55 protein-coding genes, 2 tRNA genes and 1 pseudogene (2 of these 58 only partly in view) are annotated in these 55,631 nt (G+C 72.1%); 11 read left to right on the top strand and 47 right to left on the bottom strand.

What is annotated here, in order from left to right; translation table 11 throughout:
- From ACH5AO_RS05250 to hrcA, 6 genes are all read right to left on the bottom strand, one after another.
- Nucleotides 1-2,889: the 5' portion of a S41 family peptidase gene (locus ACH5AO_RS05250; protein ID WP_398921920.1), read on the bottom strand. The gene continues 354 nt to the left of window position 1, outside the view; 2,889 of the gene's 3,243 nt are visible here — the first part of the coding sequence; it begins with the start codon at nt 2,887-2,889; its stop codon lies beyond the left edge, outside the window.
- 46 nt (nt 2,890-2,935) lie between these two features.
- Nucleotides 2,936-3,448 (bottom strand): hypothetical protein, encoded by a 513-nt coding sequence (locus ACH5AO_RS05245; protein ID WP_398922017.1) that lies wholly within the window; start codon nt 3,446-3,448, stop codon nt 2,936-2,938.
- Nucleotides 3,449-3,938: 490 nt separating this feature from the next.
- Nucleotides 3,939-4,679: a 16S rRNA (uracil(1498)-N(3))-methyltransferase gene (locus ACH5AO_RS05240; protein ID WP_398921918.1), complete on the bottom strand. Its 741-nt coding sequence runs from the start codon at nt 4,677-4,679 to the stop codon at nt 3,939-3,941.
- A complete protein-coding gene (locus tag ACH5AO_RS05235) occupies nt 4,676-5,749 on the bottom strand; it encodes a nitronate monooxygenase (RefSeq protein WP_398921916.1) in 1,074 nt (357 codons plus the stop codon). The genes ACH5AO_RS05240 and ACH5AO_RS05235 overlap by 4 nt, the downstream gene beginning before the upstream one ends.
- A 237-nt stretch (nt 5,750-5,986) precedes the next feature.
- Nucleotides 5,987-7,123, bottom strand: coding sequence for a molecular chaperone DnaJ (gene dnaJ / locus ACH5AO_RS05230; RefSeq protein ID WP_361747544.1), 1,137 nt, complete (start codon nt 7,121-7,123; stop codon nt 5,987-5,989).
- Complete coding sequence (hrcA, locus tag ACH5AO_RS05225) at nt 7,123-8,139, bottom strand: heat-inducible transcriptional repressor HrcA (protein WP_398921914.1); 1,017 nt, start codon at nt 8,137-8,139, stop codon at nt 7,123-7,125. Before hrcA ends, dnaJ begins: the two co-directional genes overlap by 1 nt.
- A gap of 169 nt (nt 8,140-8,308) precedes the next feature.
- Between hrcA and ACH5AO_RS05220 the strand changes: the two genes are divergently transcribed.
- Together ACH5AO_RS05220 and ACH5AO_RS05215 are read left to right on the top strand one after the other, a co-directional pair.
- Nucleotides 8,309-9,043, top strand: coding sequence for an MBL fold metallo-hydrolase (locus ACH5AO_RS05220; RefSeq protein ID WP_398921912.1), 735 nt, complete (start codon nt 8,309-8,311; stop codon nt 9,041-9,043).
- 34 nt (nt 9,044-9,077) lie between these two features.
- Nucleotides 9,078-9,890: a DUF3097 domain-containing protein gene (locus ACH5AO_RS05215; protein ID WP_398921910.1), complete on the top strand. Its 813-nt coding sequence runs from the start codon at nt 9,078-9,080 to the stop codon at nt 9,888-9,890.
- Here the strand turns inward: ACH5AO_RS05215 and ACH5AO_RS05210 are convergent.
- From ACH5AO_RS05210 to lepA, 5 genes are all read right to left on the bottom strand, one after another.
- Nucleotides 9,868-10,446 (bottom strand): Uma2 family endonuclease, encoded by a 579-nt coding sequence (locus ACH5AO_RS05210; protein ID WP_398921908.1) that lies wholly within the window; start codon nt 10,444-10,446, stop codon nt 9,868-9,870. The genes ACH5AO_RS05215 and ACH5AO_RS05210 overlap by 23 nt on opposite strands.
- 101 nt (nt 10,447-10,547) lie before the next feature.
- Nucleotides 10,548-11,780: a radical SAM family heme chaperone HemW gene (gene hemW, locus ACH5AO_RS05205; protein ID WP_398921906.1), complete on the bottom strand. Its 1,233-nt coding sequence runs from the start codon at nt 11,778-11,780 to the stop codon at nt 10,548-10,550.
- Between the two features lie 27 nt (nt 11,781-11,807).
- Nucleotides 11,808-14,024 (bottom strand): SpoIIE family protein phosphatase, encoded by a 2,217-nt coding sequence (locus tag ACH5AO_RS05200; RefSeq protein WP_398921904.1) that lies wholly within the window; start codon nt 14,022-14,024, stop codon nt 11,808-11,810.
- Nucleotides 14,025-14,674: 650 nt separating this feature from the next.
- Nucleotides 14,675-16,549: an AMP-dependent synthetase/ligase gene (locus tag ACH5AO_RS05195; RefSeq protein ID WP_398921902.1), complete on the bottom strand. Its 1,875-nt coding sequence runs from the start codon at nt 16,547-16,549 to the stop codon at nt 14,675-14,677.
- 247 nt (nt 16,550-16,796) lie between these two features.
- Nucleotides 16,797-18,665, bottom strand: a complete 1,869-nt coding sequence (gene lepA, locus ACH5AO_RS05190; protein WP_398921900.1) for a translation elongation factor 4 — start codon at nt 18,663-18,665, stop codon at nt 16,797-16,799.
- 242 nt (nt 18,666-18,907) lie between these two features.
- Here lepA and rpsT point away from each other — a divergent pair, with 242 nt between their 5' ends.
- Nucleotides 18,908-19,174: a 30S ribosomal protein S20 gene (gene rpsT / locus ACH5AO_RS05185; RefSeq protein WP_030858234.1), complete on the top strand. Its 267-nt coding sequence runs from the start codon at nt 18,908-18,910 to the stop codon at nt 19,172-19,174.
- Between the two features lie 190 nt (nt 19,175-19,364).
- On the opposite strand, the gene holA is transcribed toward rpsT, so the two are convergent.
- From holA to ACH5AO_RS05135, 10 genes are all read right to left on the bottom strand, one after another.
- The gene (holA, locus tag ACH5AO_RS05180; RefSeq protein ID WP_398921897.1) at nt 19,365-20,342 is read right to left on the bottom strand and encodes a DNA polymerase III subunit delta; all 978 of its coding nucleotides are present in this window, start codon (nt 20,340-20,342) and stop codon (nt 19,365-19,367) included.
- 69 nt (nt 20,343-20,411) lie between these two features.
- Nucleotides 20,412-20,657 (bottom strand): hypothetical protein, encoded by a 246-nt coding sequence (locus ACH5AO_RS05175; protein ID WP_398921895.1) that lies wholly within the window; start codon nt 20,655-20,657, stop codon nt 20,412-20,414.
- 72 nt (nt 20,658-20,729) lie between these two features.
- Nucleotides 20,730-21,569 carry an arylamine N-acetyltransferase gene (locus ACH5AO_RS05170; protein WP_398921893.1) on the bottom strand — a complete coding sequence of 280 codons (840 nt, stop codon included), beginning with the start codon at nt 21,567-21,569 and terminating at the stop codon, nt 20,730-20,732.
- A 129-nt stretch (nt 21,570-21,698) separates the two neighbouring features.
- Nucleotides 21,699-22,082, bottom strand: a complete 384-nt coding sequence (locus ACH5AO_RS05165; protein WP_398921891.1) for a hypothetical protein — start codon at nt 22,080-22,082, stop codon at nt 21,699-21,701.
- Entirely contained in the window at nt 22,079-23,014 is a 936-nt protein-coding gene (locus tag ACH5AO_RS05160; protein WP_398921890.1) for a JmjC domain-containing protein, read from the bottom strand. Before ACH5AO_RS05160 ends, ACH5AO_RS05165 begins: the two co-directional genes overlap by 4 nt.
- Nucleotides 23,015-23,104: 90 nt before the next feature.
- A complete protein-coding gene (locus ACH5AO_RS05155; protein WP_398921888.1) occupies nt 23,105-23,386 on the bottom strand; it encodes a DUF397 domain-containing protein in 282 nt (93 codons plus the stop codon).
- Between the two features lie 192 nt (nt 23,387-23,578).
- On the bottom strand, nt 23,579-23,788 hold the full coding sequence (locus tag ACH5AO_RS05150) for a hypothetical protein (RefSeq protein WP_398921886.1): 210 nt from the start codon (nt 23,786-23,788) through the stop codon (nt 23,579-23,581).
- A complete protein-coding gene (locus ACH5AO_RS05145) occupies nt 23,785-24,162 on the bottom strand; it encodes a DUF6415 family natural product biosynthesis protein (RefSeq protein ID WP_398921884.1) in 378 nt (125 codons plus the stop codon). Before ACH5AO_RS05145 ends, ACH5AO_RS05150 begins: the two co-directional genes overlap by 4 nt.
- Nucleotides 24,159-24,383 carry a hypothetical protein gene (locus tag ACH5AO_RS05140; RefSeq protein ID WP_398921883.1) on the bottom strand — a complete coding sequence of 75 codons (225 nt, stop codon included), beginning with the start codon at nt 24,381-24,383 and terminating at the stop codon, nt 24,159-24,161. The genes ACH5AO_RS05145 and ACH5AO_RS05140 overlap by 4 nt, the downstream gene beginning before the upstream one ends.
- A 186-nt stretch (nt 24,384-24,569) precedes the next feature.
- Nucleotides 24,570-25,754 (bottom strand): helix-turn-helix domain-containing protein, encoded by a 1,185-nt coding sequence (locus ACH5AO_RS05135; protein ID WP_398921881.1) that lies wholly within the window; start codon nt 25,752-25,754, stop codon nt 24,570-24,572.
- A gap of 121 nt (nt 25,755-25,875) precedes the next feature.
- On the opposite strand from ACH5AO_RS05135, the gene ACH5AO_RS05130 reads away from it, so the two are divergent.
- The gene (locus tag ACH5AO_RS05130) at nt 25,876-26,424 is read left to right on the top strand and encodes a flavoprotein (protein ID WP_398921879.1); all 549 of its coding nucleotides are present in this window, start codon (nt 25,876-25,878) and stop codon (nt 26,422-26,424) included.
- 132 nt (nt 26,425-26,556) lie between these two features.
- Here ACH5AO_RS05130 and ACH5AO_RS05125 read toward each other — a convergent pair.
- A pseudogene (locus tag ACH5AO_RS05125) lies at nt 26,557-26,808 on the bottom strand (MBL fold metallo-hydrolase); the annotation flags it as partial.
- Nucleotides 26,809-26,877: 69 nt separating this feature from the next.
- Nucleotides 26,878-27,405, bottom strand: a complete 528-nt coding sequence (locus ACH5AO_RS05120) for a DinB family protein (protein WP_398921877.1) — start codon at nt 27,403-27,405, stop codon at nt 26,878-26,880.
- Nucleotides 27,406-27,546: 141 nt separating this feature from the next.
- Here ACH5AO_RS05120 and ACH5AO_RS05115 point away from each other — a divergent pair, with 141 nt between their 5' ends.
- The gene (locus tag ACH5AO_RS05115) at nt 27,547-27,879 is read left to right on the top strand and encodes a hypothetical protein (RefSeq protein ID WP_398921875.1); all 333 of its coding nucleotides are present in this window, start codon (nt 27,547-27,549) and stop codon (nt 27,877-27,879) included.
- Between the two features lie 25 nt (nt 27,880-27,904).
- Here ACH5AO_RS05115 and ACH5AO_RS05110 read toward each other — a convergent pair whose 3' ends face one another.
- From ACH5AO_RS05110 to ACH5AO_RS05090, 5 genes are all read right to left on the bottom strand, one after another.
- On the bottom strand, nt 27,905-28,246 hold the full coding sequence (locus ACH5AO_RS05110) for a DUF5713 family protein (protein ID WP_398921873.1): 342 nt from the start codon (nt 28,244-28,246) through the stop codon (nt 27,905-27,907).
- A 99-nt stretch (nt 28,247-28,345) separates the two neighbouring features.
- Complete coding sequence (locus ACH5AO_RS05105) at nt 28,346-29,002, bottom strand: class I SAM-dependent DNA methyltransferase (RefSeq protein ID WP_398921871.1); 657 nt, start codon at nt 29,000-29,002, stop codon at nt 28,346-28,348.
- Nucleotides 29,003-29,076: 74 nt separating this feature from the next.
- Nucleotides 29,077-29,577, bottom strand: a complete 501-nt coding sequence (locus ACH5AO_RS05100) for a hypothetical protein (protein WP_398921869.1) — start codon at nt 29,575-29,577, stop codon at nt 29,077-29,079.
- A 121-nt stretch (nt 29,578-29,698) separates the two neighbouring features.
- Nucleotides 29,699-29,887, bottom strand: a complete 189-nt coding sequence (locus ACH5AO_RS05095) for a hypothetical protein (protein ID WP_398921867.1) — start codon at nt 29,885-29,887, stop codon at nt 29,699-29,701.
- A complete protein-coding gene (locus ACH5AO_RS05090) occupies nt 29,884-30,000 on the bottom strand; it encodes a DUF6415 family natural product biosynthesis protein (RefSeq protein WP_398922015.1) in 117 nt (38 codons plus the stop codon). The genes ACH5AO_RS05095 and ACH5AO_RS05090 overlap by 4 nt, the downstream gene beginning before the upstream one ends.
- A gap of 104 nt (nt 30,001-30,104) precedes the next feature.
- On the opposite strand from ACH5AO_RS05090, the gene ACH5AO_RS05085 reads away from it, so the two are divergent.
- Together ACH5AO_RS05085 and ACH5AO_RS05080 are read left to right on the top strand one after the other, a co-directional pair.
- Entirely contained in the window at nt 30,105-30,416 is a 312-nt protein-coding gene (locus tag ACH5AO_RS05085; protein ID WP_398921865.1) for a hypothetical protein, read from the top strand.
- Between the two features lie 9 nt (nt 30,417-30,425).
- Complete coding sequence (locus tag ACH5AO_RS05080) at nt 30,426-30,911, top strand: hypothetical protein (RefSeq protein WP_398921863.1); 486 nt, start codon at nt 30,426-30,428, stop codon at nt 30,909-30,911.
- Between the two features lie 164 nt (nt 30,912-31,075).
- On the opposite strand, the gene ACH5AO_RS05075 is transcribed toward ACH5AO_RS05080, so the two are convergent.
- The 5 genes from ACH5AO_RS05075 to leuS all read right to left on the bottom strand — a co-directional run bounded on the left by ACH5AO_RS05075 (nt 31,076) and on the right by leuS (nt 39,886).
- Nucleotides 31,076-33,643, bottom strand: a complete 2,568-nt coding sequence (locus tag ACH5AO_RS05075; protein ID WP_398921861.1) for a ComEC/Rec2 family competence protein — start codon at nt 33,641-33,643, stop codon at nt 31,076-31,078.
- A complete protein-coding gene (locus ACH5AO_RS05070) occupies nt 33,640-34,605 on the bottom strand; it encodes a helix-hairpin-helix domain-containing protein (protein WP_398922013.1) in 966 nt (321 codons plus the stop codon). Before ACH5AO_RS05070 ends, ACH5AO_RS05075 begins: the two co-directional genes overlap by 4 nt.
- Before the next feature lie 535 nt (nt 34,606-35,140).
- Nucleotides 35,141-35,986: a DegV family protein gene (locus tag ACH5AO_RS05065; RefSeq protein ID WP_398921860.1), complete on the bottom strand. Its 846-nt coding sequence runs from the start codon at nt 35,984-35,986 to the stop codon at nt 35,141-35,143.
- Nucleotides 35,987-36,069: 83 nt separating this feature from the next.
- Nucleotides 36,070-36,819 carry a hypothetical protein gene (locus tag ACH5AO_RS05060; RefSeq protein WP_398921858.1) on the bottom strand — a complete coding sequence of 250 codons (750 nt, stop codon included), beginning with the start codon at nt 36,817-36,819 and terminating at the stop codon, nt 36,070-36,072.
- Between the two features lie 184 nt (nt 36,820-37,003).
- Nucleotides 37,004-39,886, bottom strand: coding sequence for a leucine--tRNA ligase (leuS, locus tag ACH5AO_RS05055; protein WP_398921856.1), 2,883 nt, complete (start codon nt 39,884-39,886; stop codon nt 37,004-37,006).
- 483 nt (nt 39,887-40,369) lie between these two features.
- On the opposite strand from leuS, the gene ACH5AO_RS05050 reads away from it, so the two are divergent.
- The gene (locus ACH5AO_RS05050; RefSeq protein WP_398921854.1) at nt 40,370-41,659 is read left to right on the top strand and encodes a cytochrome b/b6 domain-containing protein; all 1,290 of its coding nucleotides are present in this window, start codon (nt 40,370-40,372) and stop codon (nt 41,657-41,659) included.
- Complete coding sequence (locus ACH5AO_RS05045) at nt 41,656-43,266, top strand: NADH-ubiquinone oxidoreductase-F iron-sulfur binding region domain-containing protein (RefSeq protein ID WP_398921852.1); 1,611 nt, start codon at nt 41,656-41,658, stop codon at nt 43,264-43,266. The genes ACH5AO_RS05050 and ACH5AO_RS05045 overlap by 4 nt, the downstream gene beginning before the upstream one ends.
- Before the next feature lie 153 nt (nt 43,267-43,419).
- On the opposite strand, the gene ACH5AO_RS05040 is transcribed toward ACH5AO_RS05045, so the two are convergent.
- The 9 genes from ACH5AO_RS05040 to ACH5AO_RS05000 form a co-directional block, all read right to left on the bottom strand.
- Nucleotides 43,420-43,492: transfer RNA gene (locus ACH5AO_RS05040), tRNA-Ala, on the bottom strand.
- 116 nt (nt 43,493-43,608) lie between these two features.
- Nucleotides 43,609-43,842 (bottom strand): hypothetical protein, encoded by a 234-nt coding sequence (locus tag ACH5AO_RS05035; protein ID WP_019523121.1) that lies wholly within the window; start codon nt 43,840-43,842, stop codon nt 43,609-43,611.
- Between the two features lie 3 nt (nt 43,843-43,845).
- The gene (locus ACH5AO_RS05030) at nt 43,846-44,019 is read right to left on the bottom strand and encodes a hypothetical protein (RefSeq protein WP_398921849.1); all 174 of its coding nucleotides are present in this window, start codon (nt 44,017-44,019) and stop codon (nt 43,846-43,848) included.
- A gap of 201 nt (nt 44,020-44,220) precedes the next feature.
- Nucleotides 44,221-44,293, bottom strand: a tRNA-Ala gene (locus ACH5AO_RS05025).
- Nucleotides 44,294-44,425: 132 nt separating this feature from the next.
- Nucleotides 44,426-45,094, bottom strand: coding sequence for a histidine phosphatase family protein (locus ACH5AO_RS05020; RefSeq protein WP_398921847.1), 669 nt, complete (start codon nt 45,092-45,094; stop codon nt 44,426-44,428).
- Nucleotides 45,091-45,534, bottom strand: a complete 444-nt coding sequence (gene rsfS, locus ACH5AO_RS05015; protein WP_398921845.1) for a ribosome silencing factor — start codon at nt 45,532-45,534, stop codon at nt 45,091-45,093. Before rsfS ends, ACH5AO_RS05020 begins: the two co-directional genes overlap by 4 nt.
- 94 nt (nt 45,535-45,628) lie before the next feature.
- Nucleotides 45,629-47,347 (bottom strand): LytR C-terminal domain-containing protein, encoded by a 1,719-nt coding sequence (locus ACH5AO_RS05010; protein WP_398921843.1) that lies wholly within the window; start codon nt 47,345-47,347, stop codon nt 45,629-45,631.
- A 16-nt stretch (nt 47,348-47,363) separates the two neighbouring features.
- On the bottom strand, nt 47,364-48,002 hold the full coding sequence (gene nadD, locus ACH5AO_RS05005) for a nicotinate-nucleotide adenylyltransferase (RefSeq protein ID WP_398921841.1): 639 nt from the start codon (nt 48,000-48,002) through the stop codon (nt 47,364-47,366).
- A 61-nt stretch (nt 48,003-48,063) separates the two neighbouring features.
- On the bottom strand, nt 48,064-48,228 hold the full coding sequence (locus ACH5AO_RS05000; RefSeq protein WP_398781920.1) for a hypothetical protein: 165 nt from the start codon (nt 48,226-48,228) through the stop codon (nt 48,064-48,066).
- A gap of 351 nt (nt 48,229-48,579) precedes the next feature.
- Between ACH5AO_RS05000 and ACH5AO_RS04995 the strand changes: the two genes are divergently transcribed.
- Nucleotides 48,580-49,686 carry a M48 family metallopeptidase gene (locus tag ACH5AO_RS04995; RefSeq protein ID WP_398921839.1) on the top strand — a complete coding sequence of 369 codons (1,107 nt, stop codon included), beginning with the start codon at nt 48,580-48,582 and terminating at the stop codon, nt 49,684-49,686.
- 165 nt (nt 49,687-49,851) lie between these two features.
- Here ACH5AO_RS04995 and ACH5AO_RS04990 read toward each other — a convergent pair whose 3' ends face one another.
- The 5 genes from ACH5AO_RS04990 to proB all read right to left on the bottom strand — a co-directional run bounded on the left by ACH5AO_RS04990 (nt 49,852) and on the right by proB (nt 54,744).
- Nucleotides 49,852-50,925 (bottom strand): hypothetical protein, encoded by a 1,074-nt coding sequence (locus ACH5AO_RS04990; RefSeq protein ID WP_398921837.1) that lies wholly within the window; start codon nt 50,923-50,925, stop codon nt 49,852-49,854.
- Between the two features lie 87 nt (nt 50,926-51,012).
- Nucleotides 51,013-51,606 (bottom strand): hypothetical protein, encoded by a 594-nt coding sequence (locus ACH5AO_RS04985; RefSeq protein WP_398921835.1) that lies wholly within the window; start codon nt 51,604-51,606, stop codon nt 51,013-51,015.
- 72 nt (nt 51,607-51,678) lie between these two features.
- The gene (locus ACH5AO_RS04980) at nt 51,679-52,965 is read right to left on the bottom strand and encodes a glutamate-5-semialdehyde dehydrogenase (RefSeq protein ID WP_398921833.1); all 1,287 of its coding nucleotides are present in this window, start codon (nt 52,963-52,965) and stop codon (nt 51,679-51,681) included.
- Nucleotides 52,966-53,036: 71 nt separating this feature from the next.
- Entirely contained in the window at nt 53,037-53,504 is a 468-nt protein-coding gene (locus tag ACH5AO_RS04975) for a hypothetical protein (RefSeq protein ID WP_398921831.1), read from the bottom strand.
- Nucleotides 53,505-53,637: 133 nt separating this feature from the next.
- On the bottom strand, nt 53,638-54,744 hold the full coding sequence (gene proB / locus ACH5AO_RS04970) for a glutamate 5-kinase (protein WP_398921828.1): 1,107 nt from the start codon (nt 54,742-54,744) through the stop codon (nt 53,638-53,640).
- 245 nt (nt 54,745-54,989) lie between these two features.
- On the opposite strand from proB, the gene ACH5AO_RS04965 reads away from it, so the two are divergent.
- Nucleotides 54,990-55,631, top strand: the 5' portion of a protein-coding gene (locus ACH5AO_RS04965) for a polysaccharide pyruvyl transferase family protein (RefSeq protein ID WP_398921826.1). Its footprint extends 798 nt past the window's final position; only the first 642 of its 1,440 coding nucleotides appear in the window; its start codon is at nt 54,990-54,992; its stop codon lies beyond the right edge, outside the window.

The raw sequence follows: 55,631 nt of genomic DNA, 5'->3' as shown, positions 1-55,631 counted from the left end.
CGGTCCCCGCGGCGCGTCCCGCGGATAGCTCTCCGCCCGCATCCCCCGGGGCAGGTCCCACCCCACGACCCGCCGGGCCAGCTTCTCCACCACGAGCTGCGAGGTGTGCCCGCCCCGGTTCTCCCGCACGTCCACGATCAGTCCCTCCCGCAGCACCTCCACCCGCAGGTCGCGGTGGATCTGCGCCCACCCGGGCGCCTGCATGTCGGGAACGTGGATGTACCCCAGCCGCCCGCCGGACCTCTCCAGCACGTACGCCCGCCGGTCCGCGACCCACGCGTGGTACCGCAGCGGCTCCTCGTCGGCGAGCGGCACCACCACCGCGTGCCGCGGCTCGCCTCCCCCCGCGGGCGACACCGTCAGCTCCACCGGCTTGCCCGCCGTCCCGACCAGCAGCGGCGCGGGTCCGGTCACCGGGTCGACCGGCTGTCCGGCGACGGCGACGATCGCGTCACCGGGCCGTACGGCGACCCCCGGCGCGGCGAGCGGCGAGCGGGCGTCCGGATCGGACGTCTCCGCGGGCAGGATCCGGTCGACCCGCCAACTGCCGTCCTCGTGCCGGGAGATGTCCGCGCCGAGCAGCCCCTGCCGCGCGCCGTCGCCGTGGCCACCGCGCGGGACGACGTAGGCGTGCGAGGTGCCGAGCTCGCCGTGCACCTCCCACAGCAGGTCCACCAGGTCGTCGTGGGTGGCGAGCCGGTCGAGCACGGGCCGGTAGCGGTCGAGGACCCCGTCCCAGTCGACGCCGTTCATGTCGGGACGCCAGAAGTTGTCCCGCATGATGCGGCCGTTCTCGTCGAACATCTGCCGCCACTCGGCGGCCGGGTCGACGAACTGGCGGATCCGGTCCAGGTCGACGGTGATGTTGGTGTCGCTGTCGTCGTCGCCGGAGGCGCGCCGGTCGCTGGGCACGACCTTCAGCCGCCCGTCGGTCCACAGCAGCACCCGCTTGCCGTCGCCGCTGACCTCGAAGTGGTCGGCGTCCACGGCCAGGTGCTCGATGCGCTGCCGGTCGAGGTCGTAGCGCTCCAGGTCGGTCTTGGGGTCGGGGTCGTCCGGGGTGGCGCGGGAGGACCCGAGCACGCCGCGCACCGGGTGCCGCAGCCACAGCACCCCGTCCTTGGCGGCGCGCAGGTTGGTGTAGCGGGCGGCCTCCACCGGGAACGGCACGATGCGGTCGGCGAGACCGTCGAGGTCGACGCGGGTGGTGGGGGTGCCCTCGTTCTCGGGGGTCCCGTCCCGGTCCGGCGTCTCGAAGGGCCGACCGTGCCGCTGCGGGCCGAACGGTGACGGGGTGGTCGCCGCGAGGGTGATCAGGTACGGACGTACGCCCTCGACGAAGGCCAGGTCGAAGACGTGTTCGTCGTAGACGGGGTCGAAGGAGCGGGTCGACAGGAACGCGAGGTGCTTGCCGTCCAGGGTGAAGGCGGGCGCGTAGTCCTGGAAGCGCAGCGGGGTCGCCTCGGTGACCGACAGGTCGGTGGTGTGGGCGAGCTTGAGCTGGCTGAGCGGGCGCGGGCCGGGGTGGGACCAGGCGAGCCAGGAGGAGTCGGGTGAGAAGACCAGCCCGGAGACGTCGCCGTCCTCGCTGCGGTCGACCTCCCGGACCTCGCCGGTCTCCCGCTCGACGAGGAGGACCCGGCCGTCGTGGGAGGCGACCGCGGCGCGGCCGCCGTCGGGGGCCATGGCGAGTCCCACGACACGGCCCAGCCGTCCGGCGGCGATCCGGCGGGGGGCGGCGCCCGGGGCGAGTCCGGTGGCGGGGGCGAACTCCAGGGCGTCGTCGCCCTCGGCGTCGGTCACCCACACCACCCATTCCTCGCCGTCCGCGCGGAAGGCGCGGGGCAGCCGGGCCCGTACGCCCGGGGTCGCGGCGAGCGCGCGGGCGGGGCCGGCGCGGTGGGTGACCCAGTGGACGGTGCCGCGCACGCAGACGGCGCTGCCGCGCGCGGTGTGGTCGGGTGACGCGGAGCCGAACCAGCGGGCGGCGTTCACCGGGAACGGCTGGAGGTCGACGCGCTGCCCGCCGAGCCGGACGTCGAGGCGGCGCGGCTCCGCCCCGTCGAGGTCGTCGAGGAGCCACAGTTCGCCGGCGCTGGAGTAGACGACACGGGTGCCGTCGCCGGCGGCGTGGCGGGCGTAGAAGCCCTCGAGGGGAGTGTGCCTGCGCAGGTCGGAGCCGTCGGCGAGGGAGGAGTACAGGGCGCCGGTGCCCTCGTGGTCGGAGAGGAACGCGATCCTCCCTCCCTCTCGGCTTCGCTCGAGCGCGGGGACCCCCGTCCCCACCCACAGCGGGCACTCGATGTTCCCGTCGAGGTCCTCGTGCAGCCGTACGAACTCGCCGTCGCCCTCGCGGTCGATCCACAGCTTGCCCGCCGTACCGCCCCGGTAGCGCTTCCACCGGGCGGCCTCGAGGCCCATCGGCGCGGACAGCAGCACGGTGTGCGGTCCCTCGGCGACGTCGCCGACGGGGCCGTGGGGCAGGGTGGTGGCGGGGCCGCCGTCCAGGGGCACGGCACGGGCCCAGGTGCGGCACGAGGCGGCCTGGTCGTGGGCGCTGGTCACCAGGACTCTGCCGTCCGCCGTCCAGCCGCGCGTCCGGGTGGTGGGACTGCCCCAGTAAGTCAGGCGTCTGGCGGGGCCGCCCTCGACGGGCGCGACGTACACCTCGGGGGCGCCGTCGCGGGTGGAGGTCCAGGCGACGGTGGTGCCGTCGGGCGAGACGCGGGGCCGGCTCACGGGTACGTTGTCGGCGCTGACCCGCCAGGCCCGGCCACCGTCGAGCGGGGCGAGCCACACGTCGTCCTCGGCGGTGAAGGCGACCAACTCGCCGTGCAGATGCGGAAACCGGAGATAAGCGGCGGATGCGACCGATGCGGGCTGTGTCACCCGGTCACCCTATGCAGGCGCGGGCGGTCCTGGACAGGGGTTCCGATCACTTGCCCTCGACAGGGCGACACGACGGGTACTGCTCGCACCACACGGTCGTCGTGACGGTCACGGTGACGGTGGGGTTCGGGCCGCGGTGCGTGGGGTCGCCCACGCGCGGCGGGCTGGTGGCGTCGCAGTCGCCCAGGCCGTCGACCCGGAACACCTGCTTCCCGCCGACCTTCGCGGTGATGTTCCCGCGGACGCAGGCGCCGTTGACGGCGTGGGTGACCCTCCCGGTGACGGTGATCTCCTTGCCGTCCCGCGTCTCGCCCTGGCAGTCGACGGAGGCGACGGTGTCCTCGTCCGCGGACGGTGAGCGGTCCTCGTCCCCGAAGGACGCGTTGCAGCTGAGCCAGCGCACGCCGGCCTTCTGCCGGTTGAGTTCCTCGGTCACGGTCTCGTCGGTCGTGAACGCGACGGCCGCGGAGCTGAGTCCGCCGCCCTCGCACGCGGTGACCCCCGCCACGGCGGCCACGGCGAAGCCGGCGGCGAGTGCCTGCCGCCGCCATGCGCGCATCACGCGCGGAATCCTGTTCAACGCCCCCATGCACGGCAGCCTGCCACCGTCGCGGGCGGGACGGTAGGGCGCATACGGCCACTCGCACTACCCTGGTCCGGTGCGCAGTGGACGCCGGGTCAGAAAGCTCGTCGTGGACGGGAACACCGCGGGTGAAATGGTCACCTACCTGTGGTCGGTGCGTCATCGGCACCGGACCGGGGGACCCTGTTCGGAGGTGCTCTCCCTGACCCGGGAGGGGACGACGGCGACGGTCCGTCTGGTGTTCCGGGGCGGTGAGGGGCGCTTCGTCCCCGACGGGTTCCTGCCTTCGGGTGCCGTGGCCGTCGGCGGGGGCGCGGCGCTCAACCTGCACGAGCCCGGTGTCGTTCGGGCCTTCGTCGACGAGGCCGTCCGGCGCGGGCTGTTCACCGGGCCCGCGGAGCTGGACGGCTGGGAGCTGTTCCCGGAGGCCGCCGCCCGCCGTGCGGCGGACGGCCGACCGGGGCCGTCAGGACCAGCGGCCGGTACGGGCCAGGAGTACGGCCGTCGCCGCGGTGCCGGCGGTGGAGGTGCGCAGGACGCTGCGGCCCAGGCGGTAGGGCTTGGCGCCGGCCTGCGCGAAGAGCTCCAACTCGTCGGGGGAGATGCCCCCTTCGGGCCCGACGACCAGCACGATCTCGCCGGAGGCGGGAAGTGCGGCGCTCGCGAGGGGTTCGGTGCCGCTCTCGTGGAGGACGGCGGCGAAGTCGGCATCGGCCAGAAGTGAGGCAACCCGCCGGGTCGTCGCCGCGTCCGCGACCTCGGGGAAACGCACCCGGCGGGACTGCTTGCCCGCCTCACGGGCGGTCGCCCGCCACTTGGCGAGGGACTTCAGCCCCCGCTCGCCCTTCCACTGCGTGATGCAGCGGGACGCCGCCCACGGCACGATCGCGTCGACGCCGACCTCGGTCATCGTCTCCACGGCCACCTCGCCCCGGTCGCCCTTGGGCAGGGCCTGGACGACGGTGATCCGGGGTTCCTCCGGGGGCTCCTCGGCCACCGGCTCCAGCCGGACGATCAGGCGGTCCTTGCCCTCGGTGCCGAGCACCACGCAGTCCGCCCAGCGGCCCGCGCCGTCGGTGAGGACGACGTCCTCGCCGGCCCGCAGCCGCTTCACGGAGACGGCGTGCCGTCCCTCGGGTCCGTCGAGCACGTAGCGGCCGGAGCCGTCCGTGTCGAAGTGGTCGACGACGAACACCGGCGCGGTCATCGGGCGCCTCCCGCCGACAACGCCGTCCGGGCGGCGGCCAGTTCGGCGGCCAGCACCTCCACCAGCCGTCCGGCGGGCAGCTCGCGGGCCATCCGGTGGCCCTGCCCCGCCCACAGCGCCAGGCCCTGCGCGTCGCCGGCCTTGGTGGCGGCCTTGCGCAGGGGTGCGGTGAGGTGGTGGACGTCCGGGTAGGCGGCGGGCGCGTACCGGCCGTGCTCGCGCAGGAAGCGGTTGACCAGGGCGCGGGCCGGGCGGCCGGAGAAGGCGCGGGTCAGCTCGGTGCGGACGTACAGGGGGTTGGTGAGGGCCTGCTTGTGCAGGGCGTGCGCGCCGGACTCGTGGGTGGCGACGAAGGCCGTGCCGAGCTGGGCGGCGTCGGCACCGGCCGCGAGGACCGCGGCGATCTGGCCGCCGCGCATGATGCCGCCGGCGGCGACGACCGGGATGCCGACGGACTCCCGGACCTGGGCGAGGAGGGAGAGCAGTCCGACGCCGGAGCCGTCCGCCTCCGGGACGTCGCGGTGGGTGCCCTGGTGGCCGCCGGCCTCCACGCCCTGCGCGATCACCGCGTCGGCGCCGGCCCGTTCCACGGCCCGGGCCTCCTCCGCGGTCGTGGCGGTGACCAGCGTGAGCGTGCCGACGCGGCGCAGGGAGTCCAGGACCTCGCGGGCCGGCACACCGAAGTGGAACGACACCACCGGCACCGGGTTGTCCAGCAGCACGGCGAGCTTGGCGTCGTAGCCGTCGTCGCGGCCGCTGTCGGGGTCGCCGAGCGCGGTCTCGTACCAGGAGGCCTCACCGGCCAGCTGGTGGGCGTAGACGTCGACGGCGGCCGGGTCGGCCGTCTCCGGCTGCGGCAGGAAGAGGTTGACGCCGAAGGGGCGGGAGGTCAGTCCCCGCAGCTGCTTGATCTCCTGGTACATCCCGTCCGCGGTCTTGTACCCGGCGGCCAGGAAACCGAGCCCGCCCGCCTCGGACACGGCCGCGGCGAGCTGCGGCACGGCGACACCGCCCGCCATGGGTGCCTGCACGATCGGGTGCGGGCAGATATCGGTCAGTACGGAGGACATGACGGCATGTTGTCACGTCCTCCGGGCAACGCCGAATCGGCCCTTCCCCTTGGCACAAGCCACTTTTCGACGGGGCGGCGCCAGGGACGTCACCCCGCCGGACATGCACCTCGACGCCCGTCGAAGGCGTCCTTCAACCGCGAGAACAGCCCCTGCTGTCCGGGCTGACCGTGCCAGCCCGGGGGACCACCCCCGGACCCCCGGCAACAAGCCACCGCCCACCCGGCACCGACCGACTCAGCGCCCGTTGAAGGCGTCCTTCAACCGCGAGAACAACCCCTGCTGTCCGGGCTGGAACTGCCCCGTGGGCCGTTCCTCCCCGCGGAGCTTGGCCAGTTCGCGGAGCAGGCGTTCCTGTTCCGGGTCGAGCTTGGTCGGGGTCTGGACCTCGACGTGGACGATGAGGTCGCCTCTGCCCCCGCCGCGCAGGTGCGTGACGCCCCGGCCGTGCAGCGGGATCGACTGGCCGGACTGGGTGCCGGGCCGGATGTCGACCTCCTCCATGCCGTCCAGCGTCTCCAGCGGCACCTTGGTGCCGAGGGCCGCCGCCGTCATCGGGAGGGTGACCGTGCAGTGCAGGTCGTCGCCGCGCCGCTGGAACTGCGCGTGCGGCAGCTCGTGGATCTCCACGTACAGGTCACCGGCGGGACCGCCACCGGGCCCGACCTCGCCCTCGCCGGCCAGCTGGATCCGGGTGCCGTTGTCCACACCGGCCGGGATCTTGACCGTGAGGGTGCGCCGGGAACGGATCCGGCCGTCGCCCGCGCACTCCGGGCACGGGGTGGGGACGACGGTGCCGAAGCCCTGGCACTGCGGACAGGGGCGGGAGGTCATGACCTGGCCCAGGAAGGACCGCGTGACCTGCGAGACCTCACCGCGGCCCCGGCACATGTCACAGGTCTGCGCGCTGGTGCCCGGGGCGGCGCCCTCGCCGCTGCACGTCGTGCAGACGACGGCCGTGTCGACCTGGATGTCCTTGGTCGTGCCGAACGCGGCCTCGTCGAGCTCGACGTCGATGCGGATCATCGCGTCCTGGCCCCGGCGGGTGCGCGAGCGCGGCCCGCGCTGCGACGCCGTGCCGAAGAACGCGTCCATGATGTCGGAGAAGTTGCCGAAGCCACCGGCCCCGAAACCGCCCGCGCCACCGCCGCCGGTCTGCGAGAGGGGGTCGCCGCCGAGGTCGTAGACCTGCTTCTTCTGCGGGTCCGACAGCACCTCGTAGGCGGCGTTGATCTCCTTGAACCGCTCCTGCGTCTTGGGATCAGGATTGACGTCCGGGTGCAGCTCGCGGGCGAGCCGCCGGAAGGCCTTCTTGATCTCCTCCTGCGAGGCGTCGCGGCGCACGCCGAGTACGGCGTAGTAGTCCGTGGCCACTACGACTCCGCCAGGATCTGTCCGACGTACCGTGCCACTGCGCGTACCGCTCCCATCGTTCCCGGGTAATCCATGCGGGTCGGTCCGACCACGCCGAGCTTGGCAACCGCCTCGCCGCCCGAACCGTAGCCGACCGACACGACGGACGTGGAGTTGAGTCCCTCGTAGGCGTTCTCGTGCCCGATGCGCACGGTCATGCCCGAATCCCCCGCCTCCCCGAGGAGTTTGAGGAGCACGACCTGCTCCTCGAGCGCCTCCAGGACGGGCCGGATCGTGAGGGGGAAGTCATGTCCGAAGCGGGTGAGATTGGCGGTACCGCCGATCATCAGCCGCTCCTCGTTCTCCTCGACGAGCGTCTCCAGGAGGGTGGAGAGCACCGTCGAGACCGTACCGCGATCCTCGGCCTCGAACGCCTCCGCGAGGTCCTCCACCAGGCTCGGCACGTCGGTGAACCGGCGGCCCGCGACCCTGCTGTTCAGGCGGGCCCGCAGGTCCGCCAGGGAGGACTCGCCGAACGGCGCCGGGCAGTCGACCATGCGCTGCTCCACCCGGCCGGTGTCCGTGATCAGCACCAGCATCAGCCGCGCGGGGGCGAGGGAGAGCAGTTCCACGTGCCGCACCGTGGAGCGGGTCAGCGACGGGTACTGCACGACGGCGACCTGCCGGGTCAGCTGCGCGAGCAGCCGCACGGTCCTGGCCACCACGTCGTCGAGGTCGACGGCGCCGTCGAGGAAGTTCTGGATGGCCCGCCGCTCGGGCGGGCTCATGGGCTTGACGCCGGCGAGCTTGTCGACGAACAGGCGGTAGCCCTTGTCGGTGGGGATGCGCCCGGCGCTGGTGTGCGGCTGGGCGATGAAGCCCTCGTCCTCCAGGGCCGCCATGTCGTTGCGCACGGTGGCCGGGGAGACGCCGAGGTTGTGCCGCTCGGTGAGGGCCTTGGAGCCGACGGGCTCCTCGGTGCCCACGTAGTCCTGGACGATGGCGCGCAGCACCTGAAGCCTGCGTTCACTGAGCATCGCGCACACCTCCAGAGCCTTCCGCGCGGTACCTTCCCTGTCCGCCTGGCACTCTTCGTACGCGAGTGCCAGACTTCCCCGCCCAGTGTACGGCCGGGAGGTACGCCCCGGGCAAGGCCGGTCCCCGCGCCCTCGCTCCGGGCGGCGTCGTCCCCGATAGCGTCCCGGTATGACCGTGACTTGGGAAGAGTCGGGATGGGAGCAAGTGGCCGCCGGAGTGGGGCGGTGCCGGCTGCCCGGGTGGGACTGCACGGTGGGGCTCGTCGTGGGCGCGGAGGGCGTGCTGCTCGTCGACGCGGGTTCCGACCCGGGCGAGGGCGCGCGGTTGCGGGCGGAGGCGTGGGCGCTCACCGGCCGTCGTGTGACGCATCTCGCGCTCACCCATCCCCATTTCGATCATGTCCTCGGGGCTTCGGTGTTCGCGGACGCGGAGGTGTTCGGCGCGGTGGGCATGGAGACGGTGCTGACGGGCCGTGGGCTCGAGGAGCTGCGCGCGGACGCGGTGCGCCACGGGCTGGACGCGCGCGTGGCCGAGGAGGCCGTGGAGGCGTTGGTGCCGCCGCGGCACGCGGTGTCCGGCGAGTGGACGCTCGACCTCGGCCCGGCCGGCGACCGGCAGGTGCTGCTGGCGAACGTGGGCCCGGGCCACACCGCCCATGACCTCGCGGTCCTCGTCCCCGGCTCCCCCGAGGTGGTGTTCTGCGGGGACCTGGTCGAGGAGTCGGGCGAACCGCAGGCCGGCCCCGACGCCGTACCGTCCCGCTGGCCGGCCGCGCTGGACCGGCTCCTGGAGCTGGGCGGCGAGGACGCGCGGTACGTCCCCGGCCACGGCGCGGTGGTGGACGCGGCGTTCGTACGCCGTCAGCGTGACGCCCTGGCGGCCCGTTTCGGCGTGTCGGACTGATCGCGGCGGGCGCATTCCTCGTATCGTCGTCAGAATGCGCCAGTACTCCGCCGATCTGACCCCTCCGTGGAAGAAACCGCAGCCGGTCCCCGAGGTCTCGGCCGAGCCGGGCCTGGTGGTGGAGGAGCCCGGCACCGGCTTCTGCGGCGCGGTGATCCGCTGCGAGGCGGACACGGTGACGCTGGAGGACCGCTTCGGCAAGCACCGGGTGTTCCCGCTGGAGCCGCGGGGCTTCCTGCTGGAGGGGCGCGTGGTGACGCTGGTGCGGCCGGCCGCCGGTCCTCGGCGGCCCGCCCGTACGGCGTCCGGTTCCGTCGCCGTGGCCGGCGCGCGGGCGCGGGTGGCCCGCGCGGGGCGCATCTACGTCGAGGGGCGGCACGACGCGGAGCTGGTGGAGAAGGTGTGGGGCGACGACCTGCGCGTCGAGGGGGTGGTCGTCGAGTACCTGGAGGGCGTCGACGACCTGCCGTCGATCGTCGAGGACTTCTCCCCCGGCCCGGACGCGCGACTGGGCGTCCTGGTGGACCACCTGGTGCCGGGCTCGAAGGAGTGGCGGATCGCGGAGGCGGTGACGAGCGAGCACGCGCTGGTGGTGGGCCACCCGTACATCGACGTCTGGGAGGCGGTGAAGCCGGCGTCGGTCGGCATCGAGGCGTGGCCGCGGGTGCCGCGCGGTCAGGACTGGAAGACGGGGGTGTGCGCGGCGCTGGGCTGGCGCGTGGCGAACACGGGCGAGGCGTGGCAGCGGATCCTCGGCTCGGTCCGCTCGTACAAGGACCTGGAACCGCAGCTCCTGGGCCGCGTGGAGGAGCTGATCGATTTCGTCACGGAAACCGGTGGGGCTTGACGCCCGGGAAGGTGCCGAACTCGCCGGTGTCCAGACCGGTGCCCAGCATGTCGAGCGGCAGCCGATCACCGAAGTCGAGCTTCATCTGCGCCGTGTAGTCGGCGTCGTCCCCCTCCCCGACGGGCAGCGTGAGCAGAACGCAGTGCGCCATGATCGGATCGATGATGAGGTACGCGGGAATCCTGCCGGCGGCGTAGATCGACCGCTTGACGATGTAGTCGCGCACGACGCTGGTTTTGGACACGACCTCGACCACCAGCGTGATCAGCTCGGACGACAGCAGGCGCCCCGACTCGGGTGTGGCGTCGCGCCGGAGAACCACCAGATCCGGCACGGGTTCGCTGGCCTCGTCGATGATGTCGACGTCCTGGGTCTGGAGACGGACCCAGCGCTTGCGCGGGATCTGGTCCAGGACATCTTCCACGATCATGTTGTGCACAAGATCGGGGCTGGCCATCATCACGATTTCCCCCCGGAGAAGCTCGACCCTCACGCCCTCGGGAGGCTCGAACTCCTCGAAGAACCTGGTCATCCCACGCTCGTCCACAGCGGTCATCTCCGTGGCCCTCCACATCCGCCGCGTCCTTTTCGGCGGCAGCCTACGAACCAGGTTAGGGACCGAACCCGGGTTCCGCAGTGATTCACTCCGCCGGGTGATCAGTCCACCAGGTCCCTGACCACGGCGTCCGCGAGCAGTCGTCCGCGCAGGGTCAGCGCGGCCCGTCCCGCCTCGTACGGCCCCTGCTGGAGCAGTCCGTCCGCGAGTGCCCGCCGGGACGCCGCGCGTCCGTCCTCCTTCAGCAGTGACAGCGGTACGCCCTCCCGCAGCCGAAGCTCCAGCAGGATCCGCTCGACCCGCCGGTCCTCGTCCGACAGGATCTCGCGGCCCGCCCCCGGCGACCGCCCCTCCGCGAGCGCCGCCGCGTAGGCGCCCGGGTGCTTGACGTTCCACCAGCGCACCCCGCCCACGTGGGAGTGGGCGCCGGGGCCCGCGCCCCACCAGTCGGCGCCGCGCCAGTACAGCTCGTTGTGCAGGCAGCGGCCCGCCTCGGAGGTGGCCCAGTTGGACACCTCGTACCAGTCGAAGCCCGCCGCGGACAGCGTCTCCTCGGCGATCAGGTAGCGGTCGGCGTGGACGTCGTCGTCCGTCATCGGGACCTCGCCGCGGCGGATGCGGCGGGCGAGCTGGGTGCCCTCCTCGACGATCAGCGCGTACGCCGAGACGTGGTCGGGACCGGCGCCGATCGCCGCGTCCAGGGACGCCCGCCAGTCGTCGTCGGACTCCCCCGGGGTGCCGTAGATCAGGTCGAGGTTGACGTGTTCGAAGCCGGCCGCGCGGGCCTCGGCGACGCAGGCCTCGGGGCGGCCGGGGGTGTGGGTGCGGTCGAGGACCTTCAGGACGTGCTGCCGGGCGCTCTGCATACCGAAGGAGATCCGGTTGAAGCCTCCCGCGCGCAGGGCCGCCAGGTAGGCCGGGTCGACCGACTCCGGGTTGGCCTCCGTGGTCACCTCGGCGTCCGGCGCCAGCCCGAACTCGTCGCGGATCGCCCCCAGCATCCGTACGAGGTCGTCGGCGGCCAGCAGGGTCGGCGTACCGCCGCCGACGAAGACCGTGCGGACCTCGCGCGGGTCGTCGCCCAGCACCTTCCGCGCCAGGCGGACCTCGTCGACGAGGGTCTCGGCGTAGTTGTCGCGGGAGGCCAGGACGCCGCCGCTGCCGCGCAGCTCGGTCGCGGTGTAGGTGTTGAAGTCGCAGTAGCCGCAGCGGGTCGCGCAGTACGGGACGTGCAGGTAGAAGCCGAGGGGGCGGTCGGCGGCCCCGGCGAGCGCGGACGCGGGCAACGCGCCGTCGGCGGGGACGGGCTCGCCGTCGGGGAGTGCGGAAGGCATGTGCTCCATTGTCCCGCACCGGCCGTGTCACTCCGCTTGGAGGACGAGGAGCGCGAGGTCGTCGGCCGGCGGGCGGGCCCCGAACTCGTGCACGAGCTGCGTGATCCGTTCCGCTATCGGTTCGGCGTCCATCCCCGCGCATCCCGCCAGGGCCACGGCGAGCCCGTCGCCGTCGTCGAACTGGCGGGAGCCGGAGCGCCGCTCGGTGACTCCGTCGGTGACGCAGAGCAGGGTGTCGCCGGAGTACATCTCGAAGGTCTCGCTGGTGTAGGTGGCGTCCTCGACGACCCCGAGCAGGGTTTGCGGCTGGGCGACGGCGCGGACCGAGCCGTCGGGGGCGAGCAGCAGGGGCAGGGGGTGTCCTGCGGAGGCGAGGGTGCAGCGGACGCCGCCGTCGAAGGGGACGAGTTCGCCGTAGAGGAGGGAGAGGAAGCGGGTCTGGGGGCCGTCGCCGGGTGCGGTCGGGCGGGCGCCCGCGGCCACCAGCGCGCGGGCAGCGGCGTCGGCGGCCTCGGTGGCGTCGTCGAGGAGGAGCTGGTTGAGGCGGTCCAGGACGTCGGCGACGCGGTAGCCCTCGCGGGCGAGCAGCCGCAGCCAGGGGCGGACCAGGCCGATGACGACGGCGGCCTCCGGCCCCTTGCCCTGGACGTCACCGACGGCGAAGCCCCAGCGGCCCCGGCCGGCCGGGAAGAGGTCGTAGAAGTCGCCGCTGGGTCCGCCCTTGTCGCAGGGTTCGTAGACGAGGGCGCTGCGCACGCCGGGGATCTCGGCGACGGCGCCGGGCAGCAGTCCGCGCTGGAGGATGGCGCTGATGGTGGCCTGGCGGGAGTACTGCCGGGCGGCCCCGACGGCGAGGGCGACGCGCCGGCCGAGGTCCTCGACGAGGCCGGTGATCTCGTCGGGGAAGCGGTCGATGCCGCCCCGGCCGATCACCAGCGTGCCGAGCGGGCGCCCGCCGGCGACGAGCCGGTAGGCGAGGGCGGTGCCGGGGGCGCCGTCGGCGGGGGCACCGGCGGAGACGTCGAGCGCGTCGGCCGGCCCGTCGGCCGCGTCCGCGGACCTGCCGACCCTCCTGTCCGGCACCTTCGGCTTCGGCCCGCCACCGGTCGACCCGCCCGGCTCACCCGGCCCGTGGGCCGCGTCACCCGGCCCGTCGAGCGCCTCGCCCGGTCCGTCGAGCGCCTCGCCCGGCCACGGGTAGGGCGCGGGGCCCTGGTCCAACGGGTCGCAGGGGTGCGGCGGGTTCCGCTCCAGGGTCCGGCTCAGCGCCTCGATGCGGTTCTCACTCGCGTGCCAGACGCGGGCGAGGCGGGGGCCGCCTGCCCGTTTCCCCTCGCCCCAGCCGCCGCCGTGCCCGGTGGCCTCGTCCTCCAGCCAGACCGCGCACCAGTCGGCCAGCCGCGGCACGATCAGCTGCCCGGTGAGGGAGGTGACCAGGTCCTCGTCGAGCTGCCCGGCGAGCAGGTCGGAGGCCTCGGCGAGGAAGGAGAGGGCGCCGCGCCCCAGCCAGGTCCCGTCCCGTCCGGGCCGGCGGGCGAGCCAGTCGTCGCCGTACGAGCCGCCGCGCCAGGTGTCACGGGCGGGACCGGGTGCTTCCCGGTGGCCGGGCAGGTGCCGGGAGGCCAGCGGATCGAGTGCGTCCAGTGGGTCGGGGGCGCCCTGTTCCGGCCGGGGCGGCTCCGGCGCGAGGATCTCCGCCACCCTCAGATCCCGCGCCAGCGTGCGCTCCCCCGCGTACGCCTCGATCTGGTCGCCCGTCGCGCACCCCCCGGCGGCCAGCCGTGCCCACACCGTCTTCGTCCCCGGCCGGTAGGTGATCCCCCAGGCCTCGGAGAGCGCGGCGACGAGGCGCAGGCCCCGCCCGTACTCGGGGGTGTCGTACGGCGCTCCCTCCGGTTCGTCGCCGCGCGGCGCGCGGGAGGGGTGCTGGTCGGCGACCTCGACGACGAGCGCGCCGGTCGCCTCCTCCAGCCCGCACGTCAGGCGCACCTCGGTGCCGGCGTGCACGACGGCGTTGGTGACGAGTTCGCTGGCGATCAGCGTGACGTCGTCGCCGACGCGGCCGGTGAGGTGTTCGGCACCGGGCAGGGCGAGTTCCGCCCACTCGGCGAGCGCCTTGCGCAGCACCACGCGTGCGGTGCCCGGCGCGAGGGGGCTTCCGGGCAGGGTCGCGTCCACCCACGCGCGCTCCCGCGCGCCGGAGGCGCACGAGGCGGTCTCCCGTTGGGTCGGAATGGCCCTCATGGGCAGCTCCCCGGACAGTTCGTACGAATAGAACCTCGATCGTTGCCGACAGGGTGACAGACCGGACCCACCCATAAGCGTCAAGTCACCGAAGTGGACCGTCAAGGGTGAGAACAGCGACAGACGTGCGGTCAGGAACGGACAGGAAGCCGTTTCATTCCGGTCATCGTGAAAACGTGAAAAGGGGCGGGGTCCCGCGCCGGCCCACGCTCCGTCGGGGACGCGGACCCGCACTCCGGGTGGCGCGCGGCGAGCGCGGACTCCCCGAGGGGGAGCGGCGCGCACTCGACCGCGTACTTACGACAGTCGGATCATTCCTTTTCACTCCTTGATGCCCCACGAGGCCTTTTTCACTCCCTGATGCACCCGTTGGGCGGATCCCGACGTCAGGGGAGCAGTCAGGGAACAGTCGAGGGAGCAAGCGGCTCAGACCCGGGCGGCCGGACCGGGGCGCGCCCGCGCACACCACCCCTCCACCGCACCGGGGAAGCCTCATGACCTCACTGCCCCGGCACCCGGACCATCGGCGCCCGGACCGCCCCGCGCGGGCATGCCGACGCGGCGGCGACGCACACCGTCGCCGCCGACGCCACCGCTCACGGGCGGGGCGGGCGGCTCCCCGCCCCGCCCGATTCGTCACGCCGTGACGCTCACGCCTCGCGCGTGCCCGCGTACATCTCCTCGATGAGGTGCTTGTACGCGCGCTCCACCACCGGGCGCTTCAGCTTCAGGCTCGGGGTGACCTCGCCGTGCTCGATGTCGAGATCGCGCGGGAGGAGGCGGAACTTCTTGATGGTCTGCCAGCGCTGGAGGCCCTCGTTGAGCTGCCTGACGTAGCCGTCGACCATCTCGACCGTGGCGGGCGCGGCGACGATCTCGGCGTACGACTTGCCCTCCAGGCCGTTCTCGGCCGCCCAGGGCGCGAGGGCGGCCTCGTCGAGGGCGATGAGGGCGGTGCAGTAGTTCCGGTCGGCGCCGTGGACGAGGATGTTGGAGACGTAGGGGCAGACCGCCTTGAACCGGCCCTCGACCTCGGCCGGCGCGATGTACTTGCCGCCGGAGGTCTTGATCAGGTCCTTCTTGCGGTCGGTGATGCGCAGGTAGCCGTCGGGCGAGAGCTCGCCGATGTCGCCGGTGTGGAACCAGCCGTCCTCCTCGAGGACCTCGGCGGTCTTCTCGGGCAGGTTGTGGTAGCCCTGCATGATGCCGGGGCCGCGCAGCAGGATCTCGCCGTCGTCGGCGATGCGGACCTCGGTGCCGGGCAGCGGCTTGCCGACGGTGCCGGTGCGGTAGGCCTCGCCCGGGTTGACGAAGGAGGCGGCGGAGGACTCGGTGAGGCCGTAGCCCTCCAGGATGTGGACGCCGGCGCCGGAGAAGAAGTAGCCGATCTCGGGGGCGAGGGCGGCGGAGCCGGAGATGCAGGCGCGCAGGTTGCCGCCGAAGGCCTCGCGGATCTTGGCGTAGACGAGCTTGTCGGCGACGCCGTGCTTCGCCGAGAGGCCGAAGGGGGCGCTCGCGGTGCCGGTGCGGCGGAAGTTGTCCTGGGTGACCTTGGCGTACTCGCGGGCGACCTCGGCGGCCCACTGGAAGATCTTGTACTTGGCTCCGCCGCCGGCCTTCGCCTTGGCGGCCACGCCGTTGTAGACCTTCTCGAAGATGCGGGGCACGGCCGCCATGTAGGTCGGCCGGACCACCGGGAGGTTCTCGATGATCTTGTCGACGCGGCCGTCGACGGCGGTGACGTGGCCGACCTCGATCTGGCCGGAGGTGAGCACCTTGCCGAAGACGTGCGCGAGCGGCAGCCACAGGTACTGCACGTCGTCCTTGGTGCAGAGGCCGGTCGCGGCGATCGCCTTCGCCATGTACGACCAGCAGTCGTGCGGCAGGCGCACGCCCTTGGGGCGGCCGGTGGTGCCGGAGGTGTAGATCAGGGTGGCGAGCTGGTCCTTGGTGAGCGCGGCGACCCGCTCCTTGATCAGCTCCGGTTCCTGCCGGAGCCGGGCGGCGCCGCGCTCCTCCAGGTCGGCGAGGGTGATCACGAAGTCGTCGGTGTCGGCGCCGGCCGGGTCGACGACCACGACGCGGGTGAGCTCGGGCAGCTCGGCGCGCTTCCCGACCGCCTTGGCCGCCTGCTCGGCGTTCTCCGCGATGAGCACCCGGCTCTGGGAGTCGGACAGGATGTAGGCGGACTCGTCGGCGTTGGTCTGCGGGTAGACCGTGGTGGTGGCGGCTCCGGCGCAGAGGATGCCGAGGTCGGCGAGGATCCACTCGACCCGGGTGGCGGAGGCCAGCGCGACCCGCTCCTCCGGCCGCACGCCCAGCTCGATCAGGCCGGCCGCGATGGCGTGGACCCGCTCGGCGGCGCCCGCCCAGGTGAGGGACTTCCAGTCGTCGGGGCCCGTGCCGGAGGCCGCCGGGACCGGGTAGCGGTAGGCCTCGGCGTCCGGTGTGGCCGCCACACGCTCCAGGAAGAGGGCCGCCACGCTCGGCGGACGGTTCTCGATCAGTGTCTGTGTGTCGCTCACGACATCCTCCGGGGCCCGCGACGGTGCGGCTGGCTCAGTGCGGCTGGGGTTTCCTCGCGCCGTTGTTTAACTCGCGAGTAACTATCGAGCACGGACAGAGTAAAGGCCGACCGGCCACGGCGTAAGGGGGCACGGCCTGCCACTTCACACAGGAAGACCTACCCCGTGAACGCGCGGGGCCCGCCGTACTCGTGTACGACGGGCCCCGTTACGCCCGGTTCGCGGAGTGACCCGCGGTAACCTCCGGTTACTTCTTGCCCTTGCCCGATCCCGCGCTGTCGTCGCTGGAGAGGACGGCGATGAAGGCCTCCTGGGGAACCTCCACGGAACCCACCATCTTCATCCGCTTCTTGCCTTCCTTCTGCTTCTCCAGCAGCTTCCGCTTGCGGGAGATGTCACCGCCGTAGCACTTGGCGAGGACGTCCTTGCGGATGGCGCGGATGGTCTCGCGGGCGATGACCCGCGAGCCGATGGCGGCCTGCACCGGCACCTCGAAGGCCTGCCGCGGGATCAGCTCCTTGAGCTTGGCGACGAGCCGCACGCCGTACGCGTACGCCTGGTCCTTGTGGGTGATCGCGGAGAACGCGTCCACCTTGTCGCCGTGCAGCAGGATGTCGACCTTGACCAGGCTGGAGGTCTGCTCGCCGGTGGGCTCGTAGTCGAGGGAGGCGTAGCCGCGGGTCTTGGACTTCAGCTGGTCGAAGAAGTCGAAGACGATCTCCGCGAGCGGGAGGGTGTAGCGGATCTCCACCCGGTCCTCGGAAAGGTAGTCCATGCCGAGCAGGACACCGCGCCGGGTCTGGCACAGCTCCATGATCGAGCCGATGAACTCGCTGGGCGCCAGGATGGTGGCGCGCACCACCGGCTCGTACACCTCGCCGATCTTCCCCTCGGGGAACTCGCTCGGGTTGGTGACGGTGTGCTCGCTGCCGTCCTCCATGACCACCCGGTAGACCACGTTCGGCGCGGTGGCGATGAGGTCGAGGCCGAACTCGCGCTCCAGGCGCTCGCGGATCACGTCGAGGTGCAGCAGGCCGAGGAAGCCGACGCGGAAGCCGAAGCCGAGGGCGGCGGAGGTCTCCGGCTCGTAGACCAGGGCGGCGTCGTTGAGCTGGAGCTTGTCGAGGGCCTCGCGCAGCTCCGGGTAGTCCGAGCCGTCCAGCGGGTAGAGGCCGGAGAACACCATCGGCTTGGGGTCCTTGTAGCCGCCGAGCGCCTCCTCGGCACCCTTGTGCTGGCTGGTGACGGTGTCACCGACCTTCGACTGGCGGACGTCCTTCACACCGGTGATGAGGTAGCCCACCTCACCGACGCCGAGGCCGTCGGCGGAGAGCATCTCCGGCGAGTTGGTGCCGATCTCCAGCAGCTCGTGCGTGGCGCCGGTGGACATCATCCGGATCCGCTCGCGCTTGTTGAGCTGGCCGTCGATGACACGGACGTACGTCACGACACCTCGGTAGGAGTCGTAGACCGAGTCGAAGATCATCGCGCGGGCGGGGGCGTCCGCGACGCCGACCGGGGCCGGGATCTCGGCGACCACCTTGTCCAGCAGCGCCTCGACGCCCAGACCGGTCTTCGCGGAGACCTTGAGCACGTCGTCGGGGTCGCAGCCGACCAGGTTCGCCAGTTCCTCGGAGAACTTCTCCGGCTGCGCGGCCGGCAGGTCGATCTTGTTGAGGACCGGGATGATCGTGAGGTCGTTCTCCATCGCCAGGTAGAGGTTGGCGAGGGTCTGGGCCTCGATGCCCTGGGCGGCGTCGACGAGGAGGATGGTCCCCTCGCAGGCGGCGAGCGACCGCGAGACCTCGTAGGTGAAGTCGACGTGCCCGGGGGTGTCGATCATGTTGAGGATGTGCGTGTTGCCCTGGTCGTGGGTGGGAGCCCACGGCAACCGCACCGCCTGGGACTTGATCGTGATGCCGCGCTCACGCTCGATGTCCATGCGGTCGAGGTACTGAGCGCGCATCTGCCGCTGCTCGACCACTCCGGTCAGCTGGAGCATCCGGTCGGCGAGCGTGGACTTGCCGTGGTCGATGTGCGCGATGATGCAGAAATTGCGGATCAGCGCGGGGTCGGTACGGCTCGGCTCGGGCACATGGCTGGGGATCGCGGGCACGCAGGGTCCTGATTCTTGAGGCGTCCGCATACGTCTGCTTGTGCGTCTGCGGTCTCGGGTCGGATCGATACGTAGCTTCCATCGTCCCACGGGTGGCGACCGGGGACGGGTTTGGGCCACTGAATGGGCCGCTGGTAGTGTGGGGGGCTGTGTCTCATGCCCTCTCAGCGCGAGGCACACCCCAAGAAATCACCGGTACGGGCCCCGAGCGGTCCCGTACCAGAACCTGTAGAGGCTCATTCGTGGCGAACATCAAGTCCCAGATCAAGCGGAACAAGACCAACGAGAAGGCCCGGCTGCGCAACAAGGCCGTCAAGTCCTCTCTGAAGACCGCGATCCGCAAGGCCCGCGAGGCCGCCGCCGCGGGTGACGTCGAGAAGGCCACCGAGTACCAGCGCGCCGCCGCGCGTCAGCTCGACAAGGCCGTCTCCAAGGGCGTCATCCACAAGAACCAGGCCGCCAACAAGAAGTCGGCGCTGGCTCAGAAGGTCGCGGCCGTCAAGGGCTGAACCACCCTTTTGATCTGACCGCCGACCGGACCCCGGGCGGGCCCTCTCTCATCCGCCCCCGGCCGGCACCCCGAGCTCGTACGCGGCCTGCGTTCGCCACGCGGGTACGGGCTCACACGCTTCATCCGAAGGCCCCGCCCTCACACCCTTCCCCGGGTGGTGGGCGGGGCCTTCGGCCTCTTCCGTGCCGTTACGCCCGTCCCCGCGAGCGGGCCGCACGGGCGATGGTGACGACCGCCTTCTCCAGGGCGTACCCCGGGTCGGCCCCGCCGCCCTTCACGCCCGCGTCCGCCTCGGCGACCGCGCGCAGCGCGACGGCCACGCCGTCCGGGGACCAGCCGCGCATCTGCTGCCGCACCTGGTTGATCTTCCAGGGCGGCATGCCGAGATCGGCGGGGCGCGCGTTCGGCGACGACTGCAGCTTGCCGATCGCCCGTACGCCCTGGGCCAGCGCGCTGGTGATCAGCAACGGGGCCACACCGGTCGACAGCGACCAGCGCAGGGCCTCCAGGGCCGCTGCCGCGTGTCCCTCGACCGCGCGGTCGGCGACCACGAAGCTCGACGCCTCGGCCCGCCCGGTGTAGTACCGTCCGACGACCGCCTCGTCGATCGTGCCCTCGACGTCCGCGACGAGCTGGGTCACCGCCGAGGCCAGCTCCCGCAGATCACTGCCGATGGCGTCGACCAGCGCCTGGCACGCCTCCGGGGTGGCCGACCGGCCGGCGGTACGGAACTCGCCGCGCACGAAGGCCATCCGGTCCGCCGGCTTGGTCATCTTCGGGCACGCCACCTCCCGCGCCCCCGCCTTGCGCGCCGCGTCGAGCAGCCCCTTGCCCTTGGCGCCGCCCGCGTGCAGCAGGACGAGCGTGATCTCCTCGGCCGGCGAGCCGAGGTACGCCTTCACGTCCTTGACGGTGTCGGCGGACAGGTCCTGCGCGTCGCGTACGACGACGACCTTGCGCTCCGCGAAGAGCGACGGGCTGGTCAGCTCGGCGAGGGTGCCGGGCTGGAGCTGGTCCGGTGTCAGGTCGCGTACGTCCGTGTCGGCGTCGGCGGCCCTCGCGGCGGCCACCACCTCCCGCACGGCACGGTCGAGCAGCAGGTCCTCCTGGCCCACGGCGAGCGTCACCGGGGCAAGGAGGTCGTCGGATGCGGTCTTCCTGGCCATCGCGACAAGCATCCCACGCGCCACTGACACCCCCGTCCGGCCGTCGGCCGCCGGGCTACGGCCGCCGGGTTACGGCTCCTCCCGCCAGCCGTCCCACCCGGCCACGAACTCGTTCAGCTCCCCGGGGTCCAGCCGGGCCGCCTCGTCCCGCAGGACGACGAGCCACTGCGCGTCCTCCGCGTCGTCCTCACCGGCGAGCGCGTCCCGCACCAGCCGGGGCTCCTCGTCCACGCCGAACCGTTCCCCGAGGGCCTCGGCCACCTCCTCCGCCGCATCGCGGTCGGGCAGCACCAGCACATGTCGCACATCACTCACACGGGCCATTGTCCGGCACCGGGTCGGCCGCCCGCCCCGGTGCCGGGTCAGCCGCTCGTCCTGGTACCGGGGTCAGCCGCCCGTCCCGGTACCGCGCGCCGTCGGCACCGTGTCCAGCACGATCCCGAACCGCTCCCGGTAGAGCGCGAGCACCTCCTCGTCCGTCCCGGCCTCGTGCTCCCGCCGCGTGCCGTCCGGCGCGGTGACCGTGAGCCGCCGGCCGCTGAGCGTGATCCGGCCCCCGTCCGCGGTGATCCGCGAGCACACCGGAGACCGCGTGAAGTGGGAGGCCGGTGAGGTGCTGTGCCACCACGCCCCGGCCGTGAAGTCGGCGAGCACCCGCGGCCGGACCTCCAGCCGGTACACCGGCCGCCCGTTCCGGCTCACGTCCAGGTCCGCCACCTCCACCCGGTCGGACCCGCCGCGCACCCCGGCCGCGTCGGCGCCCGCCTCGGCGATCCGGAACGCACCCCCGGGATCCTCCTGCTCCCCGCGCTCCCCGAAGGCCAGCGGCAGGTGGAAGTGGGCGCCGAAGCCGACGTCGGCCAGCCGGTCCCCGCCGTCCACCGTCCGCACCCGCAGCGCGAGATGGTCGTACGGGATGCCGAGCCGGCCCCCGTCGCCGTACACCCGCGCCGCGAGCATCTGGACGTCGTAACCGAGGGCGGCGAGCAACGCCCCGAACACACCGTTGAGTTCGTAACAGAACCCGCCCCGCCGCGCCTCCACCACCTTCTCCAGCAGCCGCTTCTCCTCCAGCACGATCTCTTCGCCGAGATGGATGGACAGGTTCTCGAACGGCACGGTCTCCAGGTGCCGCAGGTGCAGTTCGCGCAGCGCGTCCACGGTGGGCCAGGCGGGCTGCTCGACGCCCAGGCGGCGCAGGTAGGCGTCGACTTCCGCGGTGCTCATTCCCTCGTTCATGTCCTCAGTGTCGCGCCCCCCGGCCCGCAGGACGGTGACCGTGCCCGGTGCCGGGCGGGAGAAGGCCCCGCCCGTCCGCCACGGGGGCAACGGACAGGCGGGACCGGTCTGTGAGGGCTACGCGCAGCGCTTGCTCTTCCCGGTGTCGGTGCAGGCGACCAGCACACGGGTCACGAACTGTCCGCGTGCGGACCAGTAGCCGTACCACACGTCCCTGTTGACCCGTTCGCGCAGCCGGGCCCGCGAGTACTCCAGGCGTGTAGTGATGGGGAACGAGGCGGCGTCCACCGGAACATGCTCGTTCAGCTCCTTGTCCAGCCAGGCCACGGCCTCGTCGATCTGCTGTTCGGTGAAGACGCGCAGGCCGGGCCGTCGGTCCAGCCACTGGGCGAGCTCGACCGGTGGGAAGGAAGGCGGGGCGAGGCCCTTGCCGACCTCGCTGTCGGTGTAGCCTTTACCGGTGTACGCAAAGGCGTGCCAGTGGACAAATGCGGCGGTCACGGACGCAGACCGTAGCGCAGGCGAGGGGCCGGCAAGGGCTCCTCGGTCAGGGCCGCACGGCGGAGTGTCGCGGCCATCTCTTCCGTATCCATGGTCAGCAGGGCGCCCACGAGGATCTCGCGGACGTCCTTGACGACTGCCTCGGGACTGTCGAGCAGGCGGGTGGGCGGGATGCCGTCGCGGGCTTCGGTGTCGCCCAGGAGGTGACGGGTGAGGACACCGGCGATCTCCTCGGCGGCCCAGTGCAGGGTGCGCTGTTTGAGGGCGAAGGTCAGGTGCGGGCTGGGCTCGTCGCCGTCCCGGTTGTGCGGGGAGTGCACCCAGCCCCTCGGCAACCAGAGCACGTCTCCGGCGTTCAAGGTGATCTCCTGCGCCGGGGCGGTGGTGGCGAGGTATGCGCGCTCGGAGGGGGTGAAGCCCCGGCGGCGGAAGTTCTCGTACTCCTCCACCGGGTTATCGACGAACGGCTGGTGCAGGGGCCATGTCTTGGAGCCGTGGATCTGGATGACGAGGGTGACGTACGGGTCGAAGTGGTAGCGCAGGCCGTGCTGGCGGGGTGGGGTGAGGTAGGCGTTGAAGTGCGTCTCGTAGCCGGTCTCCCGGGCGACCTCGCGGCGCAGAACCGACAGCGAGGGCTTGATGGTCTGCAGGCGGCGGATGGACAGCGAGCAGCCGTCGTCCAGGTAGCGGCGGACGGCGCCGGGGTCGGGCATGTCGGGGGTGGCGCTGTACTCGCGGTCGTCGACCGTCTCGCCGTCACGGATCAGGCGCACGTTGCGGTTGGGCAGGCAGTCGTGGTCGATGAGCGCGTCGATCTCAGCCATGGTGAGCAGGTCCTCGAAGGCGCGGGCGCCGTGCTGGTAGGTGCGGGGTTCGGTGGGCCAGTCGTCGAGGAGTTCGGCGGCGTCGGGAACCAGGTCGGACAGCGGCATGACGGTGCTCCTGTTCGAGTAGCGTGGTGGGCGCGGCGCCCAGGACCACTGACCGGTCCTGGGCGCCGCGGAGCAGGGGTTGCGTGGGTGTCAGAGGGTCGGATTTCCGGCGATCTCCGGGGTGCCCCTCAGCGTCCGGTAGAAGGCCCTCAGCTCGCCCACGGTGCCGCGCAGCTCGCGGCCGGAGTCCTCCGGCTTGGTGCCGGTGATGGAGTAGCCGCCACCCTTCAGTTCGGCGATACCGAGGCAGGACTCCATGTCGGTGTTGCTGCCGTCGGTGTTGCACATGTAGTCGTACGGGCCGACCAGTTCCCGGCCGTAGAGGCTGGTGCCGGCGGGGCCCGTGCCTCCGCCGCTGGTGTTCGCGGTCATGCGTTTCCCTTCCTGGATGTGGATCGATGCCAGGCCTCTGCTGAGACCCGGCGGGTGGAACCCGTCCCGCCGGAGGCTTGCGGGCCTTCCGGCGGGGCGGGCGTTGGGACCTCTCCCGCCGCGGCTTGCGGTCCGCAACGGGAGGGGCGTTCTGGGGTGCGACCCTGTCCCTGCGGTCGCCATGGGGGTGCGTCAGCTGGGGGTCCGCGCCGGCACCACGGTGGGGACGGGGCCGGTCACGGCCGCCACGGAGTCCGGGCCGGTCCGGTCGTTGTGTGCGCAGTGCGCGTGGATGTTCCAGCCGGGCCCGCTGTCGACTTCCTCGTGCCCGAGGTGGAGGGCGTTGTCCGGCTCCTCGATCGGCTGGCGGCAGGCCCGGCACATCGGGATGGGTGCGGTCACCGCGCGGCCTCGTTCAGCGCCTCGTAGTGGTCGCACAAGGCGTTGAGGGCGCGGGCCAGGCGCCGGGCGTAGCCGGGGGCGCCGCCGAAGCGAGGGGACGGCTGCGTCTCCAGTCGGCTGCGGGCCTCCCACGCGCACCCGAGGACGGTGTAGCGGTAAACGCTGTTCTCCTCCAGCGTGCGGGCCGCTGCCTCCACCTCGGGGACCAGCAGTGCAAGGTGGCCGCGCACGAGGGCGGTCAGTGCCTGGAGCTCGTCGCCGGTGGGCGGCAGCGCTTCGGAGACGGCGTCGGGGTCCAGCAGCCGGTTCACGGTCTCGCGCATCGTGGCGAGGTCGACCGGCGTGGTCCGGGTGTTCGGGCGGGTGGTGGTCACCGGGTCACCGCCCGGCGGGTGCGGTGGCGGGGACACCGGCAGGGCGGGAATTCGAAGGAGCCGGGGGCGAGCGCGGCCGGGTCCTCTTTGAACCCGACGGCAACCACGGTGCCCCGGTCCTCGGTGACGGCCCCCTGCGCGTTCACGGTGTAGACCCGGATCGTCATCTTGACGCCGGGCTTCGGCTTGACGCCAGGCTTCAGTGGGGCTGTAGCGTTCATGGTGTTGACGCTCCTTCTCACGGTTTGAGCGTTGGCCGGCCCCGGAGTCGTTCGCGCGGCTGCCGGGGCACACCGAGCCAGACGACCGCTGGGGCTGCGCTCTGCGTCACTCTGACCCGGTGTGAGTACAGCGTGACCCTGTGAGAAGGGCGGAACGCTCACAGTTCTGTGAGCGTTGTGAGCGTGCTACAGGCCGATCCAGGCCGCCATGTGGTTGAGCGTGTCCGGCGTACGGCGAGCCAAGTGCACCAGTCCAGTGATCGTCTCCCGGGCGGCCGGGTGGTACCGAGTCTGCTCCGGCGCCGCACGGCGCGCTTCCACCAGCGTCTTCAGCGCAGACTCGGTGTGCCCCGTCTCCATCTCGGTGCGTGCCTTGTCGATCAGAAAGTGCGCGCGGCGGGAGACCGCCAGTTGGTGCGGCACCTTGATCCTCCGGGACTGCTTGAGGGCATCGTCGTACTGGCGCATCTCAACAGCGGCGGACATCTCGTGCAGCACCACATTCGTCGGCCCGAAGGACAACCAGTGCACGTTGGAGGCGTCACCGATCCGCTCGGCGATCTTCCGGGCCTCGCCGATGTGTACGGCCACCCCCGAAGGATCCCCCGCGCGCGCCGCGATGACGGACGCCCCCAGATGGAGCTGGCCCCCGACGGCCAACGCCTCCCGGGTGGGCCCGGCCTGGTCGACCACGCTGCGCCCCGCGTCGACCAGGCGCTGGCCGATCCGGTACTCGCCCTCCCGGAAGTACACCAGGGCCCGCATGTACTGGCGGACGGCGGCCAAGCACGGGTCGGAGGCCCGCTGCGCCGCCCAGTCCATCCGGTCCAGCGCGACCGTCGACAGGTCGTAGTAACCGAGCTTCACACTGATGTCGTGCGCGGTGCGGTACGCCGACGCAAGGGCCTGCCATACCTCGGTCGTCGGCATCGACCACGCGGTGTGCGTCAGCTCGGCAATCACATCCGGCAGCTCACGGGCCGCGTTACGCAGGCGCGTGGCGCGTACCTCGGCACACAGGTGGTCGGCAGCGGCGATGAGCCGGTCCGCCGGCCGCGCGCTGATATCCGGGTTGGGGCCGAGGTCGTACAGGTCCAAGGACTCCCGGATAGGTCTCACGAGTTCAGCAAGTCGGTCCCGCTGCAATTCGGTCACATACGGCTGCCCGGTCAACACGGTCACGTCGATGGTCAGGGCCTTCGCACACGCGGCCACGAAGGCGGCTGTCGCCGGGCGAGCACCGCACTCCACCTGATTGAGATAGCTGTACGAGTACGGCAGGAGGTCGGCCATCTGGCGCTGCGTCAGTCTGGCCAGTCTGCGCTGCTCCTTGATGCGCGCGCCCGTGTGGTCGTCGTCCAGTGTTGTCATACTGGCCCCCGTTCCAAGCACCCACTTGGCTTGGGACAGTACTCCCGGCCGAAGGTCCAGGTGTGCCTTTCCGCTCCCGACTCCTCCGTGAGAGAGAGCGGTTGTGTGGTCGGATGGCCGTATGACCACAGCTGACCGTGTGCTGTACCTGTTCGGTTCTGCCGCCCCGCCCGTGTTCGACATTGCTCAGGTGATCCGGGACGCTCAGACCCGCGGTTTCGACGTGTGCCTGGGACTGACCCCGACCGCCGCACGCTGGCTCGCCCCCCAGCAGGCCGAGCTCGAACAGCTCACCGGCCACCCGGTCCGGTCCGATTACAAGCTGCCGGGGGAGCCCGACGTATGGCCGAAGGCGGACGTCATCGCCGTCGCGCCGGCCACCTTCAACACGATGAACGCCTGGGCGCTGGGCATCACCCGTGACTTCGTCGTCGGGGTGGTGGCCGAGGGTATCGGCAAGGGCATCCCGCTCGTGGCGATGCCCTGCGTCAATGCGGCCTACGTGCAGCACCGGCAGTTCGAGCGGAGCGTGACCGAGTTGCGCGACATGGGCGTGCGTGTCCTGTACGGCGAGGACGGGTTCGTACCGAACCAGCCAGGTCAGGGTCGACCGGAGGAGTACCCGTGGCACGCGGTACTTGACGCCGTGGAGGACACCAGCACCCGATAGGCAGTCACGCGAACCGGATGCGGGGGTGCAGCTCGCGCAGCACGTCCACGGTGGGCCAGGCGGGCTGCCCGACGCCCAGACGCCGCAGGTAGGCGTCGATCGCCGCGGTACTCATGCCCTCAGGTCATGCCTTCAGTGTCGCGCCACCCTCAACTCCCTGCTTCCGTTCTCACCGACGGCCACCGCCAGTGCCCCGTCCCGGTCCGTCCGCAGCACCGTCGCTCCCTCGGCGCGCAGGGCGGCGACCGTGCCCAGGGCAGGGTGTCCGTACGTGTTGTCCTTCCCCGTGCTGATCAGTGCCAGGCGGGGGGTCATGCGGCGTATGAGGTCCGGGTCCTGGTACGCCGAGCCGTGGTGGGCGGCCTTGAGGACGTCCACGGCGGCCGGCCGCCCGAAGCCTGTCACGCCACCGGCCAGAGATTCCTGGTCGCCTTCTGACCATGCGAGCACACCTCATGCGCCGGTAACTCCGTCGACCTGCTCGCGAATGAGGTCGGCATGACCGTTGTGACGTGCGTATTCCTCGATCATGTGCACCATGATCCAGCGCAAGGAGACTCCCTGTTCGCCGACGTGCCCCGCTTCCTGTTCGGACAGGCGGCCGGAGTCGTCCAGCGACGCGTCAGTGATCAGCTCACGGCCGCGAGCGACCTCCGTTTGCCACGTGGCCACCGCCTCGTCGAGCCCTCGTTCCGGCTGGAGGGCGAAACCGTCGAGGTTGCTCTCCCCGAAGACCGGCGGCACGTTCTGGCCTGCGAACACACGCTGGAACCAGTTGCGTTCCACCTCAGCCATGTGCTGCACGAGTCCCAGCAGCGTCATCGGCGAGGGGGACGCCACAGCGAGTCGTAATTGATCATCCTTGAGGCCCGAACACTTCAGGGCGAGAGTCGCACGGTGGAAGTCCAGCCAGGCCTCCAGCATGGTCCGCTCACTGGCATGCGCGGGAGGAATCGGCCGTCCGTCTGGTGTCGTATTCATGAGCACACCCTGGCAGCAGCAGCCGTACCTCACGCATGCCTTCGCTGGCGACGAACACCCGTCTCGCCCTCTTGCCACCCATGGCTCGCAAGCAGAGCTTCCTGCAGAAGGAACCACCGGTCGGCGTCTTCACCCAGCCCCATGATCATGGGGCTGGGACGGTTGCGCGTCCGCCCCGACCGCGTGCAGGCCGACAAGGCATACGTCTCCTGCGGAAATCGCGCTCATCTGCGCCGCCGCGGGATCCGCCGCACCATCCCGGACAAGGCCGACCAGGCGCGCAACCGCCGGAAGCCCGGTCCCCACGGCGGCCGGCCGCCGTATTTCGACCCAGCCGACTACCGTGAGCGTCATGCAGTCGAGTGCGGGATCAACCGCCTCAGGAGACATCGCGCCGTCACCACGCGATACGACAAGCTCGCCGTCCTCTATGAGGCGACCGCGCTGATCGCTGCTCTCGACGAACGGCTTTGATCGGAGGTGGTCTTCCCGTCCGCGTTCACCAGTCCCGGCCGGCGGTCAGCTTCTCCGCATCCGCTTCCGCGAACCCGTATACCGACGCGACGAAGCAGAACTCGTCACAGATCCACTCCCGCGCCACCGTCTCGATCCCGCTCCCGGCCGCCATGAACTCGCTGTCCAGCAGGTTGAACTCCTCCGTCGCAGCCTGGGTGAGCGCATACAGGCCCTCCAGGTCCGCCGGATGCTCAGCTTCAATGCGCTCGCACAGCCGTAGCAGGATCGCCTTCCCCTGGTCGACCACATGATCAGGGAAGTACGAGTCGTCGTACATCTGCTGCAGGAAGGCGTGTCCCGCTACCTGCTGGTTTGTGATCGGCATGGCACTTCCCCACTTCCGCCAAAAGCTGACGCGCCGATCATGCACAGCCCCACTGACAACGCCCCCGATGGACGCCAGGGCCGTCTTCATTCGATTGGGTTACCAGGCGTCGACGCTGACGAGCAGGGTCCCGATGTGCCCTTCGGTGGGAGCGTCCAGGACCACGGCCTTGGCCGAGGTGAAACCGGCCCAGATCAGCAGGCGTTCCCAGACGGCGGGCCGGTAGCTGTAGCGGTACGTGAACATCGCCTTTCCCGCGAACCCGCCCTTGTACATGCCCTGGGGTCCGTACGCGCCCGGGATCGCCGGCGGTTGGGAGAACACGAACCGGCCACCGGGATTGAGCCGGGCCCGAACGAGCGGGAACAGCCGGCCCGGGTCGGTGAACCAGGCGGCCCCGAAGACGGAGTACACCGCGTCGTACCGGGCCTCGTCGGCGGCCAGCCACTCCAGGACCTCGCCCTGCTCGATCCGGACACCGAGCGGCGCCCACCGCTCGCCGGCCAGTTGCACCATGCGCGGCGACAGGTCCACGCCTGTTGCCTTGATGCCCTGCTGCGCGAGGTGGGCGAGGGCGCGGCCGGTGCCGCAGCCGATTTCCAGTACGGACTCCGGGACGCCGAGGAGTTCGGGGCCGGGGCCGTGGCCCCGGTACTGCGTCCAGCAGAACGACGGCTCGGCATCCGCGTCGAAGGCGGACGTGGCGAAGGCGTCCCACAGTTCGGTCTCGGCGGCGATGTCGTGCGGTACGGGCACTGCGGATCCTCTGGTCGTGGTGCGGCGGGCCCCTGCCCTCGGCGGCCGCGAGGGCAGGGGCGACTGTAGCGGGCTCAGTGGCTGTCGGGGACCTTGTCGTCGCACGGTGAGCAGTCCGCGCCGTCGATGGCCCACAGCTCTTCGTCGATGGCCCAGCCCTGGCTCTTCAGGAAGTCGCCGGTGCGCAGGCACAGGCCGTCGCTGCGCCGCTCGATGAACGGGGCGTGGTGCTTGAACCGACCGCCGTTGTAGAGGCGGCAGATGCCCCACCAGACGGGTGTGTCGAGGATGAGCTGGTGGACGCCGATGTCGACGAGCTTGCCGACACCGAGGTGCACGTCGGGGTTCTGGATCGACCCCATGACGTACATGATCGCGTTGCCGAGGATCCGTTCGGCCATGTCGCGGACCATGGTGTGGTCCCGAAGCAGCAGGGCGACCTCGCGGTCCCATAGGGGCATGCCGGAGTCGAAGATGTTGACAGTCAGCTCGGTGATGTGCGGTGCGACCGCGTTCAGGAGTTCCTGCGGGTCCCGCGTCGCGGTGATCACGGGCTGGTCGAGAGTGACGGTCATGGACGATCCCTTCTGGGGTGTCGTGTCGTAGGGAACCCGCCCCGGCGGGGGTTTGCGGAGCACCGGCGGGACGAGTGTTTCTGGGGTGCGACCCTGTCCCTGCGGTCGCCATGGGGATGCGTCAGCCTTGAGTCCGTGCCGGCATCACGGCCGCCACGGAGTCCGGGCCGGCCTGGTCGATATGTGCGCGGTGCGCGTGGATGTCCCTGCCGGGCCCGCTGTCGACTTCCTCGTGCCCGAGGTGGACGGCGTCGTCCGGCTCCTCGATCGGCTCGCGGCAGGCCCGGCACATCGGGATGGGTGCGGTCACCGCGCGGCCTCGTTCAGCGCCTCGTAGTGGTCGCACAGGGCGTTGAGGGCGCGGGCCAGGCGCCGGGCGTAACCGGGGGCGCCGCCGAAGCGAGGGGACGGCTGCGTCTCCAGTCGGCTGCGGGCCTCCCACCGAAGCAGACGGCCACGAGCCGTACTGGATCACGTACTTCGACAAGGCGGAACTCGCCGGCGTCACGGGCGGCCGGCTGCTGGACATGGCCCGTGAGGACCCTCGGCACGCGCAGGCCGCCGCCGACAGCATCCGCGGCGCGCTCGCCGACCGGGGCAGCGAGGCAGGCCGCAGCCACGCTCTGGACCTGATCGGCCTGGCCGAGTGCCACTTCCTCCTGGGGGACATGAGTGGAGCCGTCGAACACACTCACCGCGCGGTCGACGCCGCCGCGCGCACACAGTCGAGCCGGGTGCGAACCCAGCTCGGACAGCTGTACCCGTACACGGTGGGCAGATCAGCGTCCCGTACCGTCGGCGAGGCACGGGCAAGGATCCGCGAAGTCCTGTCGACCTGAAGGAGTAACGTGACCACGATCGCCGTGACCGGGCACATGGACCTCACCGACAGCAGCGTGCCCCTGGTACGTGAAGCCCTGCGTGCGACGCTCACGCCGTACGCCGACGGCCTCACCGGGGTGTCGTGCATCGCCAAGGGCTCCGACTCTCTCTTTGCTGAGATCGTCCTCGAGCTGGGTGGACGACTGATCGTCGTCGTCCCGTCCAAGGACTACCGGCAGAACAAGGTCCGACCTGACCATGCCGCCGCCTTCGACCGTCTCAGGGACGCCGCTGACGAGGTCGTCGTCCTCGATCACGAGACGGCCAACCGGTCGGCGTACGAGGATGCCAACCGGACCCTGCTGAAGCGAGCCGACCGTCTCGTCGCCGTCTGGAACGGTGAGCCTCCGAGCGGCAAGGGCGGCGGCAGCGCGGACACCGTGCTGGAAGCCCGGGAGGCCGGCCTGCCCGTCGACGTCGTATGGCCGGACGGAGCGGCCCGACAGGGCTGACAGGGCAGCCGGCCCCGGCGCTCGGTCATGCGCTCTCGTGCACAAGCGAAGACACGGCAGGACCGCCCGTATCACCCGTGGGCGGGCGGGCCTGAGTGCCCAGGGCCGCGGAGCCGTTCGTCACCGTGGCGACGACGGCCTTCCACATGCTGCTGATCTTCGCCTCACTGTCGCGCCACTCGTACCTCCCTCCTTCCGGCCGCCGCGCTCCCGACCTCCCCGGCGAGCACCGCGATCGCGCCCCCGTGGTCCGTCCGCAGCACCGTCGCTCCCCCGGCGCGCAGGGCTGCGACCGTACCCGGGGCCGGGTGTCCGTACGTGTTGTCCTCCCCCGTGCTGATCAGTGCCAGGCGGGGGGCCGTGCGGTGTATGAGGTCCGGGTCCTGGTACGCGGAGCCGTGGTGGGCGACCTTGAGAACGTCCACGGCGGTCAGCCGGTGCGCCGCGGGTGATCTCGCCAGGGCCCGTTGGGACGGGGGTTCCAGGTCTCCGAGGAGCAGCAGGCGCAGGCCGGCCGTGCGGACCAGCATGGCGACGCTGGCGTCGTTCGGGCCTTCCGGTGCGGAGTGGGCGCCCGGTGGGGGCCACACCACCTCCCAGGACAGTTCTCCCGTGCGCCGTGCCTCGCCTGCCGCCGCGTGTGTCACCGGGATGTGGTGGGTGGCGGCGAGTCTTCGGACGAACGCGGCCTGGTCGGCGGGTTCTTCGAAGGACGTCGTCTCGATGGCGCCGACCGCGCGTCCGCGCAGGACGCCGGGCAGGCCCGCCACGTGGTCGGCGTGGAAGTGGGTCAGGACGACGAGGGGGACGCTGGTGATGCCGAGGGAGCGCAGGCAGTGGTCGACGAGGGTGGGGTCGGGGCCGGTGTCCACGACCACGCCGGTGTGGTCGCCCGCCGCCAGGACCAGCGCGTCGCCCTGGCCGACGTCGCACATCACCATCCGCCAGCCCGGCGGGGGCCAGCCCGTGATCGCCCGGGTGAGGGGGCGTGGCTGTATCACCACCAGTGCCAGCAGGAGTGCGCAGGCGGCGCACCACCAGGGGTGTCCCAGCAGGCGGCGGCCCACGAGCAGTGCCGCCAGGGTGAGGGCGCCGAGTGCCGCCGCGCCGGCCCAGCTGCCGGGCCAGTCCACTCCCGCGCCGGGCAGCGCGGCGCCCGTTCTGGCGACCTGTGCGATCCACTCCGCGGGCCAGCTCGCGCACCAGGCCAGTGCCTTCGCCGCCGGCATCGCCACCGGTGCGGTGACCAGGGCCAGGAAGCCCAGCACCGTGGCCGGTGCGAGCGCGGCCTCCGCGAGCAGGTTGCAGGGGATCGCCACCAGGCTGACCCGCGCCGCCAGCACGGCGACCACCGGCGCGCACACCGCCTGCGCGGCGCCCGCGGCGGCCAGCGCCTCCGCGAGGCGGGGCGGCACACCGCGCCGCCGCAGTCCCGCGCTCCAGCGGGGCGCGAGGGTGAGCAGCGCGCCGGTGGCCAGCACGGAGAGCAGGAAGCCGGGGCTGCGGGCCAGCCAGGGGTCGTAGAGCACCAGGAGCAGGACCGCCGTCGCCAGCGCCGGGATCAGTGATCTGCGGCGGCCGGTGGCGAGCGCGAGCAGGGCGACGGAGCCGCAGGCGGCGGCCCGCAGCACGCTGGGGTCGGGCCGGCACACGACGACGAAGGCGAGGGAGAGCGTCGCGCCGAGGAGTGCGGTGGTCCGCAGGGGGATGCCGAGGCGGGGTGCGAGTCCGCGCCGCTCGGCCCGCTGCGCCAGGCCGGGCGGGCCGAGGAGCAGGGCGAGGAGGATGGTGAAGTTGGCGCCGGATACGGCGAGCGTGTGGGTGAGGTCGGTCTCCCGGAACGCCTCGTCCAGTTCGGGGGTGATCCTCGCGGTGTCGCCCACGACCAGGCCGGGCAGCAGCGCCCGGGCGTCCGCCGGCAGTCCGGCGGTCGCCTCCCGCAGTCCGGCCCGCAGCCGTCCCGCCAGCCGCTGCGGGCCCGACGGCCGGCCCACGGTCTCGGGGCCGTCGCGGCCCTTCACCCGCAGTACGGCGGCGAACCGGTCGCCGCCCGCCCTCGCCGGGGCGAGCCGTGCCTCGACGCGGAGGCGGGTGGAGGGCAGGAGGGTGAGCCAAGGGGAGCGGTTCGCGGCGTCCGGTGCGGTGCGTCCGGAGGGGCCCGGGTCGACGATCAGCAGGACGGGCGCGCGGGTCGTCTCCGCCGTGCCGCCGGCGCGCTCCACCCGTCGTACGTCGGCCTCGATCAGTACGGAGGTGGGGGCCATGCGGTTGCCGCTGACCCTGGGCCGGGTGAGCCGGGGGTCGGTGGTGATCTCGACCTCGGCGGTCACCGGGGCGTACTCCCGCGCCAGTGCGGGCACGGGGCCCCGTCGCAGGTCCGCGCCGTGCAGTCCCGCCGATCCGGCGGCCGCGGCGACGCAGAGCAGTGCGGCGGCGGTGGCGTGGGCGGTGACCCGTCCGCGTCCGGTCAGGCGGTTGCGCGCCAGGAGGAGGGCGCCGGCCGTCAGCAGGGAGGCGATCACCGTGCCCGCCACCCGGCCGGGCGGGGCGTGCAGCAGCACGGCGGCCGTGGCCCAGGCGGCCAGGGCGGGCGGGACCAGCCGCAGGTCCGTCGGTCCCTCCTGCCTCGGGTGCGCGGCGCCGAGCCGCTTCCCGGAGGCGGCGTGGACGTGCTGCCGGGCAGTGGGCCGCGGGGGCGGTGGTGCCGCCGTGTCCGCCGGTTCGGTCCTCATGGCCGTACGAGGTTCCGCAGCTCCGCGAAACGGCGGTCGCCGATGCCGTTCACCTCGCGGAGTTCGTCCACCGAGCGGAAACCGCCGTTGCGGGTGCGGTGGTCGACGATGTGCTGGGCCAGCACGGGGCCTACTCCGGGGAGAGCGTCGAGCTGGTCGAGGGTGGCGGTGCTGAGGGACACCGGGGCGGTGGGGCCGGCTCCCACCGCCGTACCCGTACCGCTGCCGGGGGCTGCCGCGGCCGGTGCCGGGCCCCCTACGACCACCTGCTCGCCGTCGACGAGGAAACGGGCGCGGTTCAGGGTGTCGGTCCTGGTGCCGGGCCGTACTCCGCCGGCCGCCCGCAGCGCGTCCTCGACGCGTGAACCGGCGGGCAGGCGGTGGATTCCCGGGTTCCGCACCTTGCCGCTGACGTCGACCACGATCTCGGTCCCCGCCGGGCCCGGGCCGCCGGGCTTCACCGCACCGTCCGGCGCGGCCTCCCCCTTCGCCGCGTCCCTGACGTGCTCCCCGTGCGGGACCGCCGCCGCCCGCACCACCTCCGGTGCCCGTACCGGCTGGGTCCGCCCGGTCCAGAAGTGCTGTACGGCGAACCCCACGGCGACCACGAGCAGCGCCGACAGCGCGACCACGCTCCGCCGCTCCATCCCGCACCGCGTCTGCACCCACAACGGCAGACGCTCCCGCAGCGCGAGCCCGGCCCTCTCCCGCAGCCGCCCCCGCTCGGACCCGCCGGGTTCCTCCGGATCCGCGGCACCGCCCTCGTCGTCCATCGCGACCGCACCGCCACCGGGTCCCGCCACGAGAGGCCCCGCAGCCTCCGTACGCCCCTGTCCCTGTGCGGCCTGCCGGTCCACAACCGCGCGGCCCGGGCCGGCCGGCCGGCCCGGAGCCGGCGACCGGCCCGCGCCCGCCGACGAGCTCCCAAATTCCGGCCGATCCGCATCCGCCGGTCGGTCCATGTTCCCCGCGCGCTCCACGGCCGTCGTACGCTCCACGGCCGCCGCCCACTCCTCGATGCCCGCACGTTCCACGGTCGCCGAGCGTCCCGGGGCCGACGCGCGATCCGCAGCCGTCCCGCCGTCCGTGCCTCCGAGACGGTCCACAGCCGCCTGCCGGTCCACAGCCTCCGAGGAGTCGGACCGCCTGATGCGGCGGGTGCCGGTCAGGGCCCAGGCCGGTGGGCGCCTGGTGTGCGCGCAGTGGTCGTCGCCGTCGAAGAGTGACTCCGCCCGGCGGCGGAGTTCCTCCGCCGCCGCTCGGCGGTCCGGGCGCGGGGCCCGGCCGCGGGGTCCGGTCGGCCGGCGGTGGCGGGCGCGGCCGTCGGAGGCGGGCGGGCGGCCCGGGCCGCTGGTCGCTGTCCCTGTGCGTGAGCGTGATCGAAGTGCCATGCGAGGAGGATCCGGCAGATCACCCCACCCGCGATGATCTTGCTTGTTTTCCGGGGATTACCGACCGGTTGTGGACAACTCCGTCACCCGTACGAGCGCACCGGCCTCACCGGGCCGAGACCACGACCCCCAGCAGTCCGGGCCCCGTGTGCGCCCCGATCACCGCGCCCACCTCGCTGACGTGCAGGTCGGCCAGGCCCGGCAGCCGGGTCCGCAGCCGGTCCGCGAGGGCCGACGCGCGCTCCTGCGCGGCGAGGTGGTGGACGGCGACGTCGACCTCCGCACCGCCCGCCCGCTCGGCCGCGATCTCCTCCAGGCGGGCGATCGCCTTCGACGCCGTGCGTACCTTCTCCAGCGGTTCGATGCGGCCGCCCGCCAGCTGCAGCAGCGGCTTGACCGCGAGGGCCGAGCCCAGCAGGGCCTGCGCGGCGCCGATCCGGCCGCCCCTGCGCAGATAGTCGAGCGTGTCGACGTAGAAGTAGGCGGACGTGTCCGCCGCCCGCTTCTCCGCGGCCGTGACCGCCTCGTCCACCGTGCCGCCCGCCTCCGCGGTCTCCGCCGCCGTCAGCGCGCAGAACCCGAGCGCCATCGCGATCATGCCGGTGTCCACGACCCGTACCGGCACGGGCGCCTCGCGGGCGGCGACGACCGCCGCGTCGTAGGTGCCGGAGAGCTCGGCGGAGAGGTGGAGGGAGACGATGCCGGTGGCACCGTACTCGGCGGCCCTGCGGTAGGTCTCGGCGAACACCTCGGGGCCGGGCCGCGAGGTCGTGACCGGGCGCCGCTTCTGCAAAGCCTGGGCGAGGGAGCGGGTGGAGATCTCGGTGCCCTCTTCGAGCGCGCGGTCGCCGAGGACCACGGTCAGGGGGACCGCCGTGATGCGGTGCCGCTCCATCGTCCGGGTCGGCAGGTAGGCCGTTGAATCGGTGACGATCGCGACATGGCGGGACATGAGCTGGAGGTTACCTGCCGTGGTGCCCGTGCGGCAGCCCGGCCTCGCGGGGCGGGTTCGACGGTGGCCGGATCAGGGGGTGCTCACGTGGTGCTCTCGGGGCGGGGCTTCTTCTGCCAGGGGTAGGCGGGGCGCGGTGCCGGCGGGGTGATGGCGGGCCGGGCGGGCCGCTGCTCCCGTTCCTCCGCCGGGGCGGGTTCCGGGGTGTTCTGCCGGGTCCGGCCGGCCGTCGGGGCGGCGTCGGCGGCAGGGGCCTCGGGCCAGGGCGGGGGCGCCGGGTGCCGCTCCGTGGTGGTCCAGTGGCGCAGCGCCCCGGCCTCCATGTCGATCTGCTCGCTCAGCGAGTCCAGGTCGTCGGAGGCGAAGCGGCCGGCGCGGTCGCGGGCCGCCCAGCGCAGGGAGTCCGCGGAGCTGGTGATGCGCTCGGTACGCTCGCGCAGCTCGGGCAGCCGGGCGGCGAGGGTGGCGCGGTCCGGTTCGGACTCCAGGCGCCTGAGTTCACCGTCCAGTTCGTGGCCGTGCGCGCTGAGCCGCTGGAAGAGGCCGAGGGACTCCTTGAGGGACTCGTCCTCGGCGACGGCGGCCTCCAGCGCGTCCTGGGTGGCCCGCATGGAGGTGCGCAGCCCCAACCGGAGCTGGGCGATCTCGCCGGCCGGGCCGGGCTGCGCGAAGGCCTTGGCCCTCAGGGTGTGGTCCTCGACCGTACGGCGGGCCTGGGTGATGTGGCGGTCCGCGCTGCGCTTGGCGGCGCCGACGACCTTCACCGTGGCGTAGGCGCCGAGCACGACGAAGAGCACGAAGAGCAGGGCCACCACTGCGAACACCGCTTCCACGAAGCTCCTCCTCCGGACCCTCTGGCCTGTCCCGGCGCGCTTCGCGCCGCTCTTCCACGGTAAACGCGGCGGGCAGGTCCGGAGTTCCTGAAAAACCCCGAACCTGCCCGTAGGGGACCACCCGGATCACCGGGTGCCCTGAAGTCCGTCCGGCGAATCACGCCGGCCGGGCCCGCCGCTCACGTCACGCCGGGACGATGTTCACCAGCTTCGGCGCCCGGACGATCACCTTGCGGATCCCGGCGCCGTCCAGCGCCGCGACGACCCGCTCGTCGGCCAGCGCGACCTTCTCCAGCTCGTCCTCGGCGATGCCCGGGGGCACCTCCAGCCGCGCCTTGACCTTGCCCTTGATCTGCACGACGCAGGTGACGGTCTCGTCGACCACGTACGCCGGGTCGGCCACCGGGAAGTCCTGGTGCACCACCGAGTCCGTGTGCCCCAGCTTGCGCCACAGCTCCTCGGCGATGTGCGGGGCCAGCGGGGCGACCAGCAGCACCAAGGGCTCCGCGACGGAGCGCGGCAGCGCGCCGCCCCGCTTGGTCAGGTGGTTGTTCAGCTCGGTGACCTTGGCGATGGCGGTGTTGAAGCGCATGCCCTCCAGGTCGCCGCGCACGCCGTCGATCGCCTTGTGCAGGGCGCGCAGGGTGTCCTCGTCGACGTCACCGTCGTCGACGACGGTCACCTCGCCGCTCGCCTCGTCGACGATGTTGCGCCACAACCGCTGCAGCAGCCGGAACTGACCGACCACCGCGCGGGTGTCCCACGGCCGGGACACGTCCAGCGGGCCCATGGCCATCTCGTACAGGCGCAGCGTGTCGGCCCCGTACTCGGCGCAGATCTCGTCCGGGGTGACGGCGTTCTTCAGGGACTTGCCCATCTTGCCCAGCAGCCGGGAGACCCGCTCGCCCTGGTACCAGTAGCCGCCGTCGCGCTCCTCCACCTCGGCGGCCGGTACGGCGATGCCCCGGCTGTCGCGGTAGACGTAGGCCTGGATCATGCCCTGGTTGAACAGCTTGTGGAACGGCTCCGCCGACGACACGTGCCCCAGGTCGTACAGCACCTTGGACCAGAAGCGGGCGTACAGCAGGTGCAGCACGGCGTGTTCGGCACCGCCGACGTACAGGTCGACGCCGCCGTGCGGCATGCCCTCGCGCGGGCCCATCCAGTACTGCTCGACGGCCGGGTCGACCAGCTTCTCGCTGTTGTGCGGGTCCAGGTAGCGCAGCTCGTACCAGCAGGAACCGGCCCAGTTGGGCATGGTGTTGGTCTCGCGGCGGTAGGGGCGCGGACCGCGGCCGTCGCCCAGGTCCAGGGTGACGTTGACCCAGTCCTCGTTGCGCGACAGCGGCGTCTCGGGCTGGGTGTCGGCGTCGTCCGGGTCGAAGGTGCGCGGGCTGTAGTCCTCGACCTCGGGCAGCTCCAGCGGCAGCATCGACTCGGGCAGCGCGTGGGCGACGCCGTCCTCGTCGTAGACGATCGGGAAGGGCTCGCCCCAGTAGCGCTGCCGGCTGAACAGCCAGTCGCGCAGGCGGAAGTTGACGGTGCCCTCGCCGTGGCCCGTGCGCTCCAGCCACTCGATGATGCGCGTCTTGGCCTCGGCGACGCCCAGGCCGTCCAGAGAGACCTGGTCGTTCGAGGAGGCGATGATCTTCGCGTCGTACGAGGAGAAGGCGTTCTCCCACGTGGAGGTGTCGGTGCCGCGGCCGTCGGTCGGCTCGACGATGCAGCGGATCGGCAGCTCGAAGGCGCGCGCGAACTCGAAGTCGCGCTGGTCGCCCGCCGGGACGGCCATGATCGCGCCGGTGCCGTAGCCCATCAGGACGTAGTCGGCGATGAAGACGGGGACCTGCTCGCCGTTGACCGGGTTGGTGGCGTACGCGCCGATGAAGACGCCGGTCTTGTCCTTGGCCTCGGCCTGCCGCTCGACGTCGGACTTGGCGGCGGCCTGCGCGCGGTAGGCGGCGACGGCCTCCGCGGGCGTGGCGTGCCCGCCGGTCCACACCGCGTGGGTGCCCTCGGGCCACTCCTGGGGCGTGAACTTCTCGACCAGCGGGTGCTCGGGCGCCAGCACCATGTAGGTCGCGCCGAACAGGGTGTCGGGGCGGGTGGTGAAGACGGTGATGTTCTCGCCGTCGATCGGGAAGTCGACGCGGGCGCCCTCGGAGCGGCCGATCCAGTTGCGCTGCTGCAGCTTGATGGCCTCGGGCCAGTCCAGGGCGTCCAGGTCGTCCAGCAGGCGGTCCGCGTAAGCGGTGATGCGCATGTTCCACTGGCGCAGCTTGGCCTTGAAGACGGGGAAGTTGCCGCGCTCGGAGCGGCCCTCGGCGGTGACCTCCTCATTGGCCAGCACGGTGCCCAGGCCGGGGCACCAGTTGACCGGCGCGTCGGAGGCGTAGGCCAGGCGGTACCCGCCCAGGACGTCGGCGCGCTCGGCCTCGGTCAACTCGCTCCAGGGGCGGCCGCCGGGGACGGCGCGCTCACCGGACGCGAACTTCTCGACCAGCTCGGAGATCGGGCGGGCCCGCTTCGCCTCGTCGTCGTACCAGGAGTTGAAGATCTGCAGGAAGATCCACTGGGTCCACTTGTAGTACTCGGGGTCGATCGTGGCGAACGAGCGGCGCTTGTCGTGGCCCAGGCCCAGCCGGCGCAGCTGGGACTTCATGTTCTCCATGTTGGCCTCGGTCGACACGCGCGGGTGCGTGCCGGTCTGCACCGCGTACTGCTCGGCGGGCAGGCCGAAGGCGTCGAAGCCCAGGGTGTGCAGGACGTTGTGCCCGGTCATGCGCTGGAAGCGGGCGAAGACGTCGGTGGCGATGTAGCCCAGGGGGTGCCCGACGTGCAGGCCGGCACCGGAGGGGTACGGGAACATGTCCATGATGAACTTCTTGGGCCGGGCGGCCGTCTCCGGATCACCCGACAGGTCGCCGCTCGGGTTGGGCGCGGCATAGGTGCCCTCGGTGTCCCAGAAGTCCTGCCAGCGTGCCTCGATCTCGGCCGCCAGGGCGGCCGTGTAGCGGTGCGGCGCGGCCTCCGCGGCTGCGGTGGCAGCGGGGTTCGTCTCGCTCATGATCCTCAATGCTCCATCGATCGTCTCTGCCTGCTGCTGCGAACTTCCCGGAAATGAAAAATCCCCTCGCACAGGAGGGGACGCCGCGCCGATTCCGGCCTGCCGGTGACCGGCGGTCGGGACTGATCAGCGCGGCTCGCTAAGCAGAAGGCGTACGGCACGCATGGCGCCAGGGTACCGCAGCCGCCGATCCGGTCGCGACGCGCTTCCGCGGCGCATTGACTCAAGGTCAAGGATTACTTCGCGTAACGACCGCTAAGGGACATCACAGCGGTCTGACCGTCCTTTGATAACAGCGCAATAACTCAAACCTCGTACTCATCGGTATGACGAGCCTTAGAGTTCGGCAGCGGGACCGCTTTACCGAACCTTCGGAGTTGCCCCCATGAACCCTCGCCCAGACAGCAGCCCACCCCCCGCTCGGGGCCGGTCGGCTGCGGCTCCGTCGTACCCGCTCCGCGCCGTGGCGCCGGGAGGCAGGTCGTGAGGCCGGACGACAGCACGGCGGACGACTGGTTCGCCGAGTTCCTCAACTTCGGCGTGGGTGTCCTGTCACTCGTCTGCCTCAGCTGCTCGGTGATCTGGGGGCTCGTCGCCCAGGACCGGATCCTGCTGGGTCCCCGCCAGCGGATCCTGGCGCAGGCGGTGCACCGGACCACCGCGGTCGCCTCGATCGTCTTCCTGCTGGTGCACATCGGCATCAAGCTGGTCCTGGACCACACCACGTGGATCGCCGCGGTCGTCCCCTTCGGGCTGGCCCTCACGGACGACGAGGCCGTCGCCGGCCGGTCCTTCCTCATCGGGCTCGGCACCCTCGCCGGCCTGCTGATGATCTTCGTGGGGATCACCGGTGTGCTGCGCAATCGATTCGCCTCCCCGGCACCGGTCGCGGCCCGCTGGCGGGCGATGCACATGCTGGCCTACCCGGCCTGGTGCGCCGCGCTGATCCACGGCCTCTACGCGGGTCGAGCGGCAAAGCCGATCTTCCTGATCCTCTACGGGCTGTCCCTGGTCGGCGTCCTGGCGGCCCTCGTGGTGCGTGCCTCCCCGCCCCGCGTCAAGCGCAGAATCGCCGACCGGATCACCGCGCTGCTCGGCATCGACGCCGGCCGGCAGCAGAACCGCGAGGAACGGCTGGAGGAGAGCAGGTCCCGGGCGGCCGGGTCCCCCCTGCCGGGATACGACGGCGGACGCGACTCCGCGCGGGGCGACGGGCGCCCGCGCGGGGACGGCGACCGGCGGGGCGGTCGCCCGCGCGAGGAGCGCCCGCTGTACGAGACCGCCGAACGCGTCCCCGCCCCGGAACCGGCGAACGGCTTCGCGGCCGCCTACCGCGCGGTGTCGGCGCCCGGCCGGCCACCGGCCGGGCAGACGCCCCTCACCGACGCGACCGCCCGCATGGACCTGCCGCTGGACATGCAGCCCACGGAGGCCGTCCCGCGCGTGGACGGCCCCTCCAGCACCTCGGGCAACTGGCCGATCCCGTCCCCTCCACCGGTCGGTGAGGCCCCGCCGTCGGCGTACGACCCGCTTCAGGACACCGGATACACCATCCCGGCCTATGACAATTCGGCCGCCTCCGGCTTCGGTTCGAGTGATGTGTACGACACCGGTGAGACGAACGGCCTCTACTCCACGTACAACCCGAATGACACGTACAACAGCGGTCCCGCCAATGCACCACTCCCCGGTGCGTCGCCCTCGTCGTCCTACGACTTCGACGCACCGGGTTCGGGCGAACCTTGGAACACTCCGTCCGGAGGCTATAAGTGAACGAGGCCCTGCCCGACGTACCCGAAGTCCGCGTGGTCGGGCTTCCCCAGCTCACGTCGGGCTTCGACCTTGTCGACCGGCTCGACCTGCCCATGCACCTCAAGGTGCACGGGCCGCTCGAACCCCTGGGCGGTGAGCAGCTCGCACAGCTCGCCGAACGCATCAACCTCAGGGGGCGCGGCGGCGCGGGGTTCCCCTTCCACAAGAAGCTGCGCTCGGTCGCCGAGTCGGCGATCAAGCGCGGCGTGAGGCCGGTCGTCGTCGTCAACGGCAGCGAGGACGAGCCGGCCTGCCGCAAGGACACGGTGCTGATCAACCGTGCCCCTCATCTCATCCTGGACGGCGCGCTGCTGTGCGCCGAGGCCATGGGCGCCCGCACGCTCGTGGTGGGGGTCACCCGGGAGTCCACCCAGCGCTCCATGGAGGCCGCGCTCGCCGAACGCGGCCTGAACAACGGGCGCCGCTCCGCGCTGCGCGCCCGCGTGCAGCGCAACCCGGTCCGCATGGTCACGGGCGCGGCGGCCTCCCTGATCCGCTCCATCGACGGCGGCCCGGCCATCCCGCCGGGCCGCAAGGTCAGCGCCTCGAAGAACGGCGTCGGCGGCGCGCCTACGCTGCTGTCGAACGCCGAGACGTTCGCCCAGCTCGCCATCGCCGCCCGCATCGGCCCGGAGCGCTACGGCAACACCGGCCTGTACGACGAGCCGGGCACCGTGATGCTCACGGTGTCGGGGGCGGTGGCCCGCCCCATGGTGATCGAGGCACCGACGGGTGTCCCGCTGCGCTACATCCTCCAGCTCGCCGGGGCTCCCCCGGTGCCGCAGGGGGTGCTGACGGGCGGCTACCACGGCAAGTGGATCGACGCGGCGACCGTCAACGAGGCGATCGTCTCCCGCAACTCCCTGGACGCGGTGGGCGGTGCGCTCGGCGCCGGGGCGATCCTGCCGATCAGTCAGGACACCTGCCCGCTGGGCGAGTCGCTGATGGTGGCGAAGTGGCTGGCGGAGGAGAGCGCCGGCCAGTGCGGTCCCTGCTACCTGGGGTTGCCGGCCGCCGCGCGCGGTCTGGAGGACATCCTGAACGGCGGCGGTCCGGCCGCCCTGGAGGCGGTCAAGCAGGTCGCCAAGAACGTGAAGCGGCGCGGGGCGTGTTCGCACCCGGACGGCTCCGCGATGTTCCTGGAGTCGACCCTCAAGGCGTTCACCGACGACCTCGCCGCGCATGTCCTCGGCAACGGCTGCGGACGGCCCGTGGCGGGCGTCCTGCCGCTCTTCGAGGGGGGCAGGGCCCCTACGGGCATCCCGGGCGGCGGGGGCGAGGAGAACGAGCCGAGCCGCCAGAAGATCTACGTCGACTGGACGCTGTGCCGGGGCCACGGCCTGTGCGCGGACATCCTCCCGGAGGTCTTCCAGCTCGGCGCGGACGGTTTCCCGACGGTGGCTCAGGCCCAGGTGCCGCGTTTCGCGGAGGCGAAGGCGCTGCGGGCGGTGCGCCGCTGCCCGGCACTGGCCCTGCGCATCGAGGACGAGTCGCCCCAGGCGAAGGCGCCGTCGCGCAATCTGCCGGTGCTCTCGCAGGGGCGCGGCCGGCGCGCCCTGGGACGCTGAGGGCGCGTCCTCACCGGCGGTGAGGGCGCGCCCCGCGAGAACAGACCCCACGAACGGACCCCGCGGGGGACAGACCCAACAGGAACAGGCCCGGCGAGGACGGAAACCACAGAGGGCGGACCATCCATTCGGATGATCCGCCCTCTACTTCTGTGGAGCTAAGGAGAATTGAACTCCTGACCTCCTGCATGCCATGCAGGCGCTCTACCAACTGAGCTATAGCCCCTTGCTTTGGTCCGCCCGGTTTCCCCGGCGGCAGAGCCAACATTACACGGTCGACCCCGGCCAACACCAAATCGGTTTCGCTTCACTCACCTATGTCCGGAATTGCCCTACCGAGGGCTATGCGGTCACGAACGAATAGAAGCGCTTGAGCGTGCAGTGCTCCTCCAGCAGCCGGCCGTAGATCGGCTCCCCCTCGAGTTCGCGGTACGTCTCGATGGGGTCGCCTTTTATGATCAGCGCCCGCGCGCATTCCTCGCACCAGTACTGGTAGTCGGGGTTGAGCGGTTCCATGTCCCGGACGATCGGCGTCCCGCTGCCGCACCAGTCGCACTTCCGCCTGTGTGCACCCATCGGTCAGCTCCGGCTGTGGCCGCGGGCCGTGCACGCGCGGGAGACCCCGCCGTTGCCGCCGGGCACCTGGGCGACGTGCGCGAAAACGCGGGAGGGACAACCGAGGCGGGTCGGGGTCCGTCGCGTCGACACCGCTCCGAGGAGGTGGTCGACCTCCTCGAGGATGCTCGCAGGCATCACAACTCCCTCCCGTCGGGCCGCGCCCCCTTCCGGCCGTTTGATTCTGCCACGGCCGGGCCGACACGGTCAGCGACGCCGTGGTACCGGTCGGGACACGGCTCGACTCCTCGCAGAGGTGTACGTGTACCAGGACCGTTCTGCTCACCGGCGGACAACGAAAGATCCCACCTCCCTGAGGGAGGCGGGATCTTCGTCACGTGGAGCTAAGGAGAATTGAACTCCTGACCTCCTGCATGCCATGCAGGCGCTCTACCAACTGAGCTATAGCCCCTGGCTGCCACACGAGGTGACTTCCCGGTGTTCCGTCCCGCTCGGCGGGGCGAACAAGAAGAACTCTAGCCTGTGACCTGCCGGAAAGTGAAATCCGGGTCCCGGGGTGCCCCGGGGCCGGATCGCAGCACTCTCAGTCGTCGTCGCCGAGCACCGGTTCCGGCAGGGTGCCGGCGTTGTGCTCGAGCAGCCGCCAGCCCCGGGCGCCCTCGCCGAGGACGGACCAGCAGCAGTTGGTGAGACCGCCCAGGCTCTCCCAGTTGTGCGGGGCCAGTCCGAGCAGCCGGCCGATGGTGGTGCGGATGGTGCCGCCGTGGCTGACCACGACGAGCGTGCCGTCCTCCGGGAGCTTCTCGACGTGCCGCAGCACCACGGGGGCGGCGCGGTCGGCGACCTCGGTCTCCAGTTCGCCCCCGCCCCGGCGGACCGGCTCACCGCGCTTCCACGCGGTGTACTCGTCGCCGTACCTGGCGATGATCTCGTCGTGCGTCAGGCCCTGCCAGACGCCCGCGTAGGTCTCCCGCAGGGCCGCGTCGAGGGTGACCTCCAGGCCGGTGAGCGCGGCGAGCTCGGCGGCGGTGGCCGCGGCCCGCTTCAGGTCGGAGGCGACGATCGCGTCGGGCTTGAGCCCCGCGAGGAGGCGGGCGGACCGGCGGGCCTGGGCGACGCCGGTCTCGGTGAGGTCCACGTCCGTGGAGCCCTGGAAGCGGCGCTCCACGTTCCAGGACGTCTGGCCGTGCCGCCACAGGATGACGCGACGGCCCCGGCGCGCGGACCCGCTCACCTCACCGGTGGCGCTCACCACTCACCGCCGGGCTGCGCGGCCTCCTCGGCCTCCTGGAGCCTGGCGTGCTCGGCGGCCTTGCCGCGGGTGGCCCGGGCGTCCTCGGGCAGCTCCAGCTCGGGGCAGTCCTTCCACAGCCGCTCAAGGGCGTAGAAGACGCGCTCCTCGCTGTGCTGGACGTGGACGACGATGTCGACGTAGTCGAGCAGCACCCAGCGGGCCTCGCGGTCGCCCTCGCGGCGGACCGGCTTGGCGCCGAGCTCCTTGCTGAGCCGCTCCTCGATCTCGTCGACGATGGACTTGACCTGGCGGTCGTTGGGCGCGGAGGCCAGCAGGAAGGCGTCGGTGATGGACAGCACGTCACTGACGTCGTAGGCGACGATGTCGTGCGCGAGCTTGTCGGCGGCCGCCTGGGCGGCGGTGGTGACGAGCTCGAGGGAACGGTCGGTTGCGGTCACTGCGAGGCTTTCGGTCGGTGGACACTTGCTGTCAAGGGTCTCACGGACCGCCGGGCGCACCCTCCGCAATTACGGAGGGTGCGCCCGGAGCGCGCTACGAGCCGGGGTCGTAGTCCTGGCCGAGGACGACCGAGACGCGGGCGTTGGCGGAGACCTCACCCTTGGTGACGGAGCCGGCGGGCAGCCCCAGGGTCTTGGCGACCTCGGTGGCGTTCTCCTTCTCGGCGGCGTCGGCGTAGACGACCTTCGAGGTGGTCTCGGCGGTGCCGGCGGTGCCCGCGTCCCGGAAGGTGAAGCCGCCGTTGAGGAGCACCACGCGGGCCTTCTCGGTGTTGTCCTTCGTCCCGGTGGCGTTGCGCACGGAGACGCTGACGGCGGCGTTCTCGTCGGGGCTCTTGGCGGTGCCGCCGAGGACGTCCTTGACGACGCTGTCGCTGGCCTCGGCGGTGAGCGTGCCGTCGTCCTGCACGGGCAGCACGGCGCTCTTGTGGTCGCCGCCCTTGGCGCGGTCGGAGAGCCGGGCGAGGAAGGAGCCGAGGTCCTTGTCGGTGAGCGGCGGCTCGATGATCTGTCCGAGGGTCTGGACGGTGACCGTGGCGGCGTCCGGGTCGGAGGTCATCTTGCGCAGGACCCCGTGCAGGACCTGCCCGAACCGCTCCAGCTGGGCGTTCTGGGACTCGCCGGAGCCGCGGTGCGTGGCGTAGGCGACGGCCATCTTGCCGCTGAGGGTCTGGCCCTTGCCCTTCCTGACCAGGGGCGCCTCGCCCTTCTTCTCGGCGTCCGGGTCGGGCACGTCGGTGTCGGTGTCGACCTCGATGTTGCCGACGAGGTCGACGAGGGTGAGCAGGAAGGGGGTGTCCAGGCGCCAGGTGCCCTCGATGTCGGTGCCGAGGACGGTGTCGAGGGCGGTCCTGGTGCCCTCGGAGCCGTCGTCCTCGACCGACTTGGCGAGCGTGGTGGTGGTGCCGTCGTCGGCGGTCAGGGCGAGGGAGTTGGGCAGCAGGACGGTGGTGCCCTGCTCGGTGGTGGTGTTGTCGACGAGCAGGGCGGTGGAGGTGCCGCCGCCGGTGGTGTCGTGCAGGTGGACGACGATCACGTCCCGCTTCTGCGCGCCCGCGGCCGTCGTGGTGCCCGTGCCGGAGCCGGAGTCGGACAGGCCCGGCAGTTTCCCGGCGTACCAGAGGTAGCCGACGCCGCCGACCGCGACCAGGACGAGCACCACGACGAGGGCGATGATCCGGCTGCGGGCGCGGCGCTTGGCCTCCTCGCGGCGCTCGGTGCGGTTCTCCGTGAACTTCATCCAGTCGATGACGTCCTCGGAGTCCCCGTCGGGCTCCTCGACGAAGGCGAACTGCTCGGTGCGGTACTCCGGCGCGGGCCCGTCGGGGCCCTGCTCGTCGTCGGCCGGGCCGGGCTGCTGCGGGATGTGCGCGGTCTGCTCGGTGACGCGGGGCTGCTGTCCGGTGTGCGCGGCCTGCGCGGTCTGCCCGTAGGGGTCGTACGGGGCGCCCTGGCCGCCCTGGCCGTCCTGCTGGGTGCCGTAGGGGTCGTAGGAGTCGTAGGACGGCGCCTGCGGCTGCTGCGGGGTGGTCCCGACCCCGGTCCCGGTCCCGTAGGGGTCGTACGAGGGCTGCTGGTGTCCGCCCGTGCCGTACGGGTCGTATCCGTAGCCCTGCTGCTGGTACCCGTCGTACTGCTGGTTCTGCTGGTCCGCGGCCTGGCGGTAGACAGGCCGGCCGTACTCGTCGTAGCCGACGAGCTCGTACGGGGCGCCCCCGTCGGCCCCGTACCCCGCGTCGTATCGGTCGTTCACCGGTGCCCCTCTCGGCTCACTCGCCGCGGTACAGCTCGCGCTTGTCGATGTAGCGCACGACTCCGTCCGGCACCAGGTACCAGACGGGTTCCCCCTTGGCGACCCTCGCGCGGCAGTCCGTCGAGGAGATGGCGAGGGCGGGAACCTCGACGAGCGAGACACCGCCCTCGGGCAGGCCCGCGTCGGTCAGGTGGTGGCCGGGCCGGGTCACGCCGATGAAGTGCGCCAGGGAGAACAGTTCCTCGCTGTCGCGCCAGGTGAGGATCTGGGCGAGGGCGTCGGCGCCGGTGATGAAGAACAGGTCCGTGTCCGGGTTGAGCGCGCGCAGGTCGCGCAGGGTGTCCACGGTGTAGGTGGGGCCGCCGCGGTCGATGTCGATGCGGCTCACCGAGAACTGCGGGTTCTCGGCGGTCGCGATGACCGTCATCAGATAGCGGTCCTCGGCGGCGGAGACCGCGCGGTGGCTCTTCTGCCACGGCTGACCGGTGGGGACGAACACCACCTCGTCGAGTCCGAACTGCGCGGCGACCTCGCTGGCCGCCACCAGGTGCCCGTGGTGGATCGGGTCGAAGGTGCCGCCCATGACGCCGAGACGGCGCCTGCCCTGCCGCGCCGGGCCGTTGCCGGGGCCGGTAGGCCTGTCCTGCTCTCCCATGCGTGCAGACCCTACCGGCCCGGCCTGAGAACCCCGTCCGCCAGGGCGGCCGGCGGGAGGCTCAGCGGTCGCGGTTGAAGCGGGTGGTGATCCACAGCAGGAGCAGCAGGACGAACAGGGCGCCGCCGCCGGTCAGGTAGGGGTTGAGGCTCTCGTGGTTGCCGCCGTGCTCCCCGCCCTCGGCGGCAAGGGTGGCGAACTGGGCAGCGGTGCTGTGGATGCTCATCTTCGGCAGGACCTATCGCGTGTGGGCGGTGTAAAGACGTCGGCTCATCGTATGCGGGCGCCTTCGCGCCGATCACGCCGACTCCGCCGTTGTGGGCGCGGTGGCGGGCGGAAGGAACCTTCCCCGCCGCCCAGTCGTCCTTCCGGCTGTAGCCGCGTGACGGGAACCACGCGGTGAGCACGGAGCCCACCACCATCACGATCGGAAGCACCCGGAGCGGAATCCCCCGCGCCTCCCCGGCCGTCCCGCCGTCCGTCACCGCCCGTCCGCGGTGGCTCCGGCCGGGCCGGGCCTCACCCCGGGAGGAGCGAAGGGCCGCGAAGGACCACTCAGACGCACCATGGGGGACACATGTCCGACGGCCACCAGCACAACGGGCACGAGAACGTGCCGAGCAGGCAGCGCAGGCGTTTCCCCGGGATCTCCTCGCGGGCGTACGAGCATCCGGCCGACCGCTCCGCGCTGGTGGCGCTGCGGAAGCTGAGCGGCTTCGACACGGTCTTCAAGGCGCTGAGCGGCCTGCTGCCCGAGCGCAGTCTGCGGCTGCTGTTCCTGTCCGACTCGGTGCGGGTGTCGGACCGGCAGTTCGCGCACCTCAACGACATGCTGCGGGACGCCTGCTACATCCTGGACCTGGAGAAGGTCCCGCCGATGTACGTCAACCAGGACCCGAATCCGAACGCGATGTGCATCGGCCTGGACGAGCCGATCATCGTGGTGACCACGGGTCTGGTGGAACTGCTCGACGAGGAGGAGATGCGGGCGGTCGTCGGGCACGAGGTCGGGCACGCGCTGTCCGGGCACTCGGTGTACCGGACGGTCCTGCTCTTCCTGACGTCGCTCGCGGTCCGGGTCGCGTGGATCCCGCTGGGCAACGTCGCGATCATGGCGATCGTGACGGCGCTGCGCGAGTGGTTCCGCAAGTCGGAGCTGTCCGCGGACCGTGCGGGGCTGCTGGTCGGCCAGGATCCGCAGGCCTCGATGCGCGGCCTGATGAAGATCGCGGGCGGCAACCACCTGCACGAGATGAACGTGGACGCGTTCCTGGAGCAGGCCGAGGAGTACGAGTCCGGGGGCGACCTGCGCGACTCCGTGCTGAAGATCCTCAACGTGCTGCCCCGTTCGCACCCGTTCACCACGGTGCGGGCGGCGGAGCTGAAGAAGTGGGCGGCCTCCCGCGACTACCAGCGGATCATGGACGGCCACTACCCGCGCCGCGACGAGGACAAGGACGCCTCGGTGCGGGACTCCTGGCGGGAGTCGGCGAGCAGCTACGCGGACGAGGTGCGCACCTCCAAGGATCCGCTGATGAAGCTGGTCAGCGACATCGCGGGCGGGGCCGGGGATCTGGGCGGCCGGGTCCGCCGGGGCTTCGGCGGGTTCACGTCGTCGGAGCCGAAGCCGGGCCCCGGGAAGTCGGGCACGGAGGACGACGGGCCGCCGCGCGAGGGGGCGTAGGCCCGCCGCTGACAACGTGGACCGCCCCCGCCGCCCTTACCCGTCCCATCCCGGGGGCGGAGCCCCAGTTTCGGGACGGGAAGGGGCGGCGGGGGCGAGGAAATCCTCAGGTGCGGAGCAGCCGTACAAGGCTCGGGCACATGGCCGCCACACACCGCCCGGCGTTCACGGCGTCGGCTGGGCGCCCGGCGCCAGGGCCCCGCACAGGGCCGGGGCGCTGCCCGTGGCGTACGGGTCGGTGACGGTGGGGGCGGTCCCCTTCGCCGTCTCTCCCGCCAGCAGCGGGCGCAGCCGGGCGGCGGAGTCCTCGGCGCAGGACAGCGGGCCGGCCTGGACGTGGGCGGTGACGAGTTCCGCCTGGTGCAGGCGCAGGTCGTCGCGGTCGAAGCGGAAGCGCAGCTCGCGCCGGACGGTGAACAGCGACGCCTCGGCGTCCCGGTCCGCGCCGGCCGGGCGCAGCGCGTAGACGAACGTGTGGTCCGTGGTGACCTCGAGGGTGGAGGAGGCGGTCTCGGCGGCCCGCATGGTGCCCTGGACGCGGATGCCGCGGTCGGCCAGCAGTACGCGGGCGGGGTCGAGGCGCACCAGCCATCCGGTGGGCGCGTGCCGTCCGTCGGCGGTGGGCCGGTCGAAGCTCCGGTCGAACTGGTCCAGCTGGCCGGGGTCGAGCAGCGCCCGCACGGGGCGGGTCTCGCCGCCGGTGAGCACGCCCGGGTCGAGGGCGGACCGCACGATGTAGTCCTTCGCGGTGAACAGCGCGCTCATCACCTGACCGTCGGAGAAGTGCGCGGTGCGCCGGTACGCCGGGAGCGGCACCCCCTCGGCGCCGGGCCGGAACCGCGCCGCCGGACTGTGCGCGTACAGCTGTTCGACGTCGGTGGCGCCGGGGACCTCGCCCCGCGGGGCGAGCGGGACGACGGTCATCCGCAGCGGCTCGGCGGGGTCGTCGGCGGCGGGGTTCCGGTAGGGGTGGCGCAGGCCCATGTAGACGGCGGTGCCGAAGGCCACGGCGATCAGCAGGACCAGGAGCAGCGCCTGCCGGGACAGGCCGCCGCGGCTGTGCGGCGGGCGGCGGCGCACGGCGGGCGCGTGGTCGGTGATGCGCTGCTCGGCGGAGTACTCCTGGAGCCGGGCAGCACGGACGAAGGACTCGTCGAAGACGACGGACCTGTACTCGTCCTCGCCCCCTCCGGGGGCTCCCTCGGGCGTCCCCTCGGGCGGGTCCGAAGGCCTTCCCATACCTTCAGGGTAGGTCCGGGGAGGTCCCGGTAAACGCCGGGCCGACGCACAAGTTCTGGCAGGTTCTCACCAATCCTGCGGCCGGTGTCAGGGGCCGCCGCCCGGGATCACCGGGACGCTCGGCCGGGAGTAGTCGGCCGACGCGGAGGGCGCCACCGCTCCCCCCTGCTCCACGCCGGTGGTGGCGGGCGGCGGGGCCGGGTCCTGGCGGCTGGAGGAGGCGCCCCGGTAGACGGCGGAGAAGGCGAGCGCGACCATGCCGACGCCCATCACCAGGGCGAGCATCCAGGCGACGGGACGGTGCCAGCGCACCTGCCTGCCGTACGGGCCCGTGGAGCCGTAGTCGTCCTCCAGGACGTCCTCGTCGTCGTCCGGGTCGTCGTAGCCGGGGTCGCCCCGGTAACCGCCGTACCCCTCGTCGTACCGCTCGCCGCGCGTACGGGCCCGGTGGGCCTCGGCCTCGGAGGCCTCGGCTCTGGCCTGCGCGGCGGCCAGGAGGCGTTCGACGGCGGTCGGCTCGTGCACCTCGGCCGCCCGTACGAAGGCCTCGTCGAAGACCACGGAGGCGAACTCTTCGTCCGACACTCCGCGGTCGTGGTCGTCGTCGGGCTCCCAGCCGTCAGGGAACGGCGTGCCCCCCACGTCCTCCGGCACGGATCCAGAGTAGACCTGGGGGGTCAATTTGGGCAGACCGTATGGAAATTCGTCCGTCCGTCGAGACGGCCGTAGCGCCGCTCCCCGCCGGTGAGCGGATCAGCGCCGTACGTGACCGTCGCCGGTGACGATGTACTTCGTGCTGGTCAGCTCGGGCAGGCCCATCGGCCCCCGGGCGTGCAGCTTCTGCGTGGAGATGCCGATCTCCGCGCCGAAGCCGAACTGGCCGCCGTCGGTGAACCGGGTGGAGGCGTTCACCGCGACCGTGGTGGAGTCCACCAGCTGGGTGAAGCGGCGGGCGGCCTGCTGCGAGGTGGTGACGATGGCCTCGGTGTGGCCGGAGGTCCACAGCCGGATGTGCTCGACGGCCCGGTCGAGGGAGTCGACGACGGCGGCGGCGATGTCGTGGGAGAGGTACTCGGTCTCCCAGTCCTCCGTGGTGGCCTCCACGACGGTGGCGCGGGAGTCCTTGGCGTACGCCATCACGCGTTCGTCGGCGTGCACGGTCACCCCGGCGTCGGCGAGGGCGTCCAGGGCGCGCGGCAGGAACTCGGCGGCGATGTCCTGGTGGACCAGGAGGGTCTCGGCGGCGTTGCAGACGCCGACCCGCTGGGCCTTGGAGTTGACCAGGATCTCGACGGCCATGTCGAGGTCGGCCGCGGCGTCGACGTAGACGTGGCAGTTGCCGGTGCCGGTCTCGATGACGGGGACGACCGACTCCTGGACGACCGTGTTGATCAGGGAGGCGCCGCCGCGCGGGATGAGCACGTCGACCAGGCCGCGGGCGCGCATCAGCTCGCGCACGCTGTCGCGGCTCTCGCCGGGTACGAGCTGGACGGCGTCGGCGGGCAGCCCGGCGCCGTGCACGGCGTCGCGCAGGACGCGCACCAGCGCGGTGTTCGACCGGTAGGCGGAGGACGAGCCGCGCAGCAGGACCGCGTTGCCGGACTTCAGGCAGAGGGCGGCGGCGTCGACCGTCACGTTCGGCCGGCCCTCGTAGATGATACCGACGACGCCGAGCGGCACCCGGACCTGGCGCAGGTCGATGCCGTTGGGCAGCGTGGAGCCGCGGACCACCTCGCCGACCGGGTCGGGCAGCGCGGCCACGTCCCGCACGTCGGCGGCGATCGCGCGCACCCGCTCGGGGGTGAGGGTGAGCCGGTCGATCATGCCCTCGCTGACGCCGGCCTCGCGGGCCCTGGCCACGTCCTGGGTGTTGGCCTCGACGATCTCACTCGTACGGACCTCCAGCGCGTCGGCGATGGCGAGCAGCGCGTCGTCCTTGGCGGCCCGCGGCAGCGGCGCGAGGGTGGCGGCGGCGCCCTTGGCCCGGTAGGCGGCCTGGCTGACCGGGGACATCGAGTCGTACGGCGAGAGCGTGGTCATGGGAAAAGGGTAGTGCGGGCGGCCCGGTCGGCAGGCGGTCGTCCCACACCACGAGACAGGGACGTTTGGCCCTAAAACGGATGCACGCCCACCGGGGTCGCCGGGACCGGCCCGTACCCCGCCGCGACGCGCTGGTGGTAGGTGGCCCGGTCGATGACCTCCAGGCCGACGATCTCCCAGGGCGGCAGGCCGGCGGTCCGACGGTGTTCGCCCCACAGGCGCAGCGCCACGGCGGCCGCGTCGTGCAGGTCGCGGGCCTCCTCCCAGTAGCGGATCTCCGCGTGGTCGTCGGCGTAGCGGCTGGTCAGCAGGAACGGGTGGTCGTGGGCGAGCTGCTCCAGCGCCCGCCGGACCTCCGCGGCCGGGGCCGGTGCGCCGGAGACACTGAGGGTGACGTGCCACAGGCGCGGCAGCTCCCGGGGTTCGCCGCCACCCTGGAACCGGTCACCGGCCGCGACACCGCTCAGGGCGCGCTCGTCGCCGGCCGTACGGGAGCCGGCACCGCGGGACGACACCGCCCCCGGGCGCACTCGTCTCACGACGGCCTCCTTCACGCGTGGACCCACCCGGTGGTCGGGCGGATGTGTCCTCGCAACAAAGTTGAGCAGGCCGCCGGGGATCGCGGGGCGCTTTTGCGGAACGTCCACCACCGAGGACGGACGTTTTCACAGATTACGGATGCAGGACCACCAGATCGTCCCTGTGTACGACCTCGCGTTCGTACTCCGGCCCGAGGTCCCGGGCGAGATCGTGGGTCGAGCGGCCGATCAGGAGGGGGATCTCCTTGGCGTCGAAGTTGACCAGCCCCCGGGCCACCGCCCGTCCCTCGCGGTCCCGCAGTTCGACCGGGTCGCCCGCGCTGAACTCGCCCTCGACGCCCGCGATCCCGGCCGGCAGCAGCGACTTGCGGCCCTGGACGACCGCGCGCACCGCGCCGTCGTCCAGGGTGAGGGAGCCCTGCGGGGTGGAGGCGTGCTGGAGCCACAGCAGCCGGTCGGCGGAGCGGCGCCCGGTGGGGTGGAAGTAGGTGCCGGTGTCGCCGCCGGTGAGGGCGTCGGCGGCGTGGACCGCGCTGGTCAGCACCACCGGGATGCCGGCGGCGGCGGCGATCGAGGCGGCCTCGATCTTGGTGACCATGCCGCCGGTGCCGACGCCCGCCTTGCCGGCGCTGCCGATCTCGACGTGGGCGAGGTCCGCGGGGCCCCTGACCTCGGCGATCCGCGAGGTTCCGAGGCGGGCGGGGTCGCCGTCGTAGACGCCGTCCACGTCGGAGAGCAGGACCAGCAGGTCGGCGTGGACCAGGTGGGCGACGAGGGCGGCGAGCCGGTCGTTGTCGCCGAAGCGGATCTCGTCGGTGGCGACGGTGTCGTTCTCGTTGACGATCGGGAACGCGCCCATCGCCAGCAGCTTGTCGAGGGTGCGGGAGGCGTTGCGGTGGTGGGCGCGGCGGCTCATGTCGTCACTGGTCAGCAGCACCTGGCCGACCCGGACGCCGTAGCGTGCGAAGGAGGCGGTGTAGCGGGCGACCAGCAGTCCCTGGCCGACGCTGGCGGCGGCCTGCTGCCGGGCCAGGTCCCGGGGACGGCGGCGCAGGCCCAGCGGGGCGAGTCCGGCGGCGATGGCGCCGGAGGAGACGAGGACGATCTCCCGCTCCCCGCCGCTCCGGGTCTTCGCCAGCACGTCGACGAGCGCGTCCACGCGGTCCGCGTCCAGCCCGCCCGCCGCGGTGGTCAGCGACGAGGAGCCGACCTTGACGACGATCCTGCGTGCCTCACCCACGGCCTGCCTCGCCCCTGCCACCTTGCCGCCCGTCCCCTCACGTCGATCGATCGCCCACCAGGCAATCTACGCGAAGCGGGTCAGCGGGCGCTCGGCGTCCCACCCCCCGGACGGGCAGCCCCACGTGACCGCTCGAACACGCTCCGCGTACGTCGAAAAGGTTGTATTGGTTGCCTATAGAAATCAAAGAAGCATCAAACATAATGTGAACGTCTGTCTTGTCTTGAAATCTTGAAGGGCGCCCTGTGAGACGCATCCTGCTCCGGTCGGGCAAGAGCCCGTTCGACGTCGTACCCGTGGAAGAAGCCCTGCACAGGGACGTCATCGCCACCAACTCGGGCAACCTGATCTTCAGTGACGCCGCCCACAAGATCCTCACCGCCCCCGACACCGAGGTCGTCTCGAACGGCATGCGGACGGACGTCACGGCGGCCGGCCGGATCAACGACGAGTACGACGTGTTCGTGGTGCCGCTGGCCAACGCCTTCCGGCCGTCGTTCGAGGGATCGCTGGAGCGCCTGACCCGGCTGATCAACAAGCTGACGATCCCGGTCGTGGTGCTCGGGGTCGGCGCGCAGAGCGGGATCACGTACGACGCGGATCGGCTGAAGGCCATGGAGCCGACCGTGCGCGCCTTCTGCTCGGCCGTGCTGGACCACAGCGCGTCGATCGGCGTGCGCGGCGAGTTCACCGAGCGGTACCTCAACGAGATGGGCTTCAAGGACGTGGAGGTCATCGGCTGCCCGTCGATGTTCCTGCACGGCGACAAGCTCACCGTGGAGAAGAAGGCCGCGGCGCTGACCCCCGAGTCGCGGATCGCGGTCAACGGCTCCCACACGGCGATGCGCAGCGGCGGCCTGCACAAGATCCTCAGCCGCACCCACGCG

Source organism: Streptomyces sp. NPDC018964 (assembly GCF_044390325.1).
GTDB lineage: Bacteria > Actinomycetota > Actinomycetes > Streptomycetales > Streptomycetaceae > Streptomyces.
This window is presented reverse-complemented; position numbering and strand designations above follow the sequence as displayed.

Coding starts and splice junctions, on each gene's coding strand:
- hrcA (WP_398921914.1), bottom strand. CDS start 8,139: ATGCTCAGTGAACGCAGGCTTCAGGTGCTGCGCGCCATCGTCCAGGAC.
- ACH5AO_RS04995 (WP_398921839.1), top strand. CDS start 48,580: ATGTCCGACGGCCACCAGCACAACGGGCACGAGAACGTGCCGAGCAGG.
- ACH5AO_RS05155 (WP_398921888.1), bottom strand. CDS start 23,386: ATGACCGCGAACACCAGCGGCGGAGGCACGGGCCCCGCCGGCACCAGC.
- ACH5AO_RS04980 (WP_398921833.1), bottom strand. CDS start 52,965: ATGACCACGCTCTCGCCGTACGACTCGATGTCCCCGGTCAGCCAGGCC.
- ACH5AO_RS05200 (WP_398921904.1), bottom strand. CDS start 14,024: ATGAGGGCCATTCCGACCCAACGGGAGACCGCCTCGTGCGCCTCCGGC.
- ACH5AO_RS05135 (WP_398921881.1), bottom strand. CDS start 25,754: ATGACAACACTGGACGACGACCACACGGGCGCGCGCATCAAGGAGCAG.
- ACH5AO_RS05170 (WP_398921893.1), bottom strand. CDS start 21,569: ATGAGCACCGCGGAAGTCGACGCCTACCTGCGCCGCCTGGGCGTCGAG.
- ACH5AO_RS05140 (WP_398921883.1), bottom strand. CDS start 24,383: ATGAACGCTACAGCCCCACTGAAGCCTGGCGTCAAGCCGAAGCCCGGC.
- ACH5AO_RS05035 (WP_019523121.1), bottom strand. CDS start 43,842: ATGGGTGCACACAGGCGGAAGTGCGACTGGTGCGGCAGCGGGACGCCG.
- ACH5AO_RS05000 (WP_398781920.1), bottom strand. CDS start 48,228: ATGAGCATCCACAGCACCGCTGCCCAGTTCGCCACCCTTGCCGCCGAG.
- leuS (WP_398921856.1), bottom strand. CDS start 39,886: ATGAGCGAGACGAACCCCGCTGCCACCGCAGCCGCGGAGGCCGCGCCG.
- ACH5AO_RS05240 (WP_398921918.1), bottom strand. CDS start 4,679: ATGACCGCGCCGGTGTTCGTCGTCGACCACTTCGACACGGACGGCTCC.
- ACH5AO_RS04990 (WP_398921837.1), bottom strand. CDS start 50,925: ATGGGAAGGCCTTCGGACCCGCCCGAGGGGACGCCCGAGGGAGCCCCC.
- ACH5AO_RS05215 (WP_398921910.1), top strand. CDS start 9,078: ATGCGCCAGTACTCCGCCGATCTGACCCCTCCGTGGAAGAAACCGCAG.
- ACH5AO_RS05085 (WP_398921865.1), top strand. CDS start 30,105: ATGGCCCGTGAGGACCCTCGGCACGCGCAGGCCGCCGCCGACAGCATC.
- ACH5AO_RS05160 (WP_398921890.1), bottom strand. CDS start 23,014: ATGCCGCTGTCCGACCTGGTTCCCGACGCCGCCGAACTCCTCGACGAC.
- hemW (WP_398921906.1), bottom strand. CDS start 11,780: ATGCCTTCCGCACTCCCCGACGGCGAGCCCGTCCCCGCCGACGGCGCG.
- ACH5AO_RS05070 (WP_398922013.1), bottom strand. CDS start 34,605: ATGGACCGACCGGCGGATGCGGATCGGCCGGAATTTGGGAGCTCGTCG.
- ACH5AO_RS05065 (WP_398921860.1), bottom strand. CDS start 35,986: ATGTCCCGCCATGTCGCGATCGTCACCGATTCAACGGCCTACCTGCCG.
- ACH5AO_RS05220 (WP_398921912.1), top strand. CDS start 8,309: ATGACCGTGACTTGGGAAGAGTCGGGATGGGAGCAAGTGGCCGCCGGA.
- ACH5AO_RS05115 (WP_398921875.1), top strand. CDS start 27,547: ATGATCATGGGGCTGGGACGGTTGCGCGTCCGCCCCGACCGCGTGCAG.
- holA (WP_398921897.1), bottom strand. CDS start 20,342: ATGGCCAGGAAGACCGCATCCGACGACCTCCTTGCCCCGGTGACGCTC.
- ACH5AO_RS05075 (WP_398921861.1), bottom strand. CDS start 33,643: ATGAGGACCGAACCGGCGGACACGGCGGCACCACCGCCCCCGCGGCCC.
- ACH5AO_RS05110 (WP_398921873.1), bottom strand. CDS start 28,246: ATGCCGATCACAAACCAGCAGGTAGCGGGACACGCCTTCCTGCAGCAG.
- ACH5AO_RS05030 (WP_398921849.1), bottom strand. CDS start 44,019: ATGCCTGCGAGCATCCTCGAGGAGGTCGACCACCTCCTCGGAGCGGTG.
- ACH5AO_RS05245 (WP_398922017.1), bottom strand. CDS start 3,448: ATGCGCGCATGGCGGCGGCAGGCACTCGCCGCCGGCTTCGCCGTGGCC.
- ACH5AO_RS05120 (WP_398921877.1), bottom strand. CDS start 27,405: ATGAATACGACACCAGACGGACGGCCGATTCCTCCCGCGCATGCCAGT.
- nadD (WP_398921841.1), bottom strand. CDS start 48,002: ATGGGAGAGCAGGACAGGCCTACCGGCCCCGGCAACGGCCCGGCGCGG.
- ACH5AO_RS05100 (WP_398921869.1), bottom strand. CDS start 29,577: ATGACCGTCACTCTCGACCAGCCCGTGATCACCGCGACGCGGGACCCG.
- ACH5AO_RS05130 (WP_398921879.1), top strand. CDS start 25,876: ATGACCACAGCTGACCGTGTGCTGTACCTGTTCGGTTCTGCCGCCCCG.
- ACH5AO_RS05235 (WP_398921916.1), bottom strand. CDS start 5,749: ATGTCCTCCGTACTGACCGATATCTGCCCGCACCCGATCGTGCAGGCA.
- ACH5AO_RS05210 (WP_398921908.1), bottom strand. CDS start 10,446: ATGACCGCTGTGGACGAGCGTGGGATGACCAGGTTCTTCGAGGAGTTC.